The sequence below is a fragment of the Arthrobacter endolithicus genome (assembly GCF_026627425.1).
Lineage (GTDB): Bacteria > Actinomycetota > Actinomycetes > Actinomycetales > Micrococcaceae > Arthrobacter_M.
In genome coordinates this window covers 114,852-172,522 of record NZ_JAPNLH010000005.1, presented here as the reverse complement: position 1 = coordinate 172,522, position 57,671 = coordinate 114,852, and the positions used below count along the sequence as shown (strand labels likewise).

Here is a 57,671-nt window from a genome sequence, read left to right as displayed (position 1 = left end):
ATTTAAGGGGCATATCACCACACTCGACGGGGGACGGGGGACGGGGGACGGCGGACGGGGGACTGGCGACGCGGGACGGTGGGACGGAAGGCGTGTGCGCAACCTCACGGCGCCACGGCTGCACCAGGCTTTCGCGTTCAGCGGCCATATAGTACACTTGAAACATCCCCCACTCCGGTATCTCCTTTCTCTTTCTGCCCAATTCTTGAGGCAGAAGTCGCAGTGTATGGGTCCCGCAAGCAACAAGCGGGGTTGTTCAGTTCATTAGGGGATCGCCGGCAAAGAAAACGCCATACGGCAGCAGCGCACAGCTGTTGCCCGTCACCGCGCAAGCGGTACGCAGCTATGGCGAGAGGTCCTGCCACGGGATGGTTATGGCGGCTGGATTTCTTTGTAATGCGGCATCCAAGCCGCCTGGCCCTATGTGAATGAGGAATCTTCCCCATGCCCGAAAACTTGCCCGAAACCACGAATGCCACCAGCAACCCCGTCGTCAGTGTGAACACCGAGTCCGAAGAGCACGAAATGCGCTTTGCGGACATGGGAATTGACTCCCGCGTGCTCGCCGCACTCAGTGACGTCGGCTACGAAAAGCCCTCTGCCATTCAGGCAGCGACCATACCGGTGCTGCTGGAAGGCCGCGACGTCGTCGGGCTGGCGCAGACCGGAACCGGTAAGACCGCAGCGTTCGCCGTCCCCGCACTGTCCCGGATGGCTGATCTGATGGCCATCAACGGTCCGTCTAAGGCCACCCAGATCCTGGTGCTGGCACCGACCCGCGAACTGGCCCTCCAGGTCGCTGAGGCCTTTTCCTCCTACGCCGCGCATTTGGACGAATTCAGCGTGCTGCCGGTCTACGGCGGCTCCGCGTACGGCCCGCAGCTGGCCGGACTGCGCCGAGGCGCGCAGGTCGTCGTCGGCACGCCCGGACGCGTCATTGACCACCTGTCTAAGGGTTCCCTGGACCTGTCCAACCTGCAGTATCTGGTCCTCGATGAGGCCGATGAAATGCTGCGGATGGGCTTCGCCGAGGACGTCGAGCAGATCCTCTCGCAGACCCCGGAGAACAAGCAAGTAGCGCTTTTCTCCGCGACCATGCCGTCAGCGATCCGCCGGATTGCCAAGAAGTACCTGAATAACCCCGCGGAAATCTCCGTCAAATCCAAGACCACCACGGGCGAGAACACCCGCCAGCGCTACCTGCAGGTCATGGGCCCGCACAAGCTGGACGCGCTGACCCGCGTGCTTGAGGTTGAGGAGTTCGACGGCGTTATCGCCTTTGTGCGCACCAAGATGGCTACCGAGGAACTGGCAGACAAGCTTAAAGCCCGCGGCTTCATGGCGGCCGCCATCAACGGCGACATCCCGCAGCAGCAGCGCGAGCGCACCATCGAGGCCCTGCGCGATGGCAAGATTGACGTTCTCGTGGCCACCGACGTCGCCGCCCGCGGCCTTGACGTCGAGCGCATCAGCCACGTCATCAACTACGACATTCCGCATGACACCGAGTCCTACGTACACCGGATTGGCCGCACCGGCCGCGCCGGCCGCAGCGGAGACGCAATCCTCTTCATGACCCCGCGGGAGAAGTACCTGCTGCGTTCCATTGAAAAGGCTACCCGCCAGCCGGTGGAGCAGATGCACCTGCCCAGCGCTGAGACCATCAACGGACTGCGCCTGGGCAAGTTCGCGGACAAGATCACCGAGACCCTTTCCTCCAAGGACGTCTCCAAATTCCGTGACCTGATCTCCCGCTACGAGGAAGAGCACGATGTCCCGGCCGCGGAGATCGCCGCCGCACTGGCCGTGATGGCTCAGGGCGGCCAGCCGCTGCTCGTCAACGACCTGCCGGCAGCACCGGAGTACCAGCAGCGCGAGCGCTCCAAGGACGGCTTCGGCTCCCGCGGGCCGACCCGCACGCTGACCGAGGGCAATGCCACCTACCGGATCGCGGTAGGACGCCGCCAGCGCGTCATGCCGGGCTCCATCGTCGGCGCCATTGCCAACGAGGGCGGCCTGTCGTCGGCACAAATCGGCGGCATCGACATCCGCTCGGACCACACCCTGGTCGAGCTGCCTGCCGAGCTCTCAGCCGATCAGCTGCGTGCGCTGAGCCGGACCAGGATCGGCGGCGAGCTGATCCACCTCGAACTGGACAAGGGGCGCAGCCCCCGTTCCGAGCGCGAAGGCGGCGGCGGTTACAAGGGCCGCAGCCAGGGCGGGGACCGAAACGACCGCGGACAGGGTGGCTTCAAAAAGAAGTACGACGGCGACCGCAGCTCCGGTCAGGGCGGTTACCAGGGTGGCGGAGACCGCACCCACAACCGCACCGCCGAGTCCGGATATGCCGGGCACACCGCCAACGGCGCGGGAGACCGCAAGCCGCGCCATGGCGGCAAAGAGACCGGCGCTGCCGACTTCAACCGCAAGGGCAAATGGTAAATCCGGCGTACCGCTGGCTTGGTGGACCAGCCAGTCCGCAGACTGACTGGCTGCCGACTGACTAGTCGCTGACTGAGTTGCGTGCGGGCCCCGGAACCGAAAGGTTCCGGGGCCGTCGTGCTTTAAAGCGCGAGTCCTTCCGACTCTAACGCGGCCGCTGGACGCTGTCAGCCGGCCTGCTGTCAGCCGGTCTTGAGCCAGTGGAACTCCGCTCAGCAGACCTCCACTCAGTCAGACTTATTCAGTCGACCTTCACGCTGCGGCCCTGAGTCAATGTGAGCATCTCGGTGTAGTGCGTCGGGAAGACGCTATTCGGCGTTCCTGCGGATGCCCAAAGTACGGGGTAGTCCGCCAGGGTCTCATCGACCACCGTTTCAACCCGGGCCGGATGTCCCACCGGCGCCACGCCGCCGATCGCCTGACCCGTCGCCGCACGAACCTGCTCGGGAGTGGCACGATGGATCGTTCCCCTGTCCAGCCTGTCCGCCAGCGCTTTGGTGTCCACGCGGTGGCTGCCGCTCGTCATCACCAGCAGCGGACTGCCATCGGAAATGAACACGAGCGAGTTCGCGATGGCGCCGACTTCGCAGCCCAATGCCTGCGCAGCCTCGATGGCCGTCCGGGTGGAGTCAGGAAGCACGCGGACTTGACCCTTGACCCCTGCTTCGGCCAGTGCCGCAGCAACACCCTGGCTGCTGCGTGGTAACCGTTCCTCGCTCATTCGTTCTCCTCCTGGTGCAGCCTGCCGTGCAGTCAGCCCCGTGCACTCTGCGCCTATGGTGTAGTGACAGTGGACCATAACACGGACTCCCGACGCCGCCGCGGACTGACCGTGGTGCCGTCGTCGGACCTGTGCTTGGAACGGTTGATCCGATCGGATCCGCAACCGAAGTTGAAACGGAGGAAGCACTGGAAGCCGGTGGCGCCGATCACAGTGCCGATCACAGGCGGGAACAAGACCTGGGAAGACGCCCCGGACCCGAACGGGTCGATTTCGTAGATGGGAAATCCGCTGGTAAAGTTTTCTTTCGTTGCCCCCCTAGCTCAGTGGTAGAGCGCGTTCTTGGTAAGAACGAGGTCACCGGATCGATTCCGGTGGGGGGCTCTGAGTGAGAGGGCTCGTGTCAAGACGGTTTTGGCCGGCTGAGCACGGGCCACACTCATCTCATGGCGGCGTAGCTCAGTTGGTTAGAGCGCACGACTCATAATCGTGAGGTCGGGAGATCGAGCCTCCCCGCCGCTACCAGAAACAGCAGGTCAGAAGCTTCCTACGCTTCTGGCCTGCTGTTGGTTTAAGACCTCGTCCCTATGTGCCCCGAGCGAGTCCGATCCTGACGACGATCCGCCGAGTGCCTGAGGGTGGCTGGTACAACAGAGGCGGTAAATTTGTAGCGGCGTTGTAATTCGTCAGTGCAGGGTCCATTCGATCTGACCCGTCAGGTCCGACTGACTCTTGGAAAGGTAGCCACGTGGAACAGCTTGCACTCATCGTCGGCCTGCTCTTTGCCACGGTTGTTGCCGTCGGATTGGGAGACCGATTGCGGCTGCCCTACCCGGTGCTGATGCTGATCCTTTCTGCAGCGCTGACCTTTATCCCCGGCTTTCCTGATCTGCAGATTGCTCCCGAGCTGATTTTGCCGATCTTCCTCCCACCGCTGCTCTTTGCTACGGCACAAAAGAGCTCGTGGGCGGTCTTCAGGATCCGCTGGCGGACATTGTTGCTGATGGCCGTCGGACTGGTGGTGGTGACTACTGCTGTTGCGGCCGGAGCGGGATGGCTGTTGATCCCGGGTATAGGAATTCCCGCGGCTATTGCGCTCGGAGCCGTCGTGGCCCCGCCGGATCCGGTGGCGGTGGAATCGGTCTCCGCGCGGGTCCGGATGCCGCGCCGGCTCACCACCATTTTGCAAAGTGAAGGGCTTTTCAACGATGCCGCCGCCATCGTGATTTTCCAGGCCGCCACCGCGGCCACGGTCGCCGGTTCCAGGATTGGGCCGGGAATCGCCGTAAGTTTCATCCTCGGAGCCGCCATTGCTGTGGCGGTGGGCATGGCCATGGGGTGGATCACGGTGTTGGTGACCCGACTCATCCAGTCCACGGTGGCCCGCAGCGCGGTCACACTGGTGGTTCCTTTTGCCGCCTACATCCTCGCGGAGGAGTTGCACGCGTCCGGCGTAATCGCCGTCGTCGTCACCGCCCTGGAAATGAAGCGTCACGCGCGGGCCGAAGATGCGGCGGAGCGGATCACGCGCGCTGCCTTCTGGGACGTGGTGGAATTGCTGGCCACTGGTCTGGCCTTCGGACTGGTGGGGCTGGCCATCAAACGCGTGGTCGACGAGGAAGGCACAGCCATTTTTGCCATGCTGCCCGCGGCGGTCGTGGTCTGCCTGCTGGTGCTTGTGGTCCGTGTGCTCTGGATCTGGCTGGTCGCCGGGATGATCAAAAAGCGCGGCACTGAGTTGTCCCGACTTTCGTTCAAGGACGTGATAGTGCTCTCCTGGTGCGGCATGCGCGGCCTGGCGACACTGGCCCTAGCCTTGGCGCTGCCGCTCACGCTGGACAGCGGCGCGAATTTTCCCGCCCGGCACGAGATCATCGTAATTGCCTGTGCGGTGTTGTTGGCGACCCTGGTGCTGCCGGGGCTGACGTTGCCGTGGCTGATGCGTGTCCTGAAGGCCTCCGAGGATCCGTCCGTGGAGCGTGATGCGGCCCGGATTCTGGCCCGGCGGGCACAATCCGCCGCGCAGGCGGCACTGAAGAATAATCCGTTGTTCAAGGAGCTGCCGCCGGAGAAGCTCAAGTCGGTCCGCTCGCAGATGACGCGGCTGTACGCGGAGCTGACAAACAGCGCCCCGGTTCAGGAGAGTGTGACCGATGGCGGCAAGGTCGACGAGGCTGCTGCGCGGGATCAGCGGGCACGCAGCCGGGAGCTGGTCGTTGCCGCGCAGACCATTGCGCTGGACGCGGCCCGGCAGGAAATCATCGAGGCACGCAAGGAGCCGGCCACTGACCCGGAGGCTGCAGACCAGGTGCTCCGGCAGTTGGATCTTCGGACCATGATTATGCCGGAGTAAGGAGGCTATGCCACTGCTTGGCTGGTTCGCGTCATCAAAGCGGAAGGACGGCCGCTTGGAAGGTTGCTGCGGCGCAAGCGGCGGTGCGGAAAGCGGCGGCCCATGAACCGGTCGGGGGATCGTCGTCGAACACTTCCCGTAGGCCGCAAACCGCAGCTAAAATAGCAGTTTCAGCAAACCATCGCTCCCAGGAATACTCATGTCTGCCAGGACCAGCGCGCAAACCAGTGTTACCGCCGCCGCACCGATGAAAATGCCCAAAGAATCCGTTGCGGTGATCGCCACCCTGCTGGTGGCGACGTTTGTGGTGATCCTCAACGAAACCATTATGAACGTAGCGCTGCCGCGGCTGATGCTGGACCTGCACGTCTCCGCGTCCACGATCCAGTGGCTCTCCACCGGATTCATGCTGACCATGGCCGTTGTCATCCCGATGACCGGTTTCGTTCTGCAGCGCCTGACTACGCGGACCGTGTTTTTGCTGGCTATGGGCGCGTTTTGCACCGGCACGGCGCTGGCGGCAGTGGCGCCCGGTTTTGAGGTACTGCTGCTGGCGCGAGTGATCCAGGCGGTGGGAACGGCAACCATGCTGCCGCTGCTGATCACCACCATTCTCACCTTAGTTCCGCTGGAACGGCGCGGTTCGGTAATGGGAAACGTGACCATCGCCATCTCCGTGGCGCCGGCTCTGGGGCCGACGGTTTCCGGACTGATTTTGCAGGCGCTCTCCTGGCGGTTCATGTTCATTTTTGTGCTGCCTGTTGCCTTGCTGGCGCTGGCCATCGGCGCCAGATATCTCACGAATGTAGGTGAGAAGGACGTCCAAAAGCTGGACGCTCTCTCGGTGATTCTCACGGTCCCGGCGTTTGGCGGCGTGGTCTATGGCCTCAGCGGGATCGGCGGACGGGGCGACGGCGGCTCAACCGTTCCGGCGATAGCGGCCTTGGGCGTCGGTGTGGTCTGCCTCGTGGCCTTCGTGCTGCGACAGCTCCGGCTGCAAAGGGGCGGCGCGCCGCTGCTTGACCTGCGCGCGTTCAGATTCCGGATGTTCACCGTCTCCACCGTGCTGATGGTCGTGGCGATGATGGCGCTGTTCGGCAGTGTGATTCTGCTGCCGATCTACCTGCAGCAGGTCCACCAGCTGGAAAGTGTCACCACCGGGCTTGTGCTTCTGCCCGGCGGACTGGCCATGGGACTACTCGGCCCGGTAGTGGGGCGGCTCTATGACAGGATCGGCCCATTGCCGCTAACGGTGACGGGTTCGGTAATGATGGTGTTGTGCCTGTGGCAATTCTCCCTGCTGACGGCTCAGACGCCTGTGTGGTGGATTGTCACGTGCTATATGGGGCTCAGTGCAGGCTTGGCGCTCTTGTTCACCCCGGCTTTCACCTCGGGACTGAATCCGCTCCCACCGCATCTTTATTCGCATGGATCGGCAATTATGAGCACGCTGCAGCAGGTCGCGGGGGCGGCGGGAACGGCCTTGTTGGTATCCATCTTCGCCGTCGCGACAGCGGTGTCCGGAGAGGAAGCCGGAATTCGTGCGGCGTTCCTGGTGGCCGCGATCATCGCTGTTGCCGCCGTCGTACTGTCCGCCATGATGCGTAAGGCGCGGGTGCCGATGGCGCCGGCGGAATAGTCGCGGCGGCACCGGCGGATATACGGTAGATCTATGTCTTCCACGTCCGGCACTGCCGTCCCCGCTAAAACAGCCCGCATCCGCAATGTCCCCGCGGAGATCGCCCGGTCCTGGCTTCTGGTCCCGGCCACCAAGCCCGAGCTGTTCGACGACGCCGCGGCGTCCCGGGCGGACGCTATTGTCTTGGACATCGAGGATGCCGTTGACCCGGTAAATAAGCCCTCGGCCCGGACCTCCGTGATCGATTGGCTGCGCCATGGCGGGCAGGCATGGGTGCGGATCAACGACGTCCACTCGGAATTCTGGGCCGACGATGTTGCTGCCCTGCGTAATGTTCCCGGGTTGCTGGGGGTCATGTTGGCGAAAACGGAAAGCGCCGAGCAGGTCAAGGAGACGTTCCACCGGCTCGATGGCAACAGCCGGGTGCTGGCGTTGGTGGAATCCGCCTACGGCATCGAGGAAGCGAACAATATTGCCCGCGCGGAGGGCGCGTTCCGTCTGGCGTTCGGTTCCGGTGATTTCCGCCGCGATACGGGGATGAGCGCGGACCGCGAGGCCATGGCTTACCCGCGGGCAAAGCTCGTGGTGGCCAGCCGGGTGGGCAATCTGCCCGGCCCCATCGACGGTCCCACCGTCGGCACGAACCACCCGATTCTGCGCGAGCAGTCCGCTATCACGGTGTCCATGGGCATGACCGGAAAGCTTTGCCTTGCCACGGATCAGACCACGATCATCAACGAGGTCATTAGCCCCACTCCCACGGATGTTGCCTGGGCCTCGGACTTCATGGCGGATTTCGATGCCCGCGGTGGTGTGATCCGGGACGGCTCGGACCTGCCGAGGCTGGGGCGCGCCGAAAAGATCATCAAGCTGGCGGTGGCGTTCGGCGTTCAGCCCGCCGTCTGAACCTCGTGATGTCGCCGCTGTGCGGATGTTGATCCGCGGGGTCAGCTGGGATCAAACCGGCCCCTCCCTGTCCTTCAGCGCGGACCCGGGGTATCCGGGCGACGGCGGCACAGCCGTACCGCCGTCACTGCCCTCGTCCCTGCCGCTGACTGCAGGCCGGTGGCTGCGGTTCGCCGTGCACGAGGGTCCGCGGTGCTGCGTCGGTTCTTTTGCCGTACATGGGCCCAGCGATTCGGTGCACAGCCCCTGCCCGCTGCTGGCCACGGCGCAGCGGGGCTATCAGTGCGGGTTGTGTTTTGCCCGTGATGACTTTCGCTTCATGCACGATTTCCATCGCAGTGGCGTCGCGCCGGCCGGGCTCCGCTCCTACCTTGGCCAGCCGCACTGGCTCTACATCGCAACCTTCGCCGATGGTGCGACGAAAGTGGGCACCGCCTCCCAACGCAGCAGGTTCAGCCGACTTGCGGAGCAGGGTGCCGTGGTGGCGCAGTATGTGGCGCTCGCCGACGATGGCCGGATCGTCCGGCAGCTCGAGGACCTGGTCACCGACCAGCTGGGGCTGACCCAGCAGATCAGATCAACGGCGAAGTCCGCAGCGCTGCTCAATCCGTTGCCCGTTGCGGAGCTGGCCGCCGTCAACGACAGCCATGGACGGGCGGTGCGGGAGGCCTTGCGGGACGTCGGGCTGGCGGGCTTCTGCAGCGTGAACGAAGGGTGGGAGCGGCCGAGGGTTGCCAGCGGCCTGGCGGAACCGGAGCGGGAAGCGGCCCAGCGCCGGCACGCTTATCCATCAGCGCCCGGCGGACTGGGCCTGTCCGGCGAGCACGGACTGCTGATCAAGTCGGTCCTTGGGCATTACCTGCTGGCCGGAATCGCCGGGCTGGAGACGGACTTCGTGGTTGATCTTGGCCAGTTAAAGGGACGGCGGATTACCCTCGGCACCTACCGGTCAGCGGCCCCGGCTGTCCAGAACGCCCTTTTCTGACAACTGTTACGCCCGCGGTGGGGCCAGACTGCCGACTACCCCCAACGAGGACGCCCCAGATGCAGCGGCTAAGCTGGAGGGCGTGCTCAACGAATTCTGGGAAACCTCCGGCCGGCTCTACAAGATCCTGGTTTTCAGCGCCATGGGAGCAATCGCCGTGGGGCTGGTACTGACCATCATTGGCGCCAACGCCCATGATTCCTCCAGAACATATTTGGGACTGCCGTTCATTGGCCTGGGCCTGATTCTGCACATGGTCGGGCTGGTAGTCCGCGGCCAACACGTCCGTAAACTCCTGCGCAGGAAATAGCGCCCGACGTCCGCCGGGAGCAACATGCGCGTTCCAGCGGGGGGATGCGCAGGCGTTGACGGGCGGCACGCAGGTTGCAGGCGGCTATAGCCACGACGTCGACGGCGGGTACGCGCCGCCGTCGACCGTCAGCTGCTTCTGACGCTGCGCAACGTCAGGATCGACATCGCGGCTGCGGCGAGCATCAGAACCATGCCCACGACGGCGACGAGGCCAGCACCCGAATCGAACGCGTGCCGGGCCGAGGCGAGAAGTTCCCCTGCCGGTCCGACGGGCATCGTGGCCGCGGCGTTGATGGCCCCGCCGAGCGTCTGCCCGGCGTCCTGCTGGGCCGCAGCCGACAGCGAATCCGGGACTAAGACGTGGAGGCGATAGGCCGCGGCCAGGAGGCTACCCAGCACGGCCGTCCCCAGCACGGCGCCCACCTCGTACGCCGTTTCGGAGATGGCCGACGCAGCACCTGCTGTGGTAGCGGGGGCCGTGGCAAGAATCAGGTCATTGGAGATGGTTTCCGACATGCCGACCCCGGCGCCGAGAAGGACAAACGCGAGCAATAGCCCGTCTCCGGAACCCGAGCTGTTCAGCAACACGGTCAGATACCCCGCGGCGTTCAGCAGCAGGCCAGCCGCTACCAGGTAGGCCGGCCGGATCCGACGGGCCAACCGGACCACGAGCAGGCCGGTGACGATGGAGATGATGAGCCCCGGCAGCAGCGTCAGCCCGGCGCGGGTAGGGGATTGCCCAACCACTAGCTGCAGATGCTGAGCGACGAAGTACAAGAAGCCCACCAGTGAAAAAATGCTCAGCAGATTCGCGGCAACGGCTCCGCTGAAAACAGGGCTGCGGAACAGCCGTACGTCCAGCATCGGATTCCGCTGGCGCAATTGGCGGCGGACAAAGAGGAAGCCGAGGGCCAGACCGGCCAGCACGGGCAGCAGGGAACCGAGCCCCAGACCCTCCGTTGCCAGCGCCTTGATCCCGTAAATCAGCGGAACCATGGTCCCGAAGGACAGCGCAATGCTCAATGGATCGATCATGCCCGGCGCTGGGTCTCGGGACTCCGGGATGCACAGTGGCGCGAGGATGAGCAGCGGAATGAGCGTCGGGATGCAGAGCAGGAAGACCGATCCCCACCAGAAGTGGTCCAGCAGCACCCCGCCCAGCAGCGGCCCCATCGCGGCGCCGCCGGAGAATCCTGCCGCCCAGACAGCGATGGCGATGCGGCGTTGGCCCGGATCGGTGAAAATGTTGCGGATCAGGGACAGCGTGGAGGGCATCAGCATGGCGCCGAAGAGACCAAGCAGTGCGCGGCATCCGATCAGGGCTGCAGCGGTAGGGGCGAAGGCGGCGACGACCGACACGGCGGCAAAGCCGAGGCTGCCGATCATCAGCATTCTCCGGCGCCCGAACCGGTCCGCCAGGCTGCCCATCGGTACCAGCAGGCCGGCAAGGATTAGCGGGTAAATATCGATGATCCACAGAAGGTCCGTTGCCACCGGGTTCAACGCCAGCGAAATTGCGGGGACCGCGAAGCTGAGCACCGTGTTGTCGACCGAGACCAAAAGCACGGGAAGCATCAGCACCGCCAGGGCGAGCCATGCGCGGCGGCCGGCTTTCACCGGCTGACTGGCGACGGTTGCTGCTGGAACCGTCAATGCGGGATCATCGGTACTCCATGACATGGTGCGTATTTCCTTAGATTCGAAAGATCCTTCAGAGTCTATACCGTCTGGACTGTTGAGTATACCGTCTGGACGGTTGAGTGTATATGCCAGCGACGGTAGAGTGGACCGCATGCCTAATCAGCCCTCGGCCCGTGAGCGAATACTGCTTGCCTTTGAGACACTTCTGATCGACGAGGGCGGACGTGCTGCAACGCTGGACGCAGTCGCTGCCGCTGCCGGCGTTTCCAAAGGCGGCCTGCTGTACCATTTCAAGAGCCGCGACGCCTTAACCACTGGTCTGATCCACAAGCTCAGCGAATTGGCGGACGCCGACTTCGCTAAGATGCGCGAAGCTCCGGAGGGGCCGGCGGAATACTACATCCGGACGTCCGTTTTCGCGGGAACAGCATTTGATCGAACGCTGGTGGCGGCGACCCGGCTGGCACAGGGACAGGAGCCTCAGGTCAGCGAGGCGTTCACGGCCATGCAGAGTAGATGGATGGAATTGATCTGCGACGAGGTCCGCGATGCGGGCATTGCGCGGGCGATCCTGCTGATCGGCGATGGTCTGTACTACAACGCAGCGCTATTTGGCGGCCCACACGGGCAGCAGGACCGCGGGGAAGAGGCAGCCACGGGGAATTTGCTGCACGTGGTCCGGCTGCTTAAAGGGCAGTCGGCGGGGGGAGTTCACCGGCCGCGTCAGTGCTGAGCCGGCGGGGGAGTTCACCGCTGGTTGTTCCGTCTTTTGCGCTTCGGCAAAGTGCGGCCAGCGTGTTTCGGTAGACATATCCGTCACCCGTGCCTGTATCCGTCGTTCAGCAATGGCCATCGGCTCTGCCAGCGGCGGCAAAGCGGAGCAAGCCACTTGCCGGTGGCGGCGGCGTAAGCAAGAGTTGTTTGTATGTCGACAAAAGGGCGCCGCCATATGCCGCACGCCAAACCGCAAGTAAAGCCGCACGCCAAACCGCTGTCCCGGACGCTCGTCGTTGACGGCGCGACCGGGGTGACGCATACCCTCGGATCGGGTCCGGATACCTTCGTCCTGATTCACGGCATCGGGATGTCTTCGCGGTATTTCGAACCGCTTGCCCGGGAACTCTCCACTGCTGGCACCGTTCACTCGATTGATCTCCCCGGCTTCGGCAAGGCTCCTCAGCCGTCGCGGCCCTTGTCCATGGAGGACTATGCGGGGTGGGTCTGGGGCTGCCTGGACCTGTTGAACGTTTCCCAGCCGATTCTGGTCGGACATTCGATGGGCTGCCAAGTAACGGTGGAAATGCTGCGGCAGCGCGCGTCGGTCCCGGCAGCCGTGCTGATGGGCCCGTGCGTCAACCGCCACGAGCGCACCGCCTGGCGGCAGGGTCTGCGGTTGCTGCAGGACACCTTTCGGGAACCGATGGCTGCAAATGTAGTGGTTCTTTCCGATTATGCCTTCCGCTGCCGGCCGCCCTGGTACCTCGCAACGCTGCCTTTTATGCTCGGCTATGCGCTCGAAGAAGCCATTGCTGAGGTGCATACTCCGGTACTGATTATGCGTGGCGCACGGGACTCGATTGCGCCGCGTGCCTGGCTCGACGAGTTGGTGGCACGCTGCCCGGTGGCCGAGGCGGCGGAAATAGCCGGCGAAGGCCACATTCTGATGTATCGCAGACCGGCAGAGGTGGCCGCCCACGTCCGTTCACTCCGGGACCCGGCATGAGGCAATTGGGGACAAAGGCCTGGGCCTGGGTTTTGGACTACCTGTATGTGGCGTTCTGGCAGCTCTATGGTTTCTTTGTCCGGGATCCGGCTGGGAAACTCTTGCGTGACGTACATCCGGATGCCGCCCCGGTGCTGCTGATCCCCGGGATCTACGAAAACTGGCGATTCCTGCGACCAGTAGCGAACAGATTGCACGCGGCGGGCCATCCCGTGCATGTAGTGGCAGGCCTGGGCTACAACCGTGGCACCATCCCTGCCATGGCCGCGCTGGTGGAGAACTACCTGCTGGAGCAGGACCTGGGAAACGTCGTCCTCGTCGCGCACAGCAAGGGCGGTCTCGTCGGCAAATCCCTGATGGCCGGCACGACGGCGGCAGAGCGGGTGAGCGCAATGGTCGCCATCAACACGCCCTTTTCCGGCTCCGCGTACGCCAAATACGCGCCGACGCGCGCCATCCGGGCCTTCTCGCCCAACGATTCGCTGCTGCTCACATTAGCGACCAACCTGGAAGTCAATGCCAGGATCACGGCGATCTACAGCAGTTTCGATCCGCATATCCCCGGTGGAGGACGGCTGACGGGCGGCACTAACATCCGGCTTGCTGCGAAGGGACATTTCCGCGTCCTCGGCGATCCGGCCCTGCTGCGCGCCGTGACGGAGGCGGTCGCCGCAGGCCGGCCGTAGCACCGTCCCGTGCGACGCCGTAGGCCATACCGGGGGTGATCAGGGAGAATTTGATGCCGACCGCGAAGAAACTGATCGCGACGACGGCAGCCGGCAGCCGGATTGGGCCACGTCCGCGCCGCTGGCCACCTTGTGGACAATGACTGTCCGGCCAACGGCCATCAGACCGGACATTGGGTGCAGGCGCTCCGGGCGGTGCCGTCGCTTCGTTGACTGACCTGCCCGTGGTGCTCCTTTCAGGCCTGGGTATGAGCCGTGACCCTACCCGTCGCCGGGGGGCCCAGGGCCGGCGCAAAAACCTGGCGTGCAAGGTAGTCCGCAAAACCTCCCTGCACGCGGCTCTGCGTGCGGGCCGAGGTCCTGACCCTGCCGGCATCGGTGCTGCGGATCCGCAGCCCGGCCGCGCCGGCGGCAAGGACAAAATTGCGGTCCTCGTGCAACGGTACATCCTCAAAACCGCCCAGGCGCAGGTACGCATCCGCGTGGAATCCGAGATTTGCCCCGTGGATGTGCCCGTGTCCTTCCCGCAGGGTATGCGTGCCAAACCATCGGACCAACTGCTCCTGCGTGAGCTCCGAGGTATCCGGCTGGACGGTTCCGGCCAGCACGTCCCAGCCCTGTGCCGCCGCTTCCGCCTGGACCAGCAGCCAGTTCCGCGGGACCACGCTGTCCGCGTCGGTATTGGCGATCCACGTCGCCTCGCGCCCACCGCTTCCAAGCGCGTCCCGGATCCCGAGGTTGCGGGCTGCGCCGACTTGTCCGGCCTCGCTGTGCAGCGCCGCGGCCAGCGGATAACGGTGGACGACGGCGGCAGATCCGTCAGTTGTGCGGTCCAGCACCACGGTGACACTGACAGCGACCGCCGGGCGCTCGCGGTGCAAGTGGGCGGCGGCTTTCTCAATAGCCGTAAGACAGTGCGGCAGCAGCCGCTCCTCGTTGCGCGCCGGAACGACGACGGCCAACCGCTCCAGCGGGCGGCGCATTACCGGCCATCCTGCGCAACGGTGAAGACCTCCAAAATGAAGTCCTCCTCGGTGTAGATGCCCTGTGACTTCAACCGTCCGTCGCTGCGCAGGAAATCGTGCACCGCATCTCCATCCAGCGGCCATCCGGTGATCTGATGCCGCCAATGGCATGCCACCACTGTCCCCCCGGGGGCCAGTGAGCCAAGCATCAGGTCCAGCGTTTTCAGCAGCGTGCCGCGGTCCAGGTAGTAGCCGACCTCGGAAAGTGCGATCAGGTCGAAGGAATCCTGGGGCCATTGGCCGGGAACCGCGAGCTGCATTGTCTTTACCCCGGGCAGGTCTGCGTTGCGCCGGGCTGCGGTTTTAACCGCTTCCGTGCTCAGATCCACGGCCAATATGCGTCGGCAGCGCTGCGCCAGATCCCGGGTGAGCACCCCGGTGGAACAACCGATCTCCAGCGCGGAAACGTACTCGCGTGCGGGCAGAGCGGCGACGGTGAGCAGCCGTTTGCGTTCCTCGTACCAAGCCTCGGGTGCGGACCATGGTTCGGCCAGATCCTGATGAACGGCATCAAACTGTGCCTGTGCCCACTGCACCCGCTCGTCACCGTCGGGAAGCATGGAGCCGGCCGCATCGATGAAAATCTCGTATGGGCGGCGGAAGTGGCTGATCATTTCGGCGCAGAGCAGAGTTTCATCGCCCGGCAGGTCGGACAGCGGCGAATTCTGGCTGTAATGGCAAGTGATGGCGCGTTCCTTCCCGGCCATATCCGCTGCCGCCAGGGTCAGCCGGCGCATGGAGGACCACGGGACCCGGGAGGAATCCGGCGTGCCCCAATGCCAGAGCCAGACGGGATATTCCAGCAGCGTGCTGCCGCTTTCGGCCGCGGCGGCGGCGGCCGCCTCGCCGGCGGCGTCGTGGTCCGTGTGCCCGTCCGCGCGCCAGGGGGCCACGATCAAGGTCTGCCCGTGTTCGGCTGCTCGTTCCGCTTCGTGCTCGGCTCCGGTCTCCGGGGCGTCGGCGCCCGCCGGATCGGGAGCCGCCGCGCATTCTGCCAATATCGCCTGCTTCAGCAACTCCCGGGAGTCCGCGATCCGACCGTCCGGGATCCCAAGCCGGCGGATTTTCGCCGCCGGCGCAAGCATACCCATCGCATGATCGAGCTCCGCGCCCCTGACGGCTGCCAATTGACCGGGTGTGTGCGTGCTGGACTCCGGATGCGACGCCTCCCCGTCGGTGGCAAGCAGCAGCTGGATCGTCAGACCGTGCCGGGCAGCACGCTGCAGCAGACCGGCAGCGGCCAGCGTTTCGTCGTCGGGATGGGCGGAAACGAGCACCAGCTTGCTGAAGCGTCGCAGGTAAAGACTGAGCTCCGGTGTGGCGCCGAGCCGTTCCGAGCCGCGCCAGAGGCGTTCGGCCGTGCCGTCGTCGAGGTGGCTGAAGGTCACCACGGCAGCCGCCCCGGTGCCAGTAGCTGCTGGCCGATCGCCGCAATCGAACGTTCGGCGTGATCCTGGCGAAGATACACGGTCAGGTCCGCCACCCGGGCTGCATGGTCAGCGTCGAAGGCCAGCGGTTCCGGGCCCATGGCGTGAGAGGCGAGTTCAAGAATTGACTCCGACGCATGGACGACGGCGGCACGGGCGCGGGCCGCTGACAGGGAGACACTGCCGGGATGGCCGCCGCTGTCGGCCTGCCGCGCTGCCAGGGCCAGTGCAGTGCGCGCAGCTGTCAGGTGGCCGTCGACCAGGCCCAGCTGCAGCATTGCGATCTGGTCCGGCTCTCGGCCGGCGCAGTGGGCGTAGACGCGGCGGGCGACCGCCGTCGCGGCCCCGAACCAGAGCGCCGCCACTCCTGTCCCGCCCCAGGCAAAACCGGGCCTGTCGAGATACCAGCCGGGTGCGCCGACCGGAACTGCGGGCACCTGCTCAAAAGAAACCGGTCCACTGGCAACGTCCGGCAGGCCCAGCGCCACCCAGCCGGCCGCAGCGGCGCTCACTCCCGGATCCTTCAGATTTACCGCGAAGGCCCGTCGCGCATTATCAGTGCGGGCTGTGACAATTGCATGGGTGAGGCGTCCGGCCAGGGAGCACCATGGCTTCGTCCCGGTGAGGACCCAGCCGTTTCCGTGCCGGTGCGCCCGCAAATTATGGTCTCTGCCCTCGGCAGCAAAGACTCCCCAGCAACTTTTCTCGGCCACAGCCAGCGCCTGAAGCTCCTCGGACGGAGATTGCTGCCGGGCCTGGTGAAGGATGCTGACGGCATCCAGATGCGGCTCAATGGTTCTGCCGACGGAAAGATTGCAGGCGCCCACCGTTGCAAGTGATTCCCAGAGCTGCAGGGTCCGGCCCTCCATCGGATAGGGGAGTTCCTGGCCCAGACGAATGGCAAGAGCCAGGGCCGGCTCTATCCCGCCCGCACATTCGAGCGCCCGGGCGGCAATAGTGCGCAATTCAGGCAGCCACGGGGCGGAGGAATCGGACTCCGGTGCCAAACGGACCGGCTGCATCGATGGATGCCCTGAGTTTGGCTGCTCGGAGAAGGGCTGCTCGGAGCCGTTCATCGGAAACTCCCGCATCCGAAGCGCCCGCCGCGAAGAGCCCCGTGGGGGCGGGGACTAGGCACCCTTGCGCTTCGCTTGTTTGTCCGCAGAACTCTTGGCTGCAGGCTCTTTTCCTGCGGTTTTTTTTCCTGCGGCGGGCTTCTTTGCGGCAGCGGACTCGGTCGTCTTCCGGTCAACAGCTGGTTGGGACTTGCGGTTGCGTTCCACACTGCGTTTCAAAGCCTCCATGAGATCAAGGACCTGGCCCGGTTCGGTTTCTTCACTTTCCCCGAAGGTGGCGTCGGTGTCCAGCGCATCACCCTTGGCCAGCTTGGCCTCAATCAGGATGTGCAGCTGTTCCTGGTACTCGTCGGTATATTCCTCCGGGGTGAAATCTCCGGAGAAGGAGTCCACCAGAGCGGCAGACATTTCCTTCTCTCTGGCAGAAATCCTTACGTCGTCGCGCAGCGCCGGGAAATCGGCCGCCCGGACCTCGTCCTCCCATAACAGTGACTGCAGCATTAGGACGTCCTCACGCACTCGAAGGGCGCCCAGCCTGGTTTTCTGCCGCAGGGCGAACTTTACGATGGCGGTCCGGTCCGTGTCTTCGAGCGTCCGGCGCAGCAACACATACGCTTTGGGTGATTTGGAGTCGGGCTCCAGGTAGTAGCTGCGATCAAACATGATCGGATCAAGTGCGTCGCTGGGCACGAACTGAACCACCTCGATCTCCCGGCTGCGCTCCTGGGGCAGGGACGCGAGGTCCTCGTCCGTCAGCACAACGGTGCGGTCGCCGTCGTCGTACGCCTTATCGATGTGGGCGTAATCGACCACTTCTCCGCAGACCTCACAACGGCGCTGGTAGCGGATCCGGCCGCCGTCGGCATCGTGGACCTGATGCAGGCTCACATCGTGGTCCTGCGTCGCGCTGTAGACCTTCACCGGAACATTGACCAGGCCGAACGCAACGGCGCCTTTCCAGATAGACCTCATCTGACCAGTGAACACTACGCCTACTGAGCAATGCTAGCTTTCACCCATTTTTCAGGTAAAGCTGGGGGCATGACACCTCCCCAGGACCCGGCGCGGGACAAAAATCCGAATAAGCAGGTAGTGAACGTCAACGGTCGCAGGCTCACGCTGACGAATCTGGACAAGGTGTTATATCCGAAAACCGGGACCACCAAGGGCGACGTGATCGCTTATTACTCCGAGGTGGCACCGCTGCTGATTGCGTCGGCGAAGGACAGGCCGGCCACAAGGAAACGGTGGGTTCATGGAGTCGGCACGGAAGAACATCCGGGCCAGGTGTTCTTCCAGAAGAATCTCGAGGACTCTGCCCCGGATTGGATTCCCCGCGGCAGCATCGAGCACAAGGAACATACGAATGGCTATCCCTTGGTCAACGATGCCGCAACGCTGACCTGGCTGGGGCAGATTGCAGCGCTGGAAATCCACGTGCCGCAGTGGCGTTTCGGGCCCGACGGCGACGCGGAGAACCCGGACCGGCTGGTGCTGGATCTGGATCCGGGGGAGGGAACAGGGCTGGCCGAATGTGTGCAGGTGGCAAAGCTTGCCCGCGCGATTCTGAGCGATATTGGATTGGTCCCCGTGCCCGTGACCAGCGGCAGCAAGGGTATCCACCTCTACGCCGGGCTGGACGGCACGCGAACGTCGGATGAAATTTCCGCTTTTGCCCATGAGCTGGCACGAGCGCTGGAGGCCGACCATCCCGACCTGGTGGTCAGTGACATGAAGAAATCCCTGCGCCGGGGCAAGGTCCTAGTGGACTGGAGCCAGAACAACGCGGCAAAGACCACCATTGCGCCGTACTCGCTGCGGGGCATGTTGCAGCCAATGGTCGCCTACCCGCGTTCCTGGCGGGAGCTGGCGGCACCAGCGCTGGCTCAGTTGGACTACAGGGAAGTGCTGCGACGGATCAAGAAGCGCTCCGATCCGATGGCGCCGCTGGCGGAACAGCCGGGAACCGCTGCTGTTACGCAGGGGAAGGCGGCCGACGCGGCGGACCGGCTGGTCACATACCGCAGCATGCGTGATCCCGGCCAGACTCCCGAACCTGTGCCTGCCGAAAGGGCTGTCGCCACCGAAGGGCGCAGCTTTGTTATCCAGGAGCACCATGCCAGCCGATTGCACTGGGATTTCCGGCTGGAGCGTGATGGGGTCCTGGTCTCGTGGGCGCTGCCCAAGGGTGTGCCGGAATCGGCGGGGAAGAACCATCTGGCCGTCCAGACGGAGGATCATCCGCTCGAATACGGCTCCTTCGAGGGGACTATTCCCAAGGGCCAATATGGCGGCGGCGAGGTCACTCTTTGGGATGCGGGCAGTTATCAGGAAGAAAAATGGCGGGACGGTAAGGAGGTCATTGCCACACTCACCGGTCGGCCGGACGGCGGGTTGGGAGGCGTGCGTAAATATGCCCTGATTCATACCGGCGGCAACGGCAGGGCAGAGAATAACTGGTTGATCCATTTGATGAAGGACCAACCTACGGTTGCTCAGGAGCCCGCGGCTGCCAAGGCGCCTGGGGCTGCCAGGGAGGCCGCGGCCGCTGAGCGTCCGGCGAAGCGGGCGTCCGTCCCGTCGATCGCGCCGATGCTGGCAACGGCAGGCTCCGTGCAGGAACTGGACGCGGATGAGGACTGGCTGCTGGAGATGAAGTGGGACGGGGTGCGGGCCATAGCGGCGGTGCACGCTGGAAAAGTCACGCTGACCAGCCGCAATGATAAGGACATGAGTGCTGTCTATCCGGAGCTGGCTGAGCTCGCAGACCTCGTGGCTGCCGGCGATGCCGTGCTGGACGGGGAGATTGTTGCCCTTAATGCCTCCGGCCGGCCGGACTTCGGGCTGCTGCAGGGCCGGATGAAGCTCACGCGACCTGCGGACATCGCACGGGCACAACGTGAGATCCCCGTCCATCTGATGGTCTTCGATTTGCTGTTTGTAGACGGTGAGCGGCTGACGGGGCAGGATCTCTCTCAGCGCCGCCGCCGGCTGGAGAGTGTGCTGCCCGTGGACCGCGAAGGCCGCATCCAGCTCTCGCCGCTGCTGGACCTCTCGCCCGCCCAGGCCCTGGCGAGCAGCTCGGAGCTGGGGCTTGAAGGGATCCTGGCCAAAAAATCCGGCAGCCGGTATGAGCCGGGCACCCGCAGCCCCGGCTGGATTAAAATCAAACACCAACATACCCAGGAGGTGGTGGTCGGCGGGTGGCGGCCGGGTAAAGGACGGCGCGAAGGCGCCGTGGGTTCGCTGCTGGTGGGGATCCCCCACGGCCGGTCCCTGAAGTACGCCGGCCGGGTGGGCAGCGGCTTCAGTGACAACGAGCTGGCGGAGCTGACGGTGGAATTGTCCAGCCTGCACCGCAAAACAAACCCCTTCAAGGACGTGCCGGCGGCCGACGCCGCGGACGCGACCTGGGTGACCCCGCGGTTGGTCGGTGAGGTGGAATACACGGAATGGACGGGCACCGGGAGACTGCGCCATCCGGTGTGGCGTGGCTGGCGACTGGACAAGGACCCGAAGGGCGTCGAACGCTCTCCCGGCTGACAATCCCGCACCCGTTACAGACGGGCGCGGCTGCTGGGGCAGGTGCGTTCGTCTTTTGGTGCCGCGGCCACGATGACCACATGCTGAAGCGGCTGCTCCGAGAACTAACAAAGAATGCCCGCTAGTGTTGGAGCATGAGTATTAATCCGGAGCTCCAGGGCCGCAGCTACCCGGCGGGTCCGGTGTACGAGGTGGGCCGTGAAAAAATCCGCGAGTTCGCGCTCGCGGTCAAGGCAACGCATCCCGCACACTTTGACGTTGCAGCGGCCCGTGCACTCGGCCATGCCGATCTGCTGGCACCCCCTACCTTCGCCATTATTGTGGCGCAGCGTGCCGACGCGCGGTTGATCGAGGATCCCGCCTCTGGCATCGACTTTTCCCGCGTGGTGCATGCCGAACAGCGCTTCACCCATCACCGGCCGATCGTGGCCGGGGACAAACTGGTGGCTGCCCTGCACGTTGACACTGTCCGCGCGATGGGCGGCGGAGCCATGATCAGCACCCGCGCGGAAATCACCAGCAGCGATGGAGATCCGGTGGCGACGACGAGATCGGCCATTCTGGTCCGGGGAGAGGGGCAGTAATGAATTTTTCGTCACTTTCTCTTGGGCAGGAAATCGGCTCCCGCACCATCAGTGTCAGCAGAGCGGACCTGGTCCGCTACGCCGGAGCCTCCGGCGATTTCAACCCCATTCACTTCAACGACCGGGTTGCCCGGGACGTGGAACTGCCCGGCGTGATCGCGCACGGTATGTTCACCATGGGCGCCGCCATCCAGCTGGTGACGGATTGGGCAGGGGATCCGGGCGCCGTGCTGGACTACCAGACCCGGTTCACCCGGCCCGTTCCGGTACCGGACTCGGACGGCGGAGCCCAAATCGCCGTCGTCGGCGTTATCGGCGCCCTCGATGCGGAGCATTCGACCGCTCGGGTGGACCTGACGGTGAGCAGCGGCGGCCAAAAAGTCCTCGTCAAGGCGCAGGCAGTCGTCAAGGTGGCGTGAGCGGCGGATAGGCTGAACGCGTGACATCTTTGACTGAGCAGAAACTTCTGAGCTCGCTGACGACACTTCGTACCGGCGGTCCGGCCGGGTCGCTGACCGAGGCCTTTTCGGAGCAGGAAATTATTGACGCTGTCCGCACAGCCGACGACGGCGGCGAGCCGCTGCTGATCGTCGGCGGCGGATCGAATCTGGTGATCACCGATGACGGTTTCCCCGGCACAGTCCTGCGCATTGCGGGCAGCGGGTACACGGTGGAGTCCGAGGACAGCTGCGGCGGTGTGTCCGTCGTCGTGCAGGCCGGCCACAATTTTGACGAGCTGGTCCACGCCGCCATACTGCACGGGTGGAGCGGGCTCGAGGCCCTTTCCGGGATCCCGGGGCTCACCGGTGCCACACCGGTGCAGAATGTCGGAGCCTACGGCGCGGACGTGTCCCAGACCATCGCATCTGTCCGGGTCTGGGACCGGCTGCAGAACGCGGTCCAAACGTTCGCGCACACGGACCTGAAGTTCGGCTACCGGGATTCCATTCTTAAACAGAGTACGACGGCGGGATCCCCGCGTTACGTCGTCCTGGCCGTTGAGTTTCAGCTGGCCTTGGGCCGGATGAGTGCTCCCATCCGGTATACCGAACTGGCCCGGGTGCTCGGTGTCGAGGTCGGCAAACGGGCCTATGCGCTGGACGTCCGGCGCGAGGTGCTGGCCCTGCGGGCCGGCAAAGGCATGGTCCTGGATGCCGACGACCCCGATACCTGGTCAACGGGATCATTTTTCACCAATCCCCAGGTCTCGGCGGACGTGGCCCGCCGGCTGCCGGCCGACGCACCGAAATATCCCGTGCCGGAGGCCGGTCTCGTGAAGCTCAGCGCCGCCTGGCTGATAGACCGGGCCGGGTTTGCCAAGGGTTTCGGTCTGGAACCGGGCAGCGTTTCGGACGGACGCGCCGGCCTGTCCACCAAACACACTCTGGCCATCACCAACCGCGGGACTGCCCGGACGCAGGACGTGCTGGCGGTGGCAAGGGCTGTCCGGTCGGGAGTGGCGGCGAAGTTCGGCATTACGCTGGAGCCCGAGCCGCTGTTGATCGGCTGCTCGCTCTAGAACCTGGCTGCACCCCCTACTGTGGTAGGGGTTCAAGACGGTTCCGGCGGGTGATGTGCACCCCGGTACCGGCTCTGTAGTGTGAGGAAAGATTAGGAAATCCATCTTTGAAGGGTCATTCACATGTCATCTGCCACCATTGAGAGTCCGGCACGGTCCCCGCGGGCCGCCCGGCCGGCACGGGACCGCCATGTCACTGACTTCATTGCGTTGGCCGAGGAGGTCCGTGCCGCAGGTCTGATGAAGCGTGACATCTCCTGGTATACATGGCGGATGATCCGCCTTGGTCTGGCCTTCGCCGCCACGGGCGTGATGTTTGTGCTGCTGGGGCAGAGCTGGTGGCAACTGCTGACCGCTGTTATCTTCTCCTTCCTGTTGGGACAGGCGGGCTTCCTGGCCCACGACGCCGCGCACCGCCAGATCTTCGCCTCAGCCAAGAAAAACGAATGGACCGGACGGATCGTCGGGAATCTTTTTGTCGGACTCAGCTACGGCTGGTGGATGAACAAGCACGGCAAGCATCACGCGAATCCGAACAAGATCGGCAAAGACGATGACATCGCCACCGGGGCCGTGATCTTCAATCCGGAAGATGCGGGCCAGCGCAAGGGCTTCGGCAAATGGTTTGCTGCCCATCAGGGCTCGTTCTTTTTCCCGCTGCTGACGCTGGTGGCCTTGGACCTGCATATCTCGGCCATCCGCCGGGTGTTCAACAAAAACGAAATAGTGCCGGCCCGCAAGGCCGAAATCGCACTTTTGGCCGTTCGGCTGCTCGGGGTGCCGGTTGCCGCGTTCTTCGTAATGGGACCCTGGATCGCCCTGGCCTTCATGGTGGTGCATCTGGCCACCTTCGGAGTCTATTTCGGCGGCGCCTTTGCGCCAAACCACAAGGGAATGCCGCTGGTTCCCAAGGACGTCAAGATTGACTTCATGCGCCGCCAGACGCTGATGAGCCGCAACATTTCCGGCGGCTGGTGGGTCGACAAGGGCATGGGTGGCCTGAATTACCAGATTGAGCATCACCTCTTCCCCACCATGTCCTCCAAGAATCTGAAGCTGGTGCAGCCGATGGTCCGGCAGTACTGCGCCGAGCGCAACATCAAATACACGGAAACCACATTGGGGCAGTCCTACATGATCGTGATGAAGTACCTGAACCGGGTGGGCCTGGGCCAGCGTGATCCGTTCGAGTGCCCGATCACCGCGAATATGCGCTCCGCCCGCTAGCACAGCACCGCTACCAGGCGTCCCGCTTTTTACATCTGAGGTGCCCGCTATGCGGCCGTTCCCCCCAACGGCCCCGTCGCCGGGCACCTCAGATTCGTGTTTACGCGGCCCGGGCTATGATGCAACAGATGACGCAAGGTCCAACGCGGCGGGTGCCGCCGGCCGTGCTCGCCAGGCTCAGGCTCTCCGGCCAACGCCTGGTGGGCAGTTCCTTTGGTACGCCGCTCGATGCGGTGCGCTGGATGACGGCCATGCAGGGACAGGATCTCCCCGGAGCTCTTTGGTCCGTAGGGCTGCGGGTCCCCGGATCAACTTTGAGGGATGTCCGGGCCGCGCTGGACTCCGGCGACATTGTCCGTTCGTGGCCGATGCGGGGGACCCTGCATTTGAGTGCGGCGGAGGACCTTGGCTGGATTCTGGCCCTGACCTCAGAGCGGATGATTGCCGGGATGGCCGGGCGGCACCGTCAATTGGAAATTACGACGGCGGATATCGAGACCGCGCGCAACGCCGCGTTTGAACTGCTCCCGGCCAGCGAAGCCTCCCCGGGCTGCGTGTCCGCGGCCACCGATATTCCTGCCACGTCCGCTTCCCGAGACGAAATCTTCGCAGCGTTTCGGCGCGCAGGCCAACCGACAGAAAACCAGCGCGGCATTCACCTGCTGTTGCTGCTGAGCCTGACCGGCACGTTGGTGCAGGGTCCAAGGGATGGCAACACGCAGAAGTTCGTGCTGCTGGAGAATTGGATACGTCATCCGCGTGTGCTGGAGCGGGACGAAGGGCTGGCCGAACTGGTATTGCGGTATTTCAACAGCCATGGTCCCGCCACTGTGAAGGACTTTTGCTGGTGGACTAAGCTCACGGTCAAGGATGCCACGGAAGGCCTGAACACGGTCAAGCATCAGCTCCTGCCCATGGACGTGGATGGATCTCAGTACTGGATGTCACGGGAAACGGCGGATCTGATCACCGGACGGGATCTGCGGCCCGGACGGGAGCTTCCGGGAACGCGCTCGGTGCTGCTCTTACCGGGCTTTGACGAGTTCCTGCTGGGGTACAAGGACCGTAGCGCGGCTCTGGGTGCGGAGCATGCTCCGCTCATCGTGCCGGGCAATAACGGGATGTTCAAACCAACCGTTGTCACCGGCGGCACGGTGGCGGGAACGTGGCGCAGGATCAGGCACCCGAGCGGGAGCTCAAGCCGGCCCGCTGTCGTCGAGACCGCCCTGTTCCATGACCTCTCGCCTGCCCAGCAGCGGGCCTACGCCAAAGCCACCGCCGGCTACGCCCGCTTTCTCGCCCCGGCGGGCAGCAGTGGCGCGGAGGATGATCCGGGCAACGTAGCGCTTGCCGCGGGCTAAAGGTTTCCGGTGGCGATGTTCAGCATGCGGCGCAACGGCTCGGCGGCCCCCCAGAGGAGCTGATCGCCAACGGTGAACGCACTGATGTATTCCGGACCCATCTCCAACTTCCGGATGCGCCCCACCGGGATGTCCAGCGTTCCGGAAGCAGCCACCGGGGTGAGTCCGTGCATGGACGCTTCCTTGGTGTTGGGAATGACCTTGACCCACTGATTGTCGGCGTCGATCAGGGACTCAATTTCGGATACCGAAAGGTCCTCGCGCAGCTTCAGAGTCAGAGCCTGGGAATGCGAGCGCATGGCGCCAATCCTGACGCAAAGTCCGTCCATCAGGACCCGGTTCGCAGCGGTGGTACCCAGGATCTTGTTGGTTTCCGCGCCGTTCTTCCATTCCTCTTTGGACTGCCCATTGCCCATATCCGCATCAATCCAGGGGATCAGCGATCCGGCCAGCGGGACGCCGAATTGGGAAGAATCCAGCTGCGGGTTCTGCTGCTCGGCCAGCACCGCACGGTCAATGTCCAAGATCGCGGACGAGGAGTTCTGCAGCTCTGACGCCACAGCCCCCTGCAGGGCACCGAACTGGTTCAGCAGCTCACGCATATGCCGGGCGCCCCCACCGGAAGCGGCCTGGTACGTCATCGAGGTGCCCCACTGAACCAAGCCGTTACGGAAAAGGCCGCCAAGGCCCATCAACATGCACGAAACGGTGCAGTTCCCGCCAATGAAGTCGCGGACGCCACCGGCCAGCCCCGTATCGATGGCCTCCCGGTTGACCGGATCAAGGACAACAATCGAATCGTCCTGCATCCGCAGCGTCGAGGCGGCGTCGATCCACAGTCCATCCCAGCCGGCCGCGCGCAGCCGCGAGTGGACGTCAGAGGTGTAGTCGCCGCCCTGGGCCGTGACGATGATCGGCAATTTGGCCAGGGTCTGCGTATCGTAGGCGTCCTCCAGCGGCCCTGCGCCGTCCGCGAACGCTGGAGCAGGGCCGCCGGCGTTGGAGGTGGAGAAAAATACGGGGTCAAGAGCGGCAAAATCTCCCTCGTCCTGCATGCGCTGCATCAGAACGGAGCCAACCATGCCGCGCCATCCGATGAAACCTACACTTTGCGTCATGACCTCAGTTTAGACGAGCAACAGTGGCTCCGACGTCTTCGTTACGTCACGCCGCAGCCACTACTTGGCACTTTTCCAACTGAGGTGGTGGGTGTCAAGGCCTACCGCGGAGCCCTCAGACGTCTTCGGACGTGAACTCGGAGCTGCCCGTTGCCCACAATGTGTAACGGTACCGTGTCCCGTTTTTCCCGGTATGCCAGCCTTCCACCGGGGACCCGCCGCGGAAGGTCCAGTCCGGTCCAAGCTGGGGTGCGCCGGTGTCACCCTCGGTATCGGAATCGATCACGGTAATCGCCGCGACGTTGGCATGCTCGAGCGCCTGCGCGTACACCTTGCCGCCACCGATGATCCAGACCTCGTTGCCGCCGGGGCTGAACTGCGCCTCCACGAGGGCGTCTTCCAGGGAATGGACGACGACGGCGCCCGAGGCTTCCGGCGTGCCGGCCCAGTCCTGCTGCCCGGTGATCACGATATTCGTCCGCTCCGGCAGCGGACGGAACCTTGGCGGAAAGGATTCCCAGGTGCGCCGGCCCATAACAACGGGGTGACCGGTGGTGACGCGTTTGAAGTGGGCCATGTCTTCGGGCAGGTGCCACGGCATGCCGCCGCCCTTGCCGATGACGCCCTGGCGGGTCTGGGCCCAGATCATCCCAACAATCGGCTCGGTGAAACGGTAGAGCTCGAGCGCCTCAGTCTCGGTGGCGGTGGGGTCGGTGACACTGACCCCGGTACCTTGACTGTCGTCAGCGGGGATAGGTCCACCGGTGCGGAAACGGCCGGGATTCATACCGCGATCGGAGCCTTGATAGCGGCATGGTGCTGGTAATTTATTAGCTCAAAATCTTCAAGTTCATAATCGAAAATCGAGTCCGGACGGCGCCTGATCCGCAGCTGCGGAGCAGGATACGGCTCGCGGCCCAGCTGCTCGGTGACCTGGTCGACGTGGTCATTGTAGATATGCACATCGCCCCCGGTCCAGATGAACTCGCCAGGCTCCAGGCCCGTCTGTTGCGCCACCATCAGGGTCAGCAGGGCGTAGGAGGCAATGTTGAACGGAACCCCTAAAAAGGTATCCGCGCTGCGCTGGTACAACTGACAACTGAGTCTGCCGGGGGCTCCGTCGAGCCCGGGCTGGACATAGAACTGGAAAAACGCATGGCATGGCGGAAGCGCCATATTCTGCAACTCGGCCACGTTCCAGGCGCTGACGATGTGCCGGCGGGAATCGGGATCGCTCTTCAGCCCCTCGATCAGCTCAGCGATCTGGTCGATGTGGCCGCCGTCCGGGGTTGGCCAGGAGCGCCACTGGACGCCATAGACCGGTCCCAACTCGCCGTCGTCGTCCGCCCATTCGTTCCAGATTTTAGCTCCGCGGTCCTGCAGCCACTTGACGTTGGAATCGCCGCGCAGGAACCACAGCAGCTCCAAGACGACGGACCTGAAGTGCACGCGCTTGGTGGTGATCAGCGGGAAGCCTTCGCGCAGATCGAAGCGCAGCTGGCGGCCGAAGACACTGCGCGTGCCGGTGCCGGTGCGGTCCGCTTTGGCGGCGCCGTGGACCATTACATCACGGAGCAGGTCTTCATAGGGGGTAGGAATTACCACGTGCGTTAGTCTACCGGGTGTTGGCGCCTAGTCCTCGAACGGCTTGTACCGCTCCACGGAAACAACCCGCGGCTGCTCCCTGCCGCTGACCTGGCAGATAATGACCTCGCCCGGTGCTAAAAATGGGTCCGACGTCGGCAGGGCAGCGGCCAGCCCGGCGGGCATGTGGCCGGCCAGCTTTGCCAAAACGGTCGGCAAGGCTGGCCGGTGGGTGCAGAGGGCCACCGGACGAGCCTTGTCGAAGAGGCGTTCGACGACGGCGGCCGTCTTGTCCGGCTGGCGCGAATGTTTGGCCTCGGTCAGGGACGCATAGACCTTGACCTTGGTGTTGGTCGCCTGGACGTAGGGGGACATAGTGGCCACGCACCGCAGCCATGGGCTCGTCGCCACCCGGTCCGGCCGCCAAGCCATGAGTAGCCGGCTCAAGGCCAGCGCCTGGCGAACTCCCGTCGCCGCCAACGGACGGTCACCTTCCGCCAGGGTCCACGCGGAGCGGGGTTTGGCCTTGGCATGGCGCACCACCAGCAACGGCCAGGTTTCCAGCTCGGCTTGGTCGTGTGCGCTGACCAAGGCTTCCAGAGGCAGGATGTCCGTGGGGTTGGTCAGCAGTTCCTTGGCACGCTGTGGCGAGCACCACAGGAAGCTGTCCACTTCGTTGCCATCCGGGGCCGGATTCGCGTCGGGAACATGGCTGGCCCAGTACTGTACTTCCTTCAGACCGGAATTAACCTGGTAGACGGCGCGCGGCAGCGGTATGCCAAGCCGGATGTGCAGGCCCACCTCCTCACAGACTTCGCGGACAGCACATTCGGGCATCGTCTCGCCGTCGTCGAGCTTTCCCTTCGGCCACGACCAGTCGTCGTAGCGGGGCCGGTGGATCAGCAGCACCTCGAGGAGCTGCTTTTGTATCCGCCAGCAGAGGGCTCCGGCGGCCCGGACGGCAAACTCCCGGTCGCCGCCGGATGGAACGCCGCCGGATGGAACGCCGCCGTCGCCCGCTGTGGTGCCGCCCGCTGTGGTGCCGCCCGCGTTCGAAGTGCGGTTTTTCATCACGTTAGCGTCGGTTGGCGGATCGCGGGCGGGATCTGCTGGCCAGCAGCCACGCCTGCACATCGGAGAGCGGTTGGCCGGAGTCGTCCAGATGGAAACGGGTCCAGAGTCCCTCATCATCCAGGTGCCAACTGGATGTTCCGGGATCCACATAGCGGTCCAGCAGCGTGAGGACATAATTTATGTCTTCGGGGTTGCGCAGCTGGACAAGCGCCTCCACCCGGCGGTCCAGATTGCGGTGCATCATGTCCGCTGAGCCGATGTAGACCACCGGGTCCCCGGCGTTGGCGAAGGTAAACACACGGGAATGCTCCAGGAACCGGCCCAGGATGGAGCGAACAGTGATGTTCTCACTCAGGCCCGGAACCCCCGGACGCAACGAACAGATGCCGCGGACGATGACGTCCACCTGAACCCCGGCCTGTGACGCCCGGTACAGCGAATCGATGATGGCCTCGTCCACTATTGAGTTCACTTTGATCTGCACCTTCGCGGGCAGCCCCGCCTTTTTGTTAGTGATCTCGCGTTCGATCCGGTCGATCAGACCGGACCGCACGGATCGTGGTGCCACCAGCAGACGCTTAAACGTGGATTTCGGAGCATAGCCGGAGAGCTGGTTGAAAAGCTTCGTCAGATCTTCACCCACCTGGTTGTCGGCCGTCAGCAGACCCAGGTCTTCGTAGTAGCGTGCGGTGCGCGGGTGGTAGTTGCCGGTGCCAATATGGCAGTACCGCCGCAGTCCGTCGAGCTCCTGACGTACCACTAGGGACAGCTTGCAGTGGGTTTTCAGGCCCACGATCCCATACACCACATGGACGCCGGCCTGTTCGAGCTTGCGCGCCCAGGAAATGTTGGCCTGCTCGTCAAAGCGCGCCTTGATTTCCACCAGCGCCAGGACCTGTTTTCCGGCCTCCGCCGCGTCCACCAAAGCATCGACGATGGGGGAGTCGCCGGAAGTACGGTAAAGGGTCTGCTTGATGGCCTGGACCTTGGGGTCCGCGGCCGCCTGCTCCAAAAAGGCCTGTACCGAGGTGGAGAAGGAATCGTAGGGATGATGCAGCAGAATGTCACGCCGGCGCATAGCCGCAAAGACATTCGCCGCCTTGGCCGTTTCGGATTCATTAAGATAGCGGGAGGTGTGTGCCACGTTTTTGGGGTAACGCAGATCGGGGCGGTCAATACCTCCGATCACGGAGAGGCCACGCAGGTCCAGCGGTGCCGGAAGTGCATAGACCTCCGATTCCTCAACGTCGAGCTCGCGTACCAGCAATGCCTTGACGTTGGGATTGATGTCCGTGGCCACTTCCAGACGGACCGGCGGCCCAAAGCGGCGGCGCAGCAGTTCCTTCTCCAGCGCCTGCAACAGGTTTTCCGCGTCGTCCTCTTCAACCTCAAGGTCCTCGTTGCGGGTGACCCGGAAGGTGTGGTGTTCGAGCACTTCCATGCCCGGGAAGAGCTGGTCAAGATGTTCGGAAATGACCTCTTCGAGGGGGATGAACCGCGCCTGCCGCCCTGGCACCGTCCCGGCCCGAGGTCCGTCCACGGAAATGAGCCGCGGGAGCTGGTCCGGCACCTTGAGCCGGGCAAAAAGCTCCTTCGCGCTGACCGGGTTGCGGACTACCAACGCCAGATTCAACGAGAGGCCGGAAATGTAGGGGAACGGATGCGCCGGATCAACAGCTAGCGGTGTCAGGATCGGGAAGACTTTTTCCGCGAACATGATGCTCAAGCGGACCTTGGCGTCCTCATCCAGCTCGGCCCAGTGCACCAACTGGATGCTTTCGGCAGCTAGCGCTGGCCGGATCTGATCGGCGAAAACACGCGCATGGCGGATATGGAGCTCATGGGCGGCGCCGCTGATCTGTTCCAGGACCTCGATCGGGCTCAGGCCGGCTGGCGAGGGCACGGCGAGGCCGGCCGCGATCCGCCGCTTAAGCCCGGCGACGCGGACCATGAAAAACTCGTCCAGATTGGAAGCGAAGATGGACAGAAAGTTGACGCGCTCCAGCAGTTGCAGCTCCGGATCCTCCGCAAGTTCCAGGACACGGGCATTGAAGGCGAGCCAGCTTATCTCACGGTCCAGGAAACGTTCCGGGGTGATGTCCCCGTCAGGGATCAGGCTCGGGGCGAATTCGGGGATGTCAATTCGGTCCTCGGTTGCCCGTGCGGCCTGCACCTCGGAAGAGCCAAAGCGCTCGGGGAGCAAAATCGCGGCCGTATTCGGTGCTCCAGCCGTGTCCGGTTTCATTATTTCTCCCCTAAGGCTTGATTCCTTCTCCTGAACCACTATAAGTTAAGCGCCGTTTTCGACGGCGTCGCGTTGGGGACCGTACATGACATCGGCGTCCCACCGCGTGAAACCCAGGCTGCGGTAGAGCCCCACGGCAGCCTGATTATCCGCATCCACGTAAAGCATGATCGCGTTTAGCCCGCGGCTTTGCAGATGCGAGATGCCGGCCAGCGTCAGCGCCCGGCCCAGGCCGGAGCCTTGGGCCTCTGGCGTGACGCCGACGACGTAGACCTCACCGATCGCCGGATGCTGGCCGGATTGCGGATGTACCTTGGTCCAATGGAAGCCGAGGATTTCTCCCGCCGCATTGGTGGCCAGCAGGAAACCCGCCGGGTCAAACCATGGTTCGGCCATCCGCGCCCGCAGATCGGCAAGCGTCATGCCCCCCTGCTCGGGGTGGTGGACAAACGCTGCCGCATTCGCCTTCAGCCAGTGAATCTCGTCCCGACCGGGGATGAAAGACCGCAGTGAAATGCCCGCGGGCAGGGCTGGTTGCGGGATCGGCTGGGGCTCGTCCAGTGCGCGGGTCAGGCGCATCCGCCAGAGCTCGCGAACCGCTGTCCACCCGTAGCGGGCTGCCAGATCCGCGGCTGCCTCGTGATCCCCGTGCGACCAGGCCTTGAGCCCGGACAGCCCTCGACCGGCTTTTAGCGTATCCGCCAAGAGGGCGCCGACGCCTTGATTGCGGTAACTGGGATGGACCACAATCTCCAGCACTCCGGTGTCGCCATCCAGCACAACCACGGCCATACCCGCCAAATCGTCGCCAGTGGCAGGATCGGCCTCTCGCTCCGGCGCATAGGTCAGCAGCACCAGCAGGGAATCGACGTCCGCGTCCGGCGATGCAAGGTCCACTAGGGTCTGCTCGGAAAGGGGAGGGTTGCCGTCAGAATCGAGGGCCGCGGCCACCAAAGTCCTAATGTCGCGCAGTTCTTCCTGTTCCGGGTGGCCCCTGATGGTGCGGACCGGCCAGCTTTCCGTCGTTGTCTCGCTCATGGACAAAGCCTAATGCCCGCAATACCGCCCGGCTGCCGGGTTTCGTCGAAGTCAGCGTTTGTGATTTGCGGCAGAACTGATTTAGAGTAACAACGTCAGCTTAGCGCGCGTCGGTTTATCCAACGCGCCGGCTCGAGGGGGATGCACCACCGGGGTGCCCGCGATACGTTCAACCCGTATGTCCTCCACTGTTGTAGATTGCCTCGGCGGTAATCCCCACGCGATTTCTTCGCGCCCGGCTGCCTGCCCACTGAGCTTGACGGTTCAAATGTTGGGCTGCAGGCCTAGGTCATGAGCACATTTCCTATCATCCATGCAGAGCCCTATATGCGGTCCGTGCGGCGGCGTGCAGTGGCAGCCCCGCCGTATTGATCAGTGATTCCGGACTCAGGAACTGGACTCCCAGGCTGGATCGCGGGATGAGTTCCTGGGCGTGGTCCACAAGTAGGTCGACTGTCCTCGTGACGGTGCCGTTATCGAGGCCGTTTTGGCACAGGAGGAGGTTCGCCACGCCCACCGTCCACACCGCCGGAGCACCTTCGTAGCTGCCCTCAGGGATCAGCACCCGATCGTAGAACGCACCGTGACGGGTCCGCATCACCGGAATCAATGACGAGAGATCAACAAATCCGAGTCCGATTTCCTCATTGGTGGCCGCGATGGCAGCCGTTGGCACGCCGCCGGACCAGAACAACGCGTCCACGGACCCGCTGCGCAATGCCGCGAGTCCGTCGTTAAGTCCGAGGTTCATCACACTGATCGTCTTCTCGGTGTCCACCTTCTGAGTGTCCGAGGTATCGGTGCTCGTGGTGTCGGTGAATGTGCCGACCGAGGAGGCACTGAGGCCCGAAGCTTCGATGAGGCGAGCGGTGGTCAGTGATGTACCGGAACCGAGCTCGCCGATGGCGGCCTTCCTGCCGGCAAGCTCGGTGATGTCCCTGATGCCGCTGGTTCTCCGGACGACGCAGTGGACGTAATTTTCGTACACCCTGCCCAGGGCAGCAATGTCAATAGTAGAGGTCTTGGTCGCTGCGAGCCGTTGAGCGGCTGCGTCTGCCAACGCGACTGCGAAGGTGGCTCTGCCCGCTAAGAGATACTCCAGATTATCCAGGCTCCCTCCGGTTTTTAGCGACGAGGCTTTCTTGGCTACCCCATGACGTTGCAGCGCCTGGGCAAGCAGTGTGGAAAACTCAAGATAGAAGCCTCCCTCCTCGCCGCCTGCCACGGTGACAGCGGCAGGGCGGTCAGCGGACGTGCAGCCAGCGAGGACCGGCAGAAGGACACCGCCCAGCCCCGCGGCCCAAGCGGCTTTGAGCGCGGTCCTCCGCGGGAAAGGGGTCCGGGGTGCGGTCAGATCAGTCATGCGTGGGCTCCTGCGGAGCAGGGAATACTGGACGGGGAAATTCGATCCGAGCGCGCAGACCGTGGGGCGAGACGTCGGTCAGCCCCAGGCGCGCGCCGTTGGCCAAGGCAAGTTTGTCCACGATGGTCATGCCTAGGCCGTTGCCTCGAATCTGGCGATGCTGCGGGGACCGCCAGAATCTGGTGGTGGCCGCCGCCTTCTCGGACGCTGAAAGTCCGGGACCGTTGTCCTCGATGGTCAGTGCCACTAGACCCGCGGTGCTATCAATGGCAACCGAGATGTGGCCACGGGGAGCGTACTTGATGGCGTTGGTAAGAAGCTCGCCCACCATCTGGGCAAGTTCGGCTTCGGTGCAGGCCAGCTGCAGCGGCGGATCGGGCTTCACTCCCAGCACAATTGACGCTCCCGCCCGCAGCGCGGCCGGTCCGGACCGTTCGACCTCCTCTTGCAGCACCGGGAAAGGGTCGGTCAGGGCATCAGACGCCCGAAAGTCGGAGGCAAGTGCGTCTCGGGCAGAATCTTCAAAGGCCCGGTGCTCGGCTGCCGCCAGCTTTAGGACGCCGTCCAGGATAGCTTCCACACGTTCAAGCTCGGTCAGCACTTCCGCTGCCGCGGCTCGGTCCGGCGTGGTTTGCAGGTTCAACTGAAGTAAATCGACTCTCAACCGCAGCGCGCCCACCGGATTGCGCAACTGGTGGGACGTGTCTGCGATCAGCTGGCGTTGGGAATCTATGCTCTTGCTGACGGTCCGCGCCATGGTGCTGAAGGATCGGCTCAATTCCCGCAGCTCCGGCGGCCCGTCTTCGGGCAGCTGAGCGGTCCTGCCCCTGGTCTGGAGTTCTGTGACGGCAGAATTAAGACGTTGAACAGGTCGCAATACCCACCGTGTGACGCGTCCTGCGCTCAGCAGGAGTAAAGCGCCGAGCGCGAGTGCTGCAAGACCGACGACAAACCACCGCTCCCGCAGTTTTAGCCGGGCAGCGTCACGATTGACTTCGAGAACGACCTCGCCAAGGACCTGGCTGGCGCTTCCGAAGGAACGGGAGACAACCTCAGTGCCGGTTCCGAAGGGCTGAAGCGGCACGAGCGTGGTGTCGCTGAGATTTAGTTTCGCTCTGGTAAGTGCATCCCGGACGTCTGCTCGGTCCTCGGCCAGGCCGCCGGAACGCAAGGTGGCTTGCTGGAGGCGGATCAGAACGCCTTCTCCATAGAGAGCGGAGTACCGATCCATCTCGCTCTGAAGCTGGTTGGAATCGCCGCCCAGCGCGGTGTCGTAGGCTACCTGGGCGAATCTATTGAGGGCTGCCACCCGGTTGATCTGAAGCTCCTGCGTGAGCTCCCGGCTGACGGACGTCAAGACCGCACTGGAGATAGTGGCGACCATGAGTACGCAGAGCAGGCTTAGGACGCCCAGGACGCGAAGCTTCATGCAGGATCTGTCTCAATCCGGTAACCGATGCCCCGTACATTGATGATAAATCCGGGCAGCTGGAGTTTTGCCCTCAGCCCCGTCAGGTGGACATCAAGGGATCGTGAGGAAGCTACGAAGGCGTCACCCCATAACGCGTCGAGGATTCGTTCCCGTGTTACTACTGAACCGGCCTGCCGGGCAAGGAGTGCGAGCAGATCGAACTCGGTGGCGGTCAAGGGCAAAGCCCGGGGACCGACGGCCGCTACCCGCCGGTCCAAGTCCACTTCGAGATCTCCGATCACGATGCGTCGTGGACGATCGTCGTGTGGACGGCCCGCCCGTCTTGTGACTGCTTCGATGCGGGCAAGTAATTCGATCAGTTTTACCGGCTTGACCAGGTAGTCATCTGCACCTGACCGCAGCCCAAGGACCACACTGCGCTCATCGTTGCGGGCGGTGAGTATCAGAATCGGGCAGTGTGTGACCTGGCGCAGTTTGCGCAGCACATCGAGGCCATCGAGATCCGGCAGCCCCAGATCGAGCAGAATGACCTCGAACCTGCGGTGGGCCAGCAGCGCGTCAGCCCCTCGGGACACCCTGGTTGCCCGATGTCCGGCCGAGCCAACAGCTGCCGAAAGTGCGGACGCCATGGCGTCGTCGTCCTCGACGATGAGCACTTCCATCCTCAGGTCCCTTTCGTTGGCGGAACGCTTGCATTCCGGCGCCCGCATTGGAGGTTACCCCGTCCCGTGCGTTTTCGACGCATGCGTTAGGTCCGGACTGAACCGATTGCCTTCCATTACCTCGGGCTGAAACCTAAGGAAGTGTTAGGAGTTGCGTGTGGCGTTGGTTGTGCCCTGGATCACGAATACGTTAGGTGAGGTCCTCGACTCTTGAAGGATCGTCAACATCTGGGGCTTTGTGGCAATAATGCCATCGACAGCCCTAAATGTAGGCCCGGAAAGGTAACCGGTGGCACGCTCACCGAGGAAGGCTCATTGATGAGCAGTCAGCACACCAAACCCCTCAGCGAGGCAGCCCAGACCCGCAAGGCGGTAGGCAACATCCTCAAGGGCTCAGCAGGCAACCTCGTGGAGTGGTATGACCTCTACACCTATACCGTGTTCGCAGCATACTTCCAATCCCACTTCTTTAACTCTAAGGATGATCTCCAGGCCGGTCTCGAAGCGATGGCCGTTTTCTCGACGTCATTTCTGATGCGGCCGCTCGGAGCCTGGTTCTTCGGTCGTTATGCGGACCGCAAGGGCCGCAAGGCGGCCCTCACACTGAGCGTGACGCTGATGTCCGCCGGCTCCTTTGCCACCGCTATCCTGCCGACGCAGGAGGTCATCGGCATTTGGGCGTTGATTCTGCTGGTCGCCATCCGGGTGCTGCAGGGCTTCTCTGTCGGCGGCGAATACGGCACCAGTGCCACCTACATGTCCGAGGCCGCCACCTCCAAGCGCCGCGGTTTCTTCTCCAGTTTCCAATACGTCACGCTGATCGGTGGGCAGATGTTGGCCCTGCTGGTACTGGTCATCCTGCAGAACTCTCTGCCGAAGGCCGATTTAACCGAGTGGGGCTGGCGCATCCCGTTTGCGATTGGTGGCGTAGCGGCGCTGGTGGTCCTGTGGATGCGGCGTTCGATGGAAGAAACCGTATCTGTGGAGCAGGTTGAGGCAGCCAAGGCCCCCGTCGTGGCCGGAGCAGGGCGGCCGGGCAGCATGAAGCTGCTGCTCACGCAGCACTGGAGGCCATTGCTGATCTGCATCGGCGTCACGCTCGGCGGCACCGTCGCGTTCTATACCTACACGAACTTCATCCTGAAATTCATGAACGATACGTCCGGCATCGCGAAGACCGACACCTCTGTCATCAACTTCTGGGCGCTTTTCATTTTTATGCTGCTCCAGCCGGTCTACGGCATGATCTCTGACAAGGTGGGACGCAAGCCGTTGCTGGTGTGGTTCGGTATCACCGGTGTCCTCTTCACCTGGCCGCTGCTCTCCACCCTGGCCGGGACGAAGGATCCCTTTATCGCCTTCCTGCTCATGATGGGCGGCCTGCTGATCGTAGGCGGCTACACCTCGATTAACGCCCTGGTTAAGGCCGAATTGTTCCCCGCCTCCATCCGCGCTCTCGGCGTCGGGCTGGGGTACGCGATCGCCAACTCGCTCTTCGGCGGCACGGTTCCGCTGGTAGGTGCAGCGCTGCAGAAGGTCGGCCACGTGGACCTGTTCTTCACCTATGTGACCGTGGCGATCGGCCTCTCGCTGCTGGTCTACATCTTCGCGCTGCGGAACAAAAAGGTCACACACCTTGACCGCGAACAAGGCGACGCTTGGTCCCGGGAAGGCAAGACCGACGACGGCGACAAGGATGAGGACTTGGTGAATGTCTGACGTTTGCCATGGCTACGGCGGTTAGCATGGACGACGACGGCGGCTGGATGAGGCGCTCACGTCATGCCTGGGTGAGTGCATCCGCCGTCGTTCGTGGCGCTGTGAGCCGGTAGCCGACATTGCGCACTGTGCCGATCAGGTTCTCATGGTCGGAGCCGAGTTTCGCCCGCAGCCGACGGACGTGGACGTCGACAGTCCGCGTCCCGCCGTAGTAGTCATATCCCCACACCTCGTTGAGCAGCTGCGAGCGGGTGAAAACGCGGCCCGGGTGTTGAGCCAGGTACTTGAGCAGCTCAAACTCCTTGTAGGTGAGGTTCAGTACTTCTCCATTGACCCGCGCGGTGTAACTGCTTTCATCGATGACCACGCCGGCGGCACGTATTTCGACGGGGACGCTTTCATCGGCCGGTGCAGTCCCTGCCATAGCCAGCCGAAGTCTGGCCTCGACTTCGGCGGGGCCGGCGGAATCGAGCACGATATCGTCCGCGGCCCAGGTCGCGGAAATCGCGGCCATGCCGCCCTCGGTGAGAATCAGGATCAGCGGCGCCCCGAGACCGGTGGCCCGCAGCAGCGCCGTCAGGGACCGTGAGCCGGCCAGGTCCTTGCGCGCATCGAGCATGATGACGTCGCAGGGTTCGGCATCCAGCAGGGCTGTGGGAAGGGCAGGCAGGATATGCACTCGGTGGCTGAGCAATTCAAGGGCAGGCAGAACATCCACCGACGAGCCGGTGCTGTTGGTCAATAACAGAATCTGCGACATGCTTCCTCCACTGAGCATTGCGCGCGTCATCGGGCGTTTTTTGTTCCGGACAAGCCAATCGTGCGGCACAAGGTGGTTTTATTGTACGGGCAGCGCATGCCAGGGCGGTCAGCTGTGCAGAATGCGTCCCCACATCGCACGGAGGGCTCCGGTATAGGGCAGGATTGGGGTGTGAAGAGGAACGACGTGAGGGCCAATAGCGGGGATCGAAAGAGCGACAGCAGGAAAAACCAATGAAGTCCTGGAGCATGGGTATTTCCGGCGTATTTGCACTCATAATCATTATCGCCGCATCTTACGCAAGCCTCGGCGTTTCTCTCGGGGCCGGAATCGTGCTCTCCGCCGTACTGGGCACCGGCTGGCCGCACTATCTGGGGATCCCCGCGAAGAAGACGCTGGGATCCGTGATTGCCCTCACGGGGGTGTGTGCCGCCTTGACCGCCGCCTTTACTCCTGGGCCCGGATATCTCAGGTGGCTTCCGATCTTTCTGGCCGTCGGTGTTGGAGCTGTGTTCGTGGTCCAGCTGATCCGCGGGACGGGACAGAGCCACCGGTTGGAATCAACCCTTGGTGCCAGCGCCGGCGTGCTGCTGGCCGGTCTCGGATCCGGCTGGATCGCTTCGCATCGGTTCACCGGGGAAACAGCCATGACCCTGATCGCCGGGGTCAGCGCGCTCGTTGCGTTGCTGATCGGGATGATCCGCTGGCCCGATCGGGTGATCGCACCGCTGGCCATCGTATTGGCTGCGCTCGCCGGGGACTTGGCAGCTCTGCTGGTATCGGATCTCCACATTTTCCAGGCCGCCATCATTGGTGCGGTCATCGCCGCGGTGCTGATGAGCTTCCGTCGGCTGCGCATTGCGGCTGGACGGCCGCGAAACGTTCAGGGAGCCATAGCGATGGGGGTTGCGCCGCTGGGAGCCCTCGGAGCCCTGGTGTATTTCATTGACAAGTTGCTGATCACTTAGCGCGCAAAACTTCACGATAGGATGGCGTCATGTCGATACTGGGATTGGAAATCTTCTATATTTGTCTGCTGGTTGTTGCCGGCCTGTCCATGGCGTGGTTCGCTGTTCTGGTCATCTGGCGGCTTTTTAAGGGCCAGCAGTAAGGACTGGGCGCGATGCCAATCGAGATTCCTACCGACCTTACCCCGGAGCTGGTGCCGCTTTCCTGGCTCTTGGGGCAGTGGCGGGGCAGCGGCCGTCTCGGTGCCGGGGAGGCAGAGTCGGCGCATTTTTCCCAGCTGGTGACGTTTGAAACCAACGGCCTGCCGTATCTGCAGTACACAGCCCGCAGCTGGCTCACCGACGAAGACGGCATGGAGCTGCGGCCGCTGTCGATTGAGACAGGTTTTTGGTCCTTAGACCGGGCGCTTAACGATGCCGACGGCGGCCCCGGCCTGGTCCCGGCGGACATTGTCCCCGCACTGAGGACGGCGGATGACGTCGAGAAGCTGCGCAATGCCGACGGCGGCTTTGACATCGTGGTGAACATGATTCATCCCGGTGGCATCGCCGAGCTCTACTATGGCCAAATTAAAGGACCGCAGATCCATCTGGCGACTGACGCCGTGCTGCGCGGTGCCGGTTCCAAGGACTACACGGCGGCCAGCAGAATCTTCGGGCTGGTCAACGGGGAACTGTTCTGGCGCTGGGACGTGGCGGCACAGGGGAAAACCATGGCGGCGCATGCCTCTGCCATTCTGAAGCGGATGGCTTAGCCCGCGCCGCAGCAACCTCACTGCAGCGCCGGCAGGAATACCGGCCCGCGGAACGGCGTTAGCCCAGCATGACGTATAACAGCACACTCTTGCGACGCCCCGGCGCAGTTGCGGCCGGCGGCCTGGACGCCGGGGTTGCCGCCCACTACGGTGATCCCTTCCGGGAACAACGCCTGCTGGCTGGTATCCCGGGCGCCGTTCAGGGACAGAACCTCGCCGCGGTCGTCGATCTTTCGCACCGCGGGGTCGTCACGGTCTCCGGCGTGGACCGCTTGAGCTGGCTGACCACGTTGTCCTCGCAGCAGCTGACGGGTCTGCTTCCCGGGACGAGTACCGAGCTTTTGCTGCTAAGTATCCACGGGAGAATCGAGTATGACGCGCGGGTACTCGACGACGGCGGGACCACCTGGCTCATCGTGGAAGCGGCCGAAGCCGCGCCGCTGGCGGCCTGGCTGACCGGCATGAAATTCATGCTGCGGGTGGACGTGGCGGACGTATCTGCGCAGTGGGCGGTGCTCGGGTCCGTTCATTCGGTGCCGGAATTAAGCGACCGGCTCTGCTGGCAGGATCCCTGGCCGCACGTCTCCCCAGGGGGCTTCGCCTATACTGCCGTGCCGGAGGAGTCGCATCCAGGCCTTGATCGCAGCTGGTTTGAGTATCTGATTCCGCTGGCAGAACTCGAAACTGCTGTGGGGCAGCGGCCGCTGGCAGGGATCTGGGCCGCGGAGGCGCTGCGCATCGCCGCCTGGCGGCCGCGGCTCGGCGCCGAGACGGATGAGAAGACGATTCCGCACGAGCTGGATTTGCTGCGAACGGCCGTGCATTTGTCGAAGGGCTGCTACAAGGGCCAGGAGACGGTGGCCCGGGTCCATAACCTTGGGCATCCTCCCCGTCGACTGGTGTTCCTGCAACTCGATGGCTCCCAGCACACGCTGCCCGCTGCCGGCAGCCCGGTGCAGGCGGATGATCGGCAGGTGGGCACGGTGACATCCGTGGCCCAGCACTTCGAGATGGGGCCGATTGCATTGGCTGTGATTAAGCGCAACGTGGATCCTGCTGCGCAGCTGACGGTGTGCGATGCGGATGAAAAGTATGTGGCGCTGCAGGAGATCATTGTGGCCCCGGATGCCGGGCAGGTGGTCGGCCGGCAAAGCGGATTCCTGAGGGCGCCCCGCTAAGCAACGGCCGCTCGGCTGCATTCAGGCCGCCAGCCTTGGCTAGTAGATCCCTTTTCAAGGAGCATCATGGAAAACGTTAAACGGCCGTGGCCGGCCCTGTGGTCGCTGGTGATTGGTTTCTTCATGATTCTGATCGACACCACCATCGTTTCGGTGGCTAATCCAGCCATCATGGATGGCCTGCACGCAGACATCAATAAGGTCATTTGGGTGACGAGCGCGTACCTGTTGGCATACGCGGTGCCGTTGCTGATTACCGGCCGGCTGGGAGACAGGTTCGGTCCCAAGAATCTGTACCTGTCCGGCCTGGTGATCTTCACCCTTGCCTCGCTCTGGTGCGGGCTGTCCGGGGATATCACCATGCTGATCACAGCCCGGGCCGTTCAGGGGCTCGGCGCAGCGCTGATGACCCCGCAGACCATGGCCGTCATCACGCGGATATTCCCGCCAGATCGACGTGGACAGGCGATGGGGCTGTGGGGCGCCACGGCCGGCGTGGCAACATTGGTGGGTCCGATCCTCGGCGGGGTGCTGGTGGACGGGTTCGGTTGGGAATGGATCTTCATCATCAACGTCCCCATTGGCATCATTGGGTTCATCCTGGCCTGGCGGCTGGTTCCGACGCTCGCCACTCACCGGCACAAGTTTGACATTGTCGGCATCCTGCTCAGCGCGGTCGGAATGTTTCTGCTGGTCTTCGGAATCCAGGAAGGCAGCACGTATAACTGGGGGACCATCACCGGCATCATTAGCGTCTGGGGCCTGATTATCACGGGCATCGCCGTGCTGGTGATCTTCGTGATCTGGCAGGCGGTCAACAGGGGGGAACCCCTGATTCCGCTTTCTCTGTTCCGCGAGCGCAATTTCTCGCTCGCCAATATCGCCATCACTACAGTGGGCTTCAGCATTACCGCCATGAGCCTGCCGCTAATTTTCTACTACCAGCTGGTCCGCGGGATGACGCCGACGCAATCAGCCCTGATGCTGGTCCCGATGGCACTAATTTCCGGCGGCCTGGCCCCGGTGGTCGGCAAGCTCGTGGACAGGGTGAACCCCAAGTTCATCGCGTCTACCGGGTTGGCGCTGATGGCCGTTGCGCTGTTCTGGAACGCCGCACTGATGGCTCCGACGACGTCCATCTGGCTGTTCCTGCTGCCGAGCGCCGTGCTGGGGCTGGCCAATGCGGGTATCTGGGCGCCACTGTCCACCACGGCGACACGGAATCTTGGGCCGCACGAGGCGGGCGCGGGGGCCGGGATTTACAACACAACCCGGCAGGTTGGTGCCGTGTTGGGCAGCGCCGCCATCGCGGCCCTGATGCAGTCGCGGCTGGCGGCAGAGTTGCCAAAGATGGGCGCCGGGGGTGCGCAGAGCAAAAGCATGGAGTTCGCCGGGTCCCTGCCGCCGGCATTGCATGCGGGATTCTCCAGTGCGATGGGCCAATCCATCATGCTTCCGGCGGCCGTCATCATTATCGGTGCGGTGGTGGCCATTTTCCTGGCTAAACCGGCCCCGGTCCGGAACTGGAACGGCGGAATGGGACAACCCTCGGCAAAGGTCGACGGCGGGCCGCCGCACCGCGGGAGGCATGCGGCCGTTCCCGTTGACGCAAGATGAGGGGCTGACTGTCCGGTGCCGGGCTAGCCTAAACGTACCGTGGTCTGCGTCCCGGCCCAATCGAACCCGAGCGAGCGGGCCAGTGCATTGGCGGCAAAGTTGCTGACATCGGCCCGCCAATGCAGGATCAGTCCGGAGGCGAGTGCCTCGTGGGCCGCAACCGAGGCGGCCAGCTGGCCCCACCCCTGCCTGCGCTGGTCCGGGCTCACCAGGACCCCGAGACGGGCCAGCAGACCCTGCCATTGCGCATAGGCGCCGCAGGCCACCGCAGCCTCTCCCTGCATGAGCGTGAATTTATGCTCCAGGGCGCCTAGCCTTACCTCATTTACGTCATCCGGAGGACAGTGCGATTCGAGGCGGGCGGCCGCCGGATTATCCATGGATACCGTGAGTTCAGCGGCGGGCTGGTTCAGCGGGAGGTCATCGGCAAAATACAGCGATGCTGTCCCCAGACCATGCCCGCCCTGGGCGCGGGTCAACCCCAGCAGGGTGCCGTGGTCCGTGAGTTCGGCATCAGTGAAACCCGAGGCAGCCTCAATGGCCCAGCCGGGGCCGACGAGCACTGAGCGGCCCCAGAGTCGGATGAAGCTCAGGGTGAGCGCGGCGTCCTCGGTTTTGACCAGCCTGTCGGTGCTGCTTCCGGTGCCGGCCGCGGCGCTGCCCATGGCGCCGTCGGGCAATCCAAGCCGGCGTTCCCACGCCAGCTGCACAATGGGAATGCTGCTTTCCTCAAAGCTCATGCCCCAACGCTACCGCCACCGGCCATCCGATTGTCATCGGAAGGGGAGTCAGCCGAAGAGGATTGCGGCCTCGTCGTATCGATGCTGCGGGACGGTCTTCAAGTTCCCCAGCGCCTTATCGAACGGGACGTGGTCGATCTCCGTGCCGGTGAGGGACACCATGGTGCCCCACCTGCCGTCCACCACCGAATCAATGGCCGCCATGCCCAACCGGGTGGCCAGGACGCGGTCAAAGGCCGAGGGCACTCCGCCGCGCTGAATGTGCCCGAGGATGGTGGCCCTGGTTTCAATCCCGGTCCTTTCCTCGATCGCCGGGGCCAGCTGATCGGCGATTCCGCCCAGCCGGGGCCGGCCGAAGGTGTCCAGACCTCGTTCCGAATGCGGTGACTCCATGTCGGCGGTGACGAAGCCTTCCGCTACGACAACCAATGGTGCCCTGCCGCGTTCGTGGGCTTCATTGACCCAGTCGGTGATCTGTTCAATGCTGATGGGCTGTTCGGGGATGAGGATGGCGTGGGCGCCGGACGCCATTCCCGCGTGCAGCGCAATCCAGCCGACGTGGCGGCCCATTACCTCGGCAATCATGCAGCGATGATGGGATTCTCCGGTAGTGCGGAGCCTGTCGATAGCCTCCGTCGCGATTTGGACAGCGGTGTCAAAGCCAAAGGTGTAGTCCGTGGCGTCCAGGTCGTTGTCAACCGTTTTGGGCACGCCGACAATCTTAAGGCCCGCGTCGGTGAGTCGCTTGGCGGCGGCCAGAGTGCCCTCGCCACCGATCGCGATGATCGCGTCGATGCCCAACCTGTCCAGATGCGCCTTGATGACGTCCGGGCCGCCGTTGCCCTCAAACGGATTAGTCCGCGAGGTGCCTAAAATGGTGCCGCCCTGTTTGGAAATACCGCGCACGCTTTGCCGCGGCAGATCCATGATGTCGCCCTCCACAACGCCGCGCCAGCCGTCCCGGAAACCGACGAACTCCTGCCCGTGGATCTTGATGCCCTTCAGAACCGCGCCACGGATGACGGCGTTCAGGCCGGGGCAGTCGCCGCCGCTGGTGAGAATTCCGATTTTCATATGTGGCTGGAGTCCTTTGGAGAGCAGTGGTCAGGGTACCGAGCACTCCGTTGAGCTCTGCCATAGATTCTAGACAGAAAATCAGGTCAGGCTCCCGGGGCTGCGGGCAGCTTGTGCCCCGAGAACCACTGTAGGCGCTGAAGTGCACTCCGCTGCTATGACTGGTGCTGTAGGTACCTCTGGTGCCCGTGTGCCCCGCGGTGTAGCAGGCAAATCGGCGGAACTCAAAGCCGCCGGTGTACCCGCTACGCGCTCCGGCGGTGCACAGTGGCCGGAGACATCGGCAAAATCGGCCGGGGAACCTACGTTCTGGCAGATGCGTCGTGGCCGGTGGCAACGGCAGCGTTACAGTCGGCCGCGCCGGATGCTTCGGCGGCCCGCAATGGCGCCAACCGTCGCGGAGGGTAAATTACCATCCCACCGGCTACGACGCGCGGCCCAGAAGATCCTGCAGCCGTCGGACGCCTTCGGCCAGATCATCATCGCCCAGCGCGTAGGAGAAGCGGAGGAACCCACTGGGGCCGAACGCCTCGCCGGGCACAACCGCCACCTCCACCTTGTCCAGAATGAGGGCGGCCAGCTCGGCCGAAGTGGCACACCGCACGCCGCCCAGATCGCGACCGAGCAACCCGCGGACGTCCGCATAGACGTAGAAGGCGCCGTGCGGCGTTGGGCAGACAACGCCGTCGATCGCGTTCAGGCCCGCAACGATGGCCTTGCGGCGGCGATCAAAGGCCACCTTCATCTCCTCCACCGCAGTCAACGGACCGGAGACGGCGGCCAGGGCCGCCAACTGGGTGATATTGGCGACGTTGGAGGTCGCGTGCGACTGCAGATTCGTGGCTGCCTGCACGACATCTTTGGGGCCGATCAGCCAACCAACCCGCCAGCCGGTCATGGCGTACGTCTTTGCGACACCGTTGACTATGACCACCCGATCGCCCAGCTCCGGCGCCGCGGTGGCAATGGAGGTGAAGGGGACATCGTCGTAGGTCAGGTGCTCGTAGATTTCGTCGGTGACCACCCACAGGCCCTTTGCCGCCGCCCACTGGCCGATTTCCCGCGTCTGCTCGGGCGAGTAAACGGCGCCTGTAGGGTTCGACGGCGAAACGAACAACAGAATCTTTGTCCGCGGCGTCAGCGCGGCCTCCAGCTGATCAACGGTGACCAGATACCCCTGCTCCGGCCCGGCGAAAACCTCCAGGGGAACACCGCCGGCAAGCCGGATGGCCTCCGGATATGTTGTCCAGAAAGGCGTGGGCAGCAATACTTCGTCGCCCGGATCCAGCAGGGTGGCAAAGGTTTCGTACACGGCCTGCTTTCCGCCGTTGGTCACCACCACCTGGGAAGGATCCACCGCATAACCGGAATCCCGCAGTGTTTTGGCAGCGATGGCCGACCTGAGTTCGGGCAATCCGGCGGCGGGGGAGTACCGGTGATTCTTCGGTTGCCGGGCGGCGTCAATGGCTGCCTCAACGATGTAAGCGGGTGTAGCGAAATCGGGCTCGCCGGCACCAAAACCAATGACCGGGCGTCCCGCAGCCTTCAGCGCCTTTGCCTTGGCATCCACCGCCAACGTAGCCGATTCGGCAATGGCAGCGATTCGCGCGGACACCCGCGGGAAAGTGGCGGAAGGAACAGTGCTCGGTGCGGCTGACATGAGGACTCTTTCTCTAGGGGGTTCGACCATGGCGGGCTGGGTCCGAGTCTAGTTTAGGTGCGCGGTCTTAGGTGTGTGGCCGGGCTGGGCGCTCTTCCCGTCGCGGTCCAGTCGCGGTCCAGTCGCGGTCCGGCCGCGGCCCGGGCACGGTCCGGGCAGCAAAGGGACGCCCGCTGCACGGCCGGTTCGACGTGGCGCCCATGATTGCGTAGACTTGGTTCCCGGTGTTGAAATCGCCATGCTGAACCGTGCCTTCCAGCCGGATCCCTCGAGGGGTGCCGACCAAGAGCCGTGAAGCGGCGGCGGATCACCGGAAAATGCGTGAGTGTTTGACGGTTTTCCACAAAGGGTAGTGGCGCAATTGGTAGCGCAGCGGTCTCCAAAACCGCAGGTTGCAGGTTCGAGTCCTGTCTGCCCTGCATATCGGTAATTGAATACTGAAGCACCAGCATTATGGAAGTATCAGCAGAAGAGAACCGTTCAGCGTGAACTGGGGAACCAACCGATAAGGACGAGTGAGGCATTGGTGACCGAAACAGCTGCCGGCAGCTCCCATGGCCGCCCCGCCAAGAAGGGCACGAAGCCCGGTAAACCCGGTATCTTCGCCCGCCTCGCGCTTTTCTTCCGCCAGGTCATAGGGGAGCTCCGGAAAGTGGTGGCCCCCACCCGCCAAGAGCTGGTGAACTACACACTGGTCGTTTTGGTGTTTGTGGTCATCATGATGGCAATTGTCACAGGCCTTGACCTTGGCTTCGGCAAGGCCGTGTTATGGATTTTCGGTGGAAGCGGAACCGTAGAGCATTAGAAGCACTGTCCCGCGGCGGACCGTTTTGGGTTTGCGGGGGTCGGAGTGCCGGCCGGTTTGAGCCACTCAAGTTTGGAAAAGGAAAGCAGGAAATACGTGTCTGAGCAGGAACTCGAAGCAACGCAGAGTGTGCTGGACGAGAATGTGGCTGCGGATATCGCGGACGGCAATTCGGATTCCGCTGTGCCCGTAACGGGAGAGGAGTCTTCTATCCCGTCGGCCAGCGGGACGGACAACGAGACTGTTAACGGTGACGTAGCTGACGACGTCGACGTCAGTGACGCCGTTGACGACGGTGACGTAACGGACGACAACAGCGCCGACAGTGCCGGTGCCGACGGCGCGGATGCCTTGGCATCGGCCGCCGCCGAGGCTGCGGTTGACCCCGCCGATGAGTTCAAGGCCAAACTGCGCCGACAGGAGGGCGACTGGTTCGTCATCCACTCCTACGCCGGTTACGAAAACCGCGTCAAAGCGAACCTCGAGACCCGCATCACGTCGTTGAATATGGAAGATTACATCTTCGAAATTCAGGTCCCGATGGAAGAGGTCGTGGAGATCAAGAACGCTCAGCGCAAGGTCGTGAACCGCGTGCGGATCCCCGGGTATGTTCTGGTCCGGATGGAACTGACAGATGCGTCGTGGGGCGCCGTACGCCACACGCCCGGAGTCACCGGTTTCGTCGGGAACGCACATAATCCGGTGCCGTTGCGACTTGATGAGGTTTTCTCGATGCTCGCACCGATCTTTGAGGAAGAGCAGGCCGAGGCCGGCCAGCCCGTCAGGCATAATCCCGCCGATGCGATTGTTGACTTTGAGGTCGGCGAGTCCGTCATCGTCAAGGACGGCCCGTTCGAGACCCTGCCGGCCACAATCTCCGAGATCAAGCCAGAGTCTCAGACCCTGGTTGTCTTGGTTTCCATTTTTGAACGCGAAACCCCGGTGACGCTTTCGTTCAACCAGGTCTCGAAGATCTAGCCGGCGGTACCGCAGCAGCGGCACAAAAAATTAGTCTTCGCTCCGAGTCGGCCTGCTTAGCCGGAACGGAGCGGTGACCATCACGCCATGATGGTCAAAGAACCTGGGGCGCGCTCCGTCTCTCCAGGAAAGTCATTGAAAGAAGGACCCGAAATTGGCCCCCAAGAAAAAGGTCACCGGCCTCATCAAGCTGCAGATCCAGGCAGGAGCCGCTAATCCGGCGCCTCCCATCGGACCCGCCCTTGGTCAGCATGGTGTCAACATCATGGAATTCTGCAAGGCGTACAACGCTGCCACGGAATCCCAGCGCGGAAACGTTATCCCGGTTGAAATCACCGTCTACGAAGACCGTTCATTTACCTTCATCACCAAGACGCCGCCGGCTGCAGAGCTGATCAAAAAGGCTGCCGGTGTTGCCAAGGGTTCAGGCACCCCGCATACCGTCAAGGTTGCCAACCTGACCAAGGCCCAGGTGACCGAAATTGCGACCCAGAAGATGGTGGATCTGAACGCCACGGACATCGAAGGCGCCATGAAGATCATCGCCGGCACCGCCCGCTCCATGGGTATCACCGTCGAAGCCTGAGAATGAACATCGAGGCATAGTCCTCACTCACGCAGTCCCGGTGATCGACCAACGGCGTCCACGTCCGCAGGGAGATCGCTAAACACCAAGACAAAAACAGATAACGACGGCGGATAGCGCACCCAGGTGCGATCCGACGCCGGTGGCAGGGCCCAGCGCGGTCCGCAGACCACAACTGCACAAGGAGAAACAGCAGCATGGCAAAGCGCAGCAAAGCATATGAGGCAGCGGCCGCCAAGATCGACGCGGAGAATCTCTACGCGCCGCTTGAGGCCATCAAGCTCGCCAAGGAAACAAACCCGTCCAAGTTCGATGCGACCGTAGAGGTGGCCTTTCGGTTGGGCGTAGATCCCCGCAAGGCGGACCAGATGGTGCGCGGCACCGTAATTCTGCCGCACGGAACCGGCAAGACCGCCCGCGTTCTGGTTTTCGCCACGGGCGACCGTGCCGAGGCCGCCATCGCAGCCGGCGCCGATTTCGTTGGTTCCGACGACCTGATCGAGAAGATTCAGGGTGGCTGGACGGATTTCGATTCCGCCGTGGCAACCCCGGATCTGATGGGTAAAGTCGGTCGCCTGGGTAAGATCTTGGGCCCGCGCAACCTGATGCCGAACCCGAAGACCGGTACGGTCACCAACGATGTTGCGAAGGCCGTTCAGGACATTAAGGGCGGAAAGATCGACTTCCGTGTCGACAAGCATTCGAACCTTCATTTCATCGTCGGCAAGGTTTCCTTCGACGCCATCGCATTGGCGCAGAACTACGCGGCAGCGTTGGAAGAGGTGCTTCGTCTGAAGCCGTCCGCTTCCAAGGGCCGCTACCTGCAGAAGGCCACCGTCAGCACTACGTTCGGCCCCGGCATAGCCGTGGATCCCAACGTCACCAAGGTTCTGACCGAGGCGTAAGTACGGCATTATGTAAAGGGTCGGTGCAGCAGCAATTGCTGCGCCGGCCCTTTTTGCGCACCCCGCCGCGGTACCCCTGACGGAGGCACCGCTGTGGGGAAACGTGGCGGGGGAAAAATCCGCACGCTGATTGACGGCACCGCAAGGGGCCTATGATGTGATCAACTCTGGAGAAAGTGGCTTAACAATGACGTTGAGCAGCAACACCGATGCGCAGCCTAGGTCTGAGAGTCCTGGGGAGAATCTGGACCCATCATGCGCCGTTGGGCTAGTGCCGGGGCGTCCGTGCTCGGAAGGGCTCTCATGACGACGGTCCGGATCGAGCAGCTTCGGCCTCCCGAATCGCTAGACGGCCCCGAGGCGGCAGATTTGCTGGCCTCCGTGGAGGTGGCACGGCAAGTTCGCATCCACACCTGGGGAAATGATGACCTTGCCTACACGGCGGACGAAATGCTGCAGGCATTTTCGGACCCGTACGAGTGGTATGTGGTCCTGTTGGCCCGGGTCGGCGGGGAGATTGTGGGACGTGCGGGAATCGCACTACCGCTGACCGATAACACCGACCTGGCGCATGTCACCTTGGATGTACTGCCATCGGCGCGGAACAACGGAGTGGGGCGGGAGCTCCTGGCTGCTGCCGAGCAATTTGCCCGGGGTGAAAACCGCAGCGACGTCATGATCGAGACTAATCATCCAGCAGCGACGCTTGGCAGGGACGGCGGTGAAAACCTGCGTGCAGCCAACGGCATGGGGTATCTCCCGCTGAGCAGTCGTGAGGTTTCCTTCGCGCGAAATGCCGGTTATGCGCTGGCGCAGGTGGAGCAGTTCAGTGCCTGCCGCGTACCTCTGGATCCGGTGCTGGCTGCCGGCCTCGAAGCCGGGGTGGGCGGACTGAACGGCGACGACTACGCGCTGCACCAATGGGTTGACCAATGCCCGCAGCGATGGGCGCAGGGCATAGTAGCGCTGGAATCCGCCTTGACCGCGGACACGGCAGGCGTCGCTGCTCACGCCGCCGGAACAGCCGTCGACCTTAACGAGGAACAGTGGACAGTGGAGCGGCTGCGGGAAACGGAGGCACTGGCCCAAGCGCGCGGCCGACATATGCTGGTGACCGCGGTGGAGGAACGTGCGACCGGCACGCTGGTCGGCTTCAGCTCCATTTCGGTGCTCGGGCATCGGGATGACGTTGTATTCCAGGACGAAACGATGGTGCTGCGCGAACACCGGGGGAAGGATCTGGGCTTGCTGATCAAGCTCAAGAACCTGGAGCTATTGGTCGGCCGCTTCCCCCTTGCCCGGTCCGTCTATACCTGGAATGTCGTGGAAAGGAGCTACATGATCGAGGTTAATCGCAAGCTCGGCTTTGCACCCGCTGGGGTTACCGGGCAGTGGCAAAAGACCATCGGCGGCAGTGTCCAGGAATGAGGCCGTGAGCTGCAGGATTTGGCCCGACGAGCTTCGATCCAGTATGCTGAAGAAACCAAAGACCGTCGGTCGACGGAAATTTGCCCCCCTCTAACAATGACATTCTGTCAGCGCGTGCGGGAATGCGGGTAAAGGTCCGTCCGAAAGTCCCTTTCCAAGGGCGGCCGGCGCAGGTGAACGAAGTGAGCCTCCCCAACCATCCGGGCTCCGGATGGTGTTGTGAGGCAAAGCCCCGTGCATCTGCGCGGGGCGTTTTTAGTTTGTGCCGGTTATCCGGCACTGGGACCCGAACATACCGGCTTTAATTTCCCGGAAGGAGGGTTATGGCAACGCCGAATAAGGTGGCAGCCGTGGAGGAAATCACTAACGATTTCAACGCCTCCAGCGCTGCAGTCCTAACCGAATACCGTGGGCTCACCGTTGCACAGCTCAAGGAGCTGCGTGTTTCTCTCGGCCGCGAGAACAAGTTCTCGGTCGTCAAGAACACCCTGACCGCCATTGCGGCAAAGGAAGCCGGTGTTGGCGCTTTCGAGGGCCACCTGGCCGGCCCCACCGCCATCGCGTTCATTAAGGGTGACGCTGTTGCGGCAGCAAAGAGCCTGACGGATTTTGCAAAAGCCAACAAGGCACTGGTCATCAAGACCGGTTACTTCGAAGGCAAGGCCCTCGATGCGGCTGAAGTAGCTGCACTTGCTGCTCTGGAGTCACGTGAGGTCCAGTTGGCCCGTGTCGCTGCAGTTCTGCTCGCCCCGATGGCTGCCGCCGCCCGCACCCTTGATGCCCTGCGCCTCAAGCTTGCTGAAGGCACCGAAGCCCCTGCCGCTGATGAAGCACCCGCCGCTGAGGCGGAAGCTGCTGACGAAGCACCCGCAGCACCTGCCGCTGACGCGGAAGCTGCTGTTGAAGCGCCTGCAGAAGCGCAGACCACCGAGGCTTAGTCCTCACGGGATTCCATCCCGGTTCCATCCTGAATTCCACGAGGACTTTGGGTTATAGATTCCGGCCGTCCAGGCCAAGAACACGAAGGAGCGCCACACATGGCTAAGCTCACCAACGACGAGCTCATCGCAGCTTTCAAGGAACTGACCATCATCGAGCTCTCCGAGTTCGTCAAGGTCTTCGAGGAGACCTTCGAGGTCACCGCCGCGGCCGTTGCCGTCGCCGGCCCCGCGGGCGGTGCCGCTGAGGAAGAGGTCGAGAAGGATTCCTTCGACGTCATCCTCGAAGCTGCCGGCGACAAGAAGATTGCCGTCATCAAGGAGGTGCGCGCCCTGACCTCCCTCGGACTGAAGGAAGCCAAGGACGTCGTCGACTCCGCACCGAAGGCCGTTCTTGAAGGTGCGACCAAGGAAGCTGCCGAGAAGGCAAAGGAATCCCTGGAAGCAGCCGGCGCAACAGTTACCCTCAAGTAACAGTTACCCCTGCGTAAAAGAAGCCCCGCACCGGTTGGTGCGGGGCTTCTTTGCATCCGGTATGCGTTGCAGCGGACTGACCTGCGCAGCGCGGGGCGCGGGCCCTGCGCAGGTCAGCCCGTGCGCTGGGCTCGTCCCGGACGCTGTGCAGCTTTTTACTGCAGACCGGGGCCCGCTCAGTCCCGGTACAGCAGCAGGGCTTCCCCTTGGCCGCCGCCGCCGCAGAGCGAGACCGCGGCCTTACCGGAACCCCGGCGCCGCAGTTCCTGGGCGGCGTGCAGAGCGAGCCGGGCGCCGGACGCTCCGATCGGATGGCCCATGGAGATCGCTCCGCCGTGGATATTGCACTTCTCCAACGGGTAGTGAAGGTCTCTCAAGGACTGCACGGCTACTGCGCCGAAGGCCTCATTGATTTCAATGAAATCCAACTCCGCCACGCTCCAGCCGGCCAGTTTGAGGGCCTTGTTAATCGCATTAGAGGGCTGGGACTGCAGTGAAGTATCCGGTCCTGCGACCTGTCCGGGTTTGCCGACGACGGCGAGCCAGGACAGTCCGTTGTCCTGTGCATAGCCGCGGGTGCTGAGCACGACCGCGGCAGCACCGTCCGAGAGTGGGGAGGAATTCCCTGCCGTGATCGTGCCGTCCTTGGCGAAGGCCGGTCGCAGGTCGGCCAGTGTCTGGACGGTTGTCTGCGGCCGCAGGCCTTCGTCCTTGGCGACGGTTAGATCCGGGCCCTTGCGCTGCCGAACCGCCACGGGGACGATTTCGTCGTCGAAAATTCCCGATTCGGCTGCGGCGGCCGCGCGCTGATGCGAGGCGGCGGCAACCTCGTCCTGGGCGCTGCGGTCAATGCCGAGGGAGGTGTTGTGCCGCTCGGTGGAGCTGCCCATCGACTCGTGATCAAAGGCGTCGGTCAGCCCGTCATTGGCGACGGAATCGACGGCGGTAATGTCACCGTACGTCCAGCCCTGCCGGGAGCCGGGCAGCAGGTGCGGGCCGTTGCTCATGGATTCCTGGCCGCCGGCAACCACCACGGTTGCCTCACCCGAACGGATCAGGCGTGCTGCATCAGTGATGGCGGCCAGCCCGGAGAGGCACACTTTATTGATCGTGACGGTGGGGACGTCCCAGCCGATTCCGGCTGCAATGGCACTCTGACGGGCTGGATTCTGGCCGGCTCCAGCTTGGATTACTTGACCCATGATGACGGCATCCACTTGCTCCGCCGCCACTGCGGCGCGTTCCAAGGCGCCGATGATTGCCTTCGCACCCAGCTCCACTGCACTGAAAGAGCCGAGTTGACCGTTCAGCCGGCCAAAGGGCGTCCGTGCGCCGCCCAGAATCACGATGTCAGAGGCATTTGATGCAGAAGAATTTACGGTCATGGAAGGGCACTTCGCTTTCATCGTCAAAAATCAGCAGCCTCATCGTCTTTGAGGCGCCGCTCACATAGAATCTAACAGTTTGCGGCCGGTGGCTATTTCCCTAGGATCCCGCGCCGCACTAAATTCGGACACCGGTCTGCCGTGGTGCCTCATGTCAAGATGCTCGCCAAATGAATTCCGCGTGCCTCACCTAAAGTGCTCGCGAAATCGTTAGGCCACCCGTGTTGATTGGGAGTGAGTCTTGGCTGCAGCCAGTCGGATGAGCTGGTCTTGGATATCCACGATCCGTCGGGTCAAGGCAGCCAAATCAACGGTTCGGTAGAGCTCTTCCAAGGCTGCACGCTCCGGCGGCAGCATGATGCCGGTGTCCTTGACTCGGTCCGCAGGGGTGCGGGGCGCATCGTAGTCACGGACGTGTTTGCCGGTGCGGGTTAGCCGGTAGCCGATGGCTTTCTTCGTGGGCAGGAACAGGTTCTTGCGCAGGTTCACTAGCGGCCAGAGCTCGTTGAGCAGGGCCAGTTCGGCGTCGGTGTCGTAGCGGTAGTTGAACGCTGAGCGGCGCACGATATCTCCGTTCTTTTGCTCCACGAATGGGTTGTCGTTGGAGTGGTGGGGCCGGGAGCGGGTCATGCGGATGTTCTGGCTATCAGCCCAGTCAGCGACGGGGTCATTGAGAAATTCTGAACCGTTGTCACTATGCAAATGATCGATCGGGTACGGGAACTGCTGCTGGATTTCGGCCAAGGCTTGGGCAACCCATTTGGAGGCTTTGTTCTTGATGGCCAGATTCACCGTCCAGCCAGTGAACGGATCGGTCACCGTGAGCGTAAAGGCGTATTGGCCCTTGGCCGTGTTTCCACAATGAGCGACGGTATCGATGGCCACCAATCCTGGTTGTCGGTCGATCACTGGGATGCGAGTCATGATCGGAATCTGCTCGGTGTGACGGTTCTTTCGGGATCTGGTTGTGGACTTCCCGTCTGGGTAAAGCTTGAGCTTGTACGGTGCCAGCAGCCGATCGATGGTCGCTGCGCTCATGGCCAGCAACTGCTCCCGCACGCCCGGACTGTAGCGGATGCGCGCAGGTCCGAAAGACCCGGTGCCGACATGGGACCCCATGTTCGCCAGTGTGGCTGCCATGGCCGGAGCAAGGTACTTCCCGCAGGGTTGCCCGGCGATCACCCAGACCCGTTGCAGCACCAGCACGGTGTCATAGCTGTAGCTGCGCGGTCGGGGCTTGCGTTTCACCACGCAGGCCGGTCCACGTCGGATCAGCGCGTTGTGGAGCTGGCGGCGGGCATTGGCCCGAGACCAGCCAACCTCGGTGACTAAGCGGTCCAGAATCTCCCCGCGGCCCTTCTTCGAAGCCCGGAAATACTCCGCAGCTTCCTTCTTCGTGATTTCCCTGCGCGCAGACAACGTCAACCCATAACCCATCCCTCCAGCACAGCAACAGTGCCCGGCCGTGACCAGAGATTTCGCGAGCATTTCTCAAATGCGGCACGCGCCCCATTTCGCGAGCACATTAGATGAGTCTCGTCGTCTGCTCGCAAAACGGGGAGTCGGGGCGTATGATGGACAGTCCATTGGACAGGGGCCGCCCTTTGCCGTATCGTGGAACTTTGCGTCTCCCCTCTTAACCTTCAGCCTTCATATAGCGGTGGGCTTTGCCATGAAATCAGTTGTATTCGCCGAATGCAGCTGGTCAGTTTGGCGTCGAATCAGTTCGAAGAACGGTAAGGGTTGCGCAGAACACGCCTGAAGGTCTGTGGAAGGATCCCTCTTGGTCGCCTCGAGCACCTCTAATGTAAACAGCGCTACTGCAAACAGTGCTACAACCGCTATTGATACCACCAGCACCGACGGTGCCACGCGTCGTATCTCATTCGCCAAGATTCACGAGCCGCTGGACGTTCCGAATCTGCTTGCCCTGCAGACCGAGAGCTTTGACTGGCTCGTCGGCAATGAGCGCTGGCAGTCGCGGATGGACACCGCCGTGAAGTCCGGGGACCAGAGTGTCGCCACCACCTCGGGCTTGGCGGATATCTTCGAAGAGATCTCCCCGATCGAGGACTTCCAGGGCACCATGTCCCTGTCGTTCTCGGAGCCGGAGTTCTCCGATCCCAAGTACACCATGGCCGAGTGCAAGGACCGCGACGCAACGTTTGCGGCTCCGCTGTATGTCAAGGCCGAGTTCATGAACAATAACACCGGCGAGATCAAGCAGCAGACGGTGTTCATGGGGGACTTCCCGTTGATGACGGAGAAGGGTACCTTCGTCATCAACGGTACCGAGCGCGTCGTTGTCTCCCAGCTGGTCCGCTCCCCGGGTGCTTACTTCGAGCGCACCGCGGACAAGACCAGCGACAAGGACATCTTCACCGCCAAGATCATTCCGTCCCGCGGTGCCTGGTTTGAACTAGAGATCGACAAGCGCGACCAGGTCGGCGTCCGCCTTGACCGCAAGCGCAAGCAGTCGGTCACGGTCCTGCTGAAGGCACTGGGCTGGAGCGAGGGCCAGATCCTCGAGGAATTCGGCCAGTACGACTCCATTCGCGCCACGATGGAAAAAGACACTACCGTGACCCGTGAAGATGCCTTGCTGGACATCTACCGGAAGCTGCGACCGGGCGAGCCGCCCACAGTCGAGGCCGCTGACGCGCTGCTGCACAATCTGTACTTCAACCCGAAGCGCTACGATCTGGCCAAGGTTGGCCGCTACAAGATCAACCGCAAGCTGGGCATCGACAAGGCGCTGAACTCCGAGGATGCCTCCGTCCTGGATATCGACGACATCGTTGCGATGATCAAATTCCTCGTTGCACTGCACAACGGTGACAAGACATTGGCCGGCAAGCGTGACGGCAAGGAGCACGAGCTCCGTGTCGAGACAGACGACATCGACCACTTCGGTAACCGCCGCATCCGCGCAGTCGGCGAACTGATCGAGAACCAGGTCCGCACGGGACTTTCCCGGATGGAACGCGTTGTCCGTGAGCGCATGACGACCCAGGATGTCGAAGCGATTACGCCGCAGACCCTGATCAATATCCGCCCGGTCGTAGCAGCCATCAAGGAGTTCTTCGGAACGTCCCAGCTGTCGCAGTTCATGGACCAGAACAACCCGCTGGCCGGTCTGACGCACAAACGCCGTCTTTCCGCGCTGGGCCCGGGTGGTCTGTCCCGTGACCGCGCCGGCATGGAAGTCCGCGACGTCCACCCGTCGCACTACGGACGCATGTGCCCGATTGAAACCCCTGAAGGCCCGAACATTGGGCTGATCGGCTCGCTGGCCTCCTACGGCCGGATCAACCCGTTTGGCTTCATTGAGACGCCGTACCGCAAGGTCTTCAACGGCCATGTGAGCGACGACGTCGATTACCTTACCGCCGATGACGAGGTTGAGGTCGTTATTGCCCAGGCCAACGCGCCGCTGACGGCAACAAGCGATTTCGCCGAGGAAACCGTCCTGGTCCGCCAGCGCGGCGGCGGCGGCGAGCCGGTGCTGATTCCGGCCGCTGAGGTTGAGTACATGGACGTGTCCCCGCGCCAGATGGTGTCGGTGGCTACCGCGCTTATTCCGTTCCTGGAGCATGACGACGCCAACCGCGCCCTGATGGGTGCGAATATGCAGCGTCAGGCCGTGCCGCTGGTCCGTTCCGAGGCTCCCTTCGTGGGCACCGGCATGGAGCGTGCGACCGCGGTGGACGCCGGCGACGTCGTCATCGCCAAAAAGGCGGGCGTGGTTTCCGAGGTTTCGGCCGATCTCGTCGTCATGCTTAACGACGACGGCACCGAGACGAACTACCCGATCGCCAAGTACAACCGCTCCAACCAGGGCACCGCGTACAACCAGCGCGTCCTGGTCTCGGAGGGCCTGCGGCTGGAAGTCGGCGGCATCATTGCCGACGGTCCCGCCACGGATCAAGGTGAGCTGGCACTGGGTAAGAACCTGCTCGTCGCGTTTATGTCCTGGGAAGGGCATAACTACGAGGACGCGATCATTCTCAGCCAG

49 protein-coding genes and 3 tRNA genes (1 of these 52 only partly in view) are annotated in these 57,671 nt (G+C 63.2%); 31 read left to right on the top strand and 21 right to left on the bottom strand.

The genetic code is table 11. The annotated features are described in order from the left end of the window. Window positions 1-444: 444 nt before the first annotated feature. On the top strand, window positions 445-2,442 hold the full coding sequence (locus OS914_RS06395) for a DEAD/DEAH box helicase (RefSeq protein WP_420713878.1): 1,998 nt from the start codon (window positions 445-447) through the stop codon (window positions 2,440-2,442). A gap of 241 nt (window positions 2,443-2,683) precedes the next feature. On the opposite strand, the gene OS914_RS06390 is transcribed toward OS914_RS06395, so the two are convergent. Beyond that, a complete protein-coding gene (locus OS914_RS06390) occupies window positions 2,684-3,163 on the bottom strand; it encodes a YbaK/EbsC family protein (protein WP_267545215.1) in 480 nt (159 codons plus the stop codon). A 312-nt stretch (window positions 3,164-3,475) separates the two neighbouring features. On the opposite strand from OS914_RS06390, the gene OS914_RS06385 reads away from it, so the two are divergent. The 7 genes from OS914_RS06385 to OS914_RS06355 all read left to right on the top strand — a co-directional run bounded on the left by OS914_RS06385 (window position 3,476) and on the right by OS914_RS06355 (window position 9,356). Beyond that, window positions 3,476-3,547: transfer RNA gene (locus tag OS914_RS06385), tRNA-Thr, on the top strand. 64 nt (window positions 3,548-3,611) lie between these two features. Continuing rightward, window positions 3,612-3,688, top strand: a tRNA-Met gene (locus tag OS914_RS06380). A gap of 223 nt (window positions 3,689-3,911) precedes the next feature. Beyond that, the gene (locus tag OS914_RS06375) at window positions 3,912-5,516 is read left to right on the top strand and encodes a Na+/H+ antiporter (protein WP_267545214.1); all 1,605 of its coding nucleotides are present in this window, start codon (window positions 3,912-3,914) and stop codon (window positions 5,514-5,516) included. A 199-nt stretch (window positions 5,517-5,715) separates the two neighbouring features. Next, the gene (locus OS914_RS06370; RefSeq protein WP_267545213.1) at window positions 5,716-7,155 is read left to right on the top strand and encodes a DHA2 family efflux MFS transporter permease subunit; all 1,440 of its coding nucleotides are present in this window, start codon (window positions 5,716-5,718) and stop codon (window positions 7,153-7,155) included. A 33-nt stretch (window positions 7,156-7,188) separates the two neighbouring features. Further along, complete coding sequence (locus OS914_RS06365; protein ID WP_267545212.1) at window positions 7,189-8,061, top strand: HpcH/HpaI aldolase/citrate lyase family protein; 873 nt, start codon at window positions 7,189-7,191, stop codon at window positions 8,059-8,061. Window positions 8,062-8,086: 25 nt separating this feature from the next. Continuing rightward, complete coding sequence (locus tag OS914_RS06360; RefSeq protein ID WP_267545274.1) at window positions 8,087-9,046, top strand: DUF2797 domain-containing protein; 960 nt, start codon at window positions 8,087-8,089, stop codon at window positions 9,044-9,046. Between the two features lie 82 nt (window positions 9,047-9,128). Further along, complete coding sequence (locus OS914_RS06355; protein WP_267545211.1) at window positions 9,129-9,356, top strand: DUF3188 domain-containing protein; 228 nt, start codon at window positions 9,129-9,131, stop codon at window positions 9,354-9,356. 128 nt (window positions 9,357-9,484) lie between these two features. Here OS914_RS06355 and OS914_RS06350 read toward each other — a convergent pair whose 3' ends face one another. Further along, a complete protein-coding gene (locus tag OS914_RS06350) occupies window positions 9,485-11,038 on the bottom strand; it encodes an MFS transporter (RefSeq protein WP_267545210.1) in 1,554 nt (517 codons plus the stop codon). Between the two features lie 112 nt (window positions 11,039-11,150). Between OS914_RS06350 and OS914_RS06345 the strand changes: the two genes are divergently transcribed. The 3 genes from OS914_RS06345 to OS914_RS06335 all read left to right on the top strand — a co-directional run bounded on the left by OS914_RS06345 (window position 11,151) and on the right by OS914_RS06335 (window position 13,408). Further along, a complete protein-coding gene (locus tag OS914_RS06345; RefSeq protein WP_267545209.1) occupies window positions 11,151-11,732 on the top strand; it encodes a TetR/AcrR family transcriptional regulator in 582 nt (193 codons plus the stop codon). Window positions 11,733-11,924: 192 nt separating this feature from the next. Next, window positions 11,925-12,722, top strand: coding sequence for an alpha/beta fold hydrolase (locus OS914_RS06340; RefSeq protein WP_267545208.1), 798 nt, complete (start codon window positions 11,925-11,927; stop codon window positions 12,720-12,722). Continuing rightward, window positions 12,719-13,408 carry an esterase/lipase family protein gene (locus OS914_RS06335; protein WP_267545207.1) on the top strand — a complete coding sequence of 230 codons (690 nt, stop codon included), beginning with the start codon at window positions 12,719-12,721 and terminating at the stop codon, window positions 13,406-13,408. Before OS914_RS06340 ends, OS914_RS06335 begins: the two co-directional genes overlap by 4 nt. 236 nt (window positions 13,409-13,644) lie before the next feature. Here the strand turns inward: OS914_RS06335 and OS914_RS06330 are convergent, their stop codons facing one another. The 4 genes from OS914_RS06330 to ku are packed head-to-tail and all read right to left on the bottom strand — an operon-like array spanning window position 13,645 to window position 17,908. Beyond that, window positions 13,645-14,391, bottom strand: coding sequence for a glycosyltransferase family 2 protein (locus tag OS914_RS06330; protein WP_267545206.1), 747 nt, complete (start codon window positions 14,389-14,391; stop codon window positions 13,645-13,647). Further along, window positions 14,391-15,824 (bottom strand): bifunctional PIG-L family deacetylase/class I SAM-dependent methyltransferase, encoded by a 1,434-nt coding sequence (locus OS914_RS06325; RefSeq protein WP_267545205.1) that lies wholly within the window; start codon window positions 15,822-15,824, stop codon window positions 14,391-14,393. The genes OS914_RS06330 and OS914_RS06325 overlap by 1 nt, the downstream gene beginning before the upstream one ends. Further along, entirely contained in the window at window positions 15,818-16,936 is a 1,119-nt protein-coding gene (locus OS914_RS06320; RefSeq protein WP_267545204.1) for an acyl-CoA dehydrogenase family protein, read from the bottom strand. The genes OS914_RS06325 and OS914_RS06320 overlap by 7 nt, the downstream gene beginning before the upstream one ends. A 54-nt stretch (window positions 16,937-16,990) precedes the next feature. Continuing rightward, the gene (ku, locus tag OS914_RS06315) at window positions 16,991-17,908 is read right to left on the bottom strand and encodes a non-homologous end joining protein Ku (protein WP_267545203.1); all 918 of its coding nucleotides are present in this window, start codon (window positions 17,906-17,908) and stop codon (window positions 16,991-16,993) included. Window positions 17,909-17,977: 69 nt separating this feature from the next. On the opposite strand from ku, the gene OS914_RS06310 reads away from it, so the two are divergent. The 6 genes from OS914_RS06310 to OS914_RS06285 all read left to right on the top strand — a co-directional run bounded on the left by OS914_RS06310 (window position 17,978) and on the right by OS914_RS06285 (window position 25,170). Beyond that, entirely contained in the window at window positions 17,978-20,479 is a 2,502-nt protein-coding gene (locus OS914_RS06310) for an ATP-dependent DNA ligase (RefSeq protein ID WP_267545202.1), read from the top strand. Window positions 20,480-20,613: 134 nt separating this feature from the next. Then, window positions 20,614-21,063 (top strand): MaoC family dehydratase N-terminal domain-containing protein, encoded by a 450-nt coding sequence (locus tag OS914_RS06305; protein ID WP_267545201.1) that lies wholly within the window; start codon window positions 20,614-20,616, stop codon window positions 21,061-21,063. Further along, on the top strand, window positions 21,063-21,482 hold the full coding sequence (locus OS914_RS06300) for a MaoC family dehydratase (RefSeq protein WP_267545200.1): 420 nt from the start codon (window positions 21,063-21,065) through the stop codon (window positions 21,480-21,482). Before OS914_RS06305 ends, OS914_RS06300 begins: the two co-directional genes overlap by 1 nt. Window positions 21,483-21,511: 29 nt before the next feature. Beyond that, window positions 21,512-22,582 carry a UDP-N-acetylmuramate dehydrogenase gene (locus tag OS914_RS06295; protein WP_267545273.1) on the top strand — a complete coding sequence of 357 codons (1,071 nt, stop codon included), beginning with the start codon at window positions 21,512-21,514 and terminating at the stop codon, window positions 22,580-22,582. Window positions 22,583-22,705: 123 nt separating this feature from the next. Further along, the gene (locus OS914_RS06290; RefSeq protein ID WP_267545199.1) at window positions 22,706-23,809 is read left to right on the top strand and encodes a fatty acid desaturase family protein; all 1,104 of its coding nucleotides are present in this window, start codon (window positions 22,706-22,708) and stop codon (window positions 23,807-23,809) included. 128 nt (window positions 23,810-23,937) lie between these two features. Beyond that, complete coding sequence (locus tag OS914_RS06285; RefSeq protein ID WP_267545198.1) at window positions 23,938-25,170, top strand: winged helix DNA-binding domain-containing protein; 1,233 nt, start codon at window positions 23,938-23,940, stop codon at window positions 25,168-25,170. On the opposite strand, the gene asd is transcribed toward OS914_RS06285, so the two are convergent. From asd to OS914_RS06240, 9 genes are all read right to left on the bottom strand, one after another. Beyond that, window positions 25,167-26,288: an aspartate-semialdehyde dehydrogenase gene (gene asd, locus OS914_RS06280; protein ID WP_267545197.1), complete on the bottom strand. Its 1,122-nt coding sequence runs from the start codon at window positions 26,286-26,288 to the stop codon at window positions 25,167-25,169. The two genes, OS914_RS06285 and asd, sit on opposite strands and share 4 nt — an antisense overlap. 115 nt (window positions 26,289-26,403) lie before the next feature. Next, window positions 26,404-26,937 (bottom strand): dihydrofolate reductase, encoded by a 534-nt coding sequence (locus OS914_RS06275; protein ID WP_324290624.1) that lies wholly within the window; start codon window positions 26,935-26,937, stop codon window positions 26,404-26,406. 134 nt (window positions 26,938-27,071) lie between these two features. Then, a complete protein-coding gene (locus OS914_RS06270; protein WP_324290623.1) occupies window positions 27,072-27,893 on the bottom strand; it encodes a thymidylate synthase in 822 nt (273 codons plus the stop codon). Window positions 27,894-27,920: 27 nt separating this feature from the next. After that, window positions 27,921-28,943 (bottom strand): NUDIX hydrolase, encoded by a 1,023-nt coding sequence (locus tag OS914_RS06265; RefSeq protein WP_267545196.1) that lies wholly within the window; start codon window positions 28,941-28,943, stop codon window positions 27,921-27,923. A 4-nt stretch (window positions 28,944-28,947) separates the two neighbouring features. Then, on the bottom strand, window positions 28,948-31,191 hold the full coding sequence (locus OS914_RS06260) for an RNA degradosome polyphosphate kinase (protein WP_267545195.1): 2,244 nt from the start codon (window positions 31,189-31,191) through the stop codon (window positions 28,948-28,950). 45 nt (window positions 31,192-31,236) lie between these two features. Further along, window positions 31,237-32,229: a mycothiol synthase gene (gene mshD, locus OS914_RS06255; RefSeq protein WP_267545194.1), complete on the bottom strand. Its 993-nt coding sequence runs from the start codon at window positions 32,227-32,229 to the stop codon at window positions 31,237-31,239. 307 nt (window positions 32,230-32,536) lie between these two features. Next, window positions 32,537-33,592 (bottom strand): TAXI family TRAP transporter solute-binding subunit, encoded by a 1,056-nt coding sequence (locus OS914_RS06250; RefSeq protein WP_267545193.1) that lies wholly within the window; start codon window positions 33,590-33,592, stop codon window positions 32,537-32,539. Continuing rightward, window positions 33,585-35,021, bottom strand: coding sequence for a sensor histidine kinase (locus tag OS914_RS06245; protein ID WP_267545192.1), 1,437 nt, complete (start codon window positions 35,019-35,021; stop codon window positions 33,585-33,587). Before OS914_RS06245 ends, OS914_RS06250 begins: the two co-directional genes overlap by 8 nt. Continuing rightward, window positions 35,018-35,686, bottom strand: coding sequence for a response regulator transcription factor (locus OS914_RS06240; RefSeq protein WP_267545191.1), 669 nt, complete (start codon window positions 35,684-35,686; stop codon window positions 35,018-35,020). The genes OS914_RS06245 and OS914_RS06240 overlap by 4 nt, the downstream gene beginning before the upstream one ends. 318 nt (window positions 35,687-36,004) lie before the next feature. On the opposite strand from OS914_RS06240, the gene OS914_RS06235 reads away from it, so the two are divergent. Continuing rightward, complete coding sequence (locus OS914_RS06235) at window positions 36,005-37,405, top strand: MFS transporter (RefSeq protein WP_267545190.1); 1,401 nt, start codon at window positions 36,005-36,007, stop codon at window positions 37,403-37,405. Between the two features lie 61 nt (window positions 37,406-37,466). Here the strand turns inward: OS914_RS06235 and OS914_RS06230 are convergent, their stop codons facing one another. After that, window positions 37,467-38,165 (bottom strand): winged helix-turn-helix transcriptional regulator, encoded by a 699-nt coding sequence (locus tag OS914_RS06230; RefSeq protein WP_267545189.1) that lies wholly within the window; start codon window positions 38,163-38,165, stop codon window positions 37,467-37,469. A gap of 233 nt (window positions 38,166-38,398) precedes the next feature. Between OS914_RS06230 and OS914_RS06225 the strand changes: the two genes are divergently transcribed. From OS914_RS06225 to OS914_RS06210, 4 genes are all read left to right on the top strand, one after another. Continuing rightward, entirely contained in the window at window positions 38,399-39,133 is a 735-nt protein-coding gene (locus OS914_RS06225) for a permease (protein WP_267545188.1), read from the top strand. 155 nt (window positions 39,134-39,288) lie between these two features. Next, window positions 39,289-39,888 (top strand): nitrobindin family protein, encoded by a 600-nt coding sequence (locus OS914_RS06220; RefSeq protein WP_267545187.1) that lies wholly within the window; start codon window positions 39,289-39,291, stop codon window positions 39,886-39,888. A 68-nt stretch (window positions 39,889-39,956) separates the two neighbouring features. Next, a complete protein-coding gene (gene ygfZ, locus OS914_RS06215) occupies window positions 39,957-41,066 on the top strand; it encodes a CAF17-like 4Fe-4S cluster assembly/insertion protein YgfZ (RefSeq protein WP_267545186.1) in 1,110 nt (369 codons plus the stop codon). A gap of 66 nt (window positions 41,067-41,132) precedes the next feature. Continuing rightward, window positions 41,133-42,683, top strand: a complete 1,551-nt coding sequence (locus OS914_RS06210; protein WP_267545185.1) for a DHA2 family efflux MFS transporter permease subunit — start codon at window positions 41,133-41,135, stop codon at window positions 42,681-42,683. Window positions 42,684-42,706: 23 nt separating this feature from the next. Here OS914_RS06210 and OS914_RS06205 read toward each other — a convergent pair whose 3' ends face one another. The 3 genes from OS914_RS06205 to OS914_RS06195 all read right to left on the bottom strand — a co-directional run bounded on the left by OS914_RS06205 (window position 42,707) and on the right by OS914_RS06195 (window position 46,157). Next, window positions 42,707-43,423 carry a GNAT family N-acetyltransferase gene (locus OS914_RS06205; protein WP_267545184.1) on the bottom strand — a complete coding sequence of 239 codons (717 nt, stop codon included), beginning with the start codon at window positions 43,421-43,423 and terminating at the stop codon, window positions 42,707-42,709. A gap of 48 nt (window positions 43,424-43,471) precedes the next feature. Continuing rightward, complete coding sequence (locus OS914_RS06200; protein WP_267545183.1) at window positions 43,472-44,497, bottom strand: 6-phosphofructokinase; 1,026 nt, start codon at window positions 44,495-44,497, stop codon at window positions 43,472-43,474. A gap of 424 nt (window positions 44,498-44,921) precedes the next feature. Next, window positions 44,922-46,157, bottom strand: a complete 1,236-nt coding sequence (locus OS914_RS06195; protein WP_267545182.1) for a pyridoxal phosphate-dependent aminotransferase — start codon at window positions 46,155-46,157, stop codon at window positions 44,922-44,924. Window positions 46,158-46,503: 346 nt separating this feature from the next. Here OS914_RS06195 and OS914_RS06190 point away from each other — a divergent pair. The 8 genes from OS914_RS06190 (at window position 46,504) to rplL (ending at window position 52,271) form a co-directional block, all read left to right on the top strand. Then, a tRNA-Trp gene (locus OS914_RS06190) sits at window positions 46,504-46,576 on the top strand. 107 nt (window positions 46,577-46,683) lie between these two features. Continuing rightward, on the top strand, window positions 46,684-46,962 hold the full coding sequence (gene secE, locus OS914_RS06185) for a preprotein translocase subunit SecE (RefSeq protein WP_267545180.1): 279 nt from the start codon (window positions 46,684-46,686) through the stop codon (window positions 46,960-46,962). Between the two features lie 96 nt (window positions 46,963-47,058). Then, window positions 47,059-47,940 carry a transcription termination/antitermination protein NusG gene (gene nusG, locus OS914_RS06180; RefSeq protein WP_267545179.1) on the top strand — a complete coding sequence of 294 codons (882 nt, stop codon included), beginning with the start codon at window positions 47,059-47,061 and terminating at the stop codon, window positions 47,938-47,940. Window positions 47,941-48,094: 154 nt separating this feature from the next. After that, window positions 48,095-48,526 carry a 50S ribosomal protein L11 gene (gene rplK, locus OS914_RS06175; protein WP_196396932.1) on the top strand — a complete coding sequence of 144 codons (432 nt, stop codon included), beginning with the start codon at window positions 48,095-48,097 and terminating at the stop codon, window positions 48,524-48,526. Window positions 48,527-48,723: 197 nt separating this feature from the next. Next, on the top strand, window positions 48,724-49,431 hold the full coding sequence (rplA, locus tag OS914_RS06170) for a 50S ribosomal protein L1 (protein WP_267545178.1): 708 nt from the start codon (window positions 48,724-48,726) through the stop codon (window positions 49,429-49,431). Between the two features lie 255 nt (window positions 49,432-49,686). Next, window positions 49,687-50,859: a GNAT family N-acetyltransferase gene (locus OS914_RS06165; protein ID WP_267545177.1), complete on the top strand. Its 1,173-nt coding sequence runs from the start codon at window positions 49,687-49,689 to the stop codon at window positions 50,857-50,859. Between the two features lie 323 nt (window positions 50,860-51,182). Then, window positions 51,183-51,797, top strand: a complete 615-nt coding sequence (gene rplJ / locus OS914_RS06160) for a 50S ribosomal protein L10 (protein ID WP_267545176.1) — start codon at window positions 51,183-51,185, stop codon at window positions 51,795-51,797. 99 nt (window positions 51,798-51,896) lie between these two features. Further along, window positions 51,897-52,271: a 50S ribosomal protein L7/L12 gene (gene rplL / locus OS914_RS06155; RefSeq protein ID WP_196396935.1), complete on the top strand. Its 375-nt coding sequence runs from the start codon at window positions 51,897-51,899 to the stop codon at window positions 52,269-52,271. A 176-nt stretch (window positions 52,272-52,447) separates the two neighbouring features. Here rplL and OS914_RS06150 read toward each other — a convergent pair whose 3' ends face one another. Together OS914_RS06150 and OS914_RS06145 are read right to left on the bottom strand one after the other, a co-directional pair. Continuing rightward, window positions 52,448-53,656: an acetyl-CoA C-acetyltransferase gene (locus OS914_RS06150; protein WP_267545175.1), complete on the bottom strand. Its 1,209-nt coding sequence runs from the start codon at window positions 53,654-53,656 to the stop codon at window positions 52,448-52,450. A 210-nt stretch (window positions 53,657-53,866) separates the two neighbouring features. Continuing rightward, entirely contained in the window at window positions 53,867-55,081 is a 1,215-nt protein-coding gene (locus OS914_RS06145; RefSeq protein ID WP_267545174.1) for a DDE-type integrase/transposase/recombinase, read from the bottom strand. A gap of 358 nt (window positions 55,082-55,439) precedes the next feature. On the opposite strand from OS914_RS06145, the gene rpoB reads away from it, so the two are divergent. Then, window positions 55,440-57,671, top strand: the 5' portion of a protein-coding gene (gene rpoB, locus OS914_RS06140) for a DNA-directed RNA polymerase subunit beta (protein WP_267545173.1). 1,302 nt of this gene lie beyond the right edge of the window; the window shows 2,232 of its 3,534 coding nt (coding positions 1-2,232); its start codon is at window positions 55,440-55,442; the stop codon falls past the right edge of the window.

Bases quoted from the DNA above. Each gene is read 5' to 3' on its own strand.
- OS914_RS06395 (WP_420713878.1), top strand. From the start codon at position 445: ATGCCCGAAAACTTGCCCGAAACCACGAATGCCACCAGCAACCCCGTC.
- OS914_RS06390 (WP_267545215.1), bottom strand. From the start codon at position 3,163: ATGAGCGAGGAACGGTTACCACGCAGCAGCCAGGGTGTTGCTGCGGCA.
- OS914_RS06370 (WP_267545213.1), top strand. From the start codon at position 5,716: ATGTCTGCCAGGACCAGCGCGCAAACCAGTGTTACCGCCGCCGCACCG.
- OS914_RS06365 (WP_267545212.1), top strand. From the start codon at position 7,189: ATGTCTTCCACGTCCGGCACTGCCGTCCCCGCTAAAACAGCCCGCATC.
- OS914_RS06360 (WP_267545274.1), top strand. From the start codon at position 8,087: ATGTTGATCCGCGGGGTCAGCTGGGATCAAACCGGCCCCTCCCTGTCC.
- OS914_RS06350 (WP_267545210.1), bottom strand. From the start codon at position 11,038: ATGTCATGGAGTACCGATGATCCCGCATTGACGGTTCCAGCAGCAACC.
- OS914_RS06345 (WP_267545209.1), top strand. From the start codon at position 11,151: ATGCCTAATCAGCCCTCGGCCCGTGAGCGAATACTGCTTGCCTTTGAG.
- OS914_RS06340 (WP_267545208.1), top strand. From the start codon at position 11,925: ATGTCGACAAAAGGGCGCCGCCATATGCCGCACGCCAAACCGCAAGTA.
- OS914_RS06335 (WP_267545207.1), top strand. From the start codon at position 12,719: ATGAGGCAATTGGGGACAAAGGCCTGGGCCTGGGTTTTGGACTACCTG.
- OS914_RS06330 (WP_267545206.1), bottom strand. From the start codon at position 14,391: ATGCGCCGCCCGCTGGAGCGGTTGGCCGTCGTCGTTCCGGCGCGCAAC.
- OS914_RS06320 (WP_267545204.1), bottom strand. From the start codon at position 16,936: ATGAACGGCTCCGAGCAGCCCTTCTCCGAGCAGCCAAACTCAGGGCAT.
- ku (WP_267545203.1), bottom strand. From the start codon at position 17,908: ATGAGGTCTATCTGGAAAGGCGCCGTTGCGTTCGGCCTGGTCAATGTT.
- OS914_RS06310 (WP_267545202.1), top strand. From the start codon at position 17,978: ATGACACCTCCCCAGGACCCGGCGCGGGACAAAAATCCGAATAAGCAG.
- OS914_RS06305 (WP_267545201.1), top strand. From the start codon at position 20,614: ATGAGTATTAATCCGGAGCTCCAGGGCCGCAGCTACCCGGCGGGTCCG.
- OS914_RS06300 (WP_267545200.1), top strand. From the start codon at position 21,063: ATGAATTTTTCGTCACTTTCTCTTGGGCAGGAAATCGGCTCCCGCACC.
- OS914_RS06290 (WP_267545199.1), top strand. From the start codon at position 22,706: ATGTCATCTGCCACCATTGAGAGTCCGGCACGGTCCCCGCGGGCCGCC.
- OS914_RS06285 (WP_267545198.1), top strand. From the start codon at position 23,938: ATGACGCAAGGTCCAACGCGGCGGGTGCCGCCGGCCGTGCTCGCCAGG.
- asd (WP_267545197.1), bottom strand. From the start codon at position 26,288: ATGACGCAAAGTGTAGGTTTCATCGGATGGCGCGGCATGGTTGGCTCC.
- OS914_RS06275 (WP_324290624.1), bottom strand. From the start codon at position 26,937: ATGATCTGGGCCCAGACCCGCCAGGGCGTCATCGGCAAGGGCGGCGGC.
- OS914_RS06265 (WP_267545196.1), bottom strand. From the start codon at position 28,943: ATGAAAAACCGCACTTCGAACGCGGGCGGCACCACAGCGGGCGGCACC.
- OS914_RS06260 (WP_267545195.1), bottom strand. From the start codon at position 31,191: ATGAAACCGGACACGGCTGGAGCACCGAATACGGCCGCGATTTTGCTC.
- mshD (WP_267545194.1), bottom strand. From the start codon at position 32,229: ATGAGCGAGACAACGACGGAAAGCTGGCCGGTCCGCACCATCAGGGGC.
- OS914_RS06250 (WP_267545193.1), bottom strand. From the start codon at position 33,592: ATGACTGATCTGACCGCACCCCGGACCCCTTTCCCGCGGAGGACCGCG.
- OS914_RS06245 (WP_267545192.1), bottom strand. From the start codon at position 35,021: ATGAAGCTTCGCGTCCTGGGCGTCCTAAGCCTGCTCTGCGTACTCATG.
- OS914_RS06240 (WP_267545191.1), bottom strand. From the start codon at position 35,686: ATGGAAGTGCTCATCGTCGAGGACGACGACGCCATGGCGTCCGCACTT.
- OS914_RS06235 (WP_267545190.1), top strand. From the start codon at position 36,005: ATGAGCAGTCAGCACACCAAACCCCTCAGCGAGGCAGCCCAGACCCGC.
- OS914_RS06230 (WP_267545189.1), bottom strand. From the start codon at position 38,165: ATGTCGCAGATTCTGTTATTGACCAACAGCACCGGCTCGTCGGTGGAT.
- OS914_RS06225 (WP_267545188.1), top strand. From the start codon at position 38,399: ATGAAGTCCTGGAGCATGGGTATTTCCGGCGTATTTGCACTCATAATC.
- OS914_RS06220 (WP_267545187.1), top strand. From the start codon at position 39,289: ATGCCAATCGAGATTCCTACCGACCTTACCCCGGAGCTGGTGCCGCTT.
- ygfZ (WP_267545186.1), top strand. From the start codon at position 39,957: ATGACGTATAACAGCACACTCTTGCGACGCCCCGGCGCAGTTGCGGCC.
- OS914_RS06210 (WP_267545185.1), top strand. From the start codon at position 41,133: ATGGAAAACGTTAAACGGCCGTGGCCGGCCCTGTGGTCGCTGGTGATT.
- OS914_RS06205 (WP_267545184.1), bottom strand. From the start codon at position 43,423: ATGAGCTTTGAGGAAAGCAGCATTCCCATTGTGCAGCTGGCGTGGGAA.
- OS914_RS06200 (WP_267545183.1), bottom strand. From the start codon at position 44,497: ATGAAAATCGGAATTCTCACCAGCGGCGGCGACTGCCCCGGCCTGAAC.
- OS914_RS06195 (WP_267545182.1), bottom strand. From the start codon at position 46,157: ATGTCAGCCGCACCGAGCACTGTTCCTTCCGCCACTTTCCCGCGGGTG.
- rplA (WP_267545178.1), top strand. From the start codon at position 48,724: ATGGCAAAGCGCAGCAAAGCATATGAGGCAGCGGCCGCCAAGATCGAC.
- OS914_RS06165 (WP_267545177.1), top strand. From the start codon at position 49,687: ATGCGCCGTTGGGCTAGTGCCGGGGCGTCCGTGCTCGGAAGGGCTCTC.
- rplJ (WP_267545176.1), top strand. From the start codon at position 51,183: ATGGCAACGCCGAATAAGGTGGCAGCCGTGGAGGAAATCACTAACGAT.
- rplL (WP_196396935.1), top strand. From the start codon at position 51,897: ATGGCTAAGCTCACCAACGACGAGCTCATCGCAGCTTTCAAGGAACTG.
- OS914_RS06150 (WP_267545175.1), bottom strand. From the start codon at position 53,656: ATGACCGTAAATTCTTCTGCATCAAATGCCTCTGACATCGTGATTCTG.